Consider the following 53,320-nt stretch of genomic DNA (forward strand, 5'->3'; position numbering starts at 1 on the left):
GAAATACTTGGTGTAAATTCTTCACCAGCATACCAGAACTTAGATATTTCCTCTTTATCTTTCCAATATCCCACAGCTAGCCCAGCAAGATATGCAGCCCCTAGTGCTGTTGTTTCAATAATTATAGGTTTGGTAACCTTTTTACCAACTAAATCTGCTTGGAATTGCATTAAGAAATTATTTCTACTAGCTCCTCCATCAACTTTTATAGAATTTATATCATATCCAACATCATTAACCATAGCCTCTAATACATCTCTAGTTTGATATGCAATAGATTCTAAGGCTGCTCTTATTATATGATTTCTATTAGTTCCACGTGTTAATCCAACAATAGTTCCACGAGCATACATATCCCAATAAGGTGCTCCAAGACCTACAAAGGCTGGAACTACATATACTCCACCATTATCTTCTACTTTTTTTGCAAAATATTCAGTATCACTTGAATCACTTACTATTCTTAACTCATCTCTAAGCCATTGAATAACAGCTCCTCCAACGAAAACTGAACCTTCTAAAGCATATTGAACCTTTCCATCTAATCCAATTGCAATTGTTGTTAAAAGACCTGATTTACTTTTAACAGGTTCATCCCCAGTATTCATAAGTAAGAAGCAACCTGTTCCATAGGTATTTTTAACATCTCCTTTATTAAAGGCAGCTTGTCCAAATAAGGCAGCCTGCTGGTCTCCTGCTATCCCCGCTATCGGAACCCTTATTCCACCTTTTGTTCCAAGGTTTGCGTATCCATAAATTTCTGATGAATTTCTAACCTCAGGCAGTATATTTTTAGGAATGTTTAATTCCTTTAACATTCTTTCATCCCATTGAAGAGTTTTTATGTTAAATATCATTGTTCTAGAAGCATTTGTGTAATCGGTTATGTGAACTTTTCCATTTGTAAGTTTCCAAATAAGCCAAGTATCAACTGTTCCAAATAAAAGATCACCTTTCTCAGCCTTTTCTCTAGCTCCTTCAACATGATCTAATATCCATTTTATTTTTGTTCCTGAAAAATAAGCATCAATTAATAAACCAGTATTATCTTTTACATATTCATCAAGACCTTCAACTTTTTTTAATTCATCACATATATCAGCCGTTCTTCTACACTGCCAAACTATTGCATTGTATATAGGAACCCCAGTATTTTTATCCCATATTATTGTTGTTTCTCTCTGATTGGTAATTCCAATACCAGCTATATTTTCCTGTGTTATATTGCATTTAGCCATAACCTCTTGAAGAACCCCATATTGAGTTGCCCATATTTCCATTGGGTCATGTTCAACCCAGCCTTCTCTAGGGTAAATTTGTCTAAATTCCTTTTGACTAATTCCAAGAATATTTTGATCTTGATCAAATATTATTGCTCTTGAACTTGTAGTTCCTTGATCCAAAGCTACTATATATTTTTTCATAAATTCACACCTCATAAAAATTATAACTAATTATTATACCTTCAATTTCCAAAAAAATCCTTTTTTTTAATTTTACACATTCCAAAGTTTTTCTTTAGTTGTTGATACACAAGTAGCTCCAGATTTTAAAGCTTCAACGACATCTTCTTTATCAGAAATAAGACCACCAACTATTAATGGTTTATTTATTGTTTTAGATAATTCATTAATTACTTTAAATAACAAACCTGGTAACATCTCTACAGCATCACATTCATCTACTAAATGATTTTTTGTACTTTTAAATGAAAGACTATCTAAAATGAATACTCTTTGAATAGCTATTAAACCTAATTTTTTTGCGTTTTTTACAGTTTGTGATTTAGTGCTTATTATTCCATGAAATTTCGTTTTCTCTTTTAAATATTCAAGAACAATCTCTTTATTACTTAATCCATCTACTAAATCAACATGTAATATACCAATTTTATTTTTTTCATAAATTTTATTAGAAATCTCTGTTATATCTAATAAGTTACCAAACAAAACAAAGATAACATCAACCTCATTCTCTAAAGCTTTATCTAGTTGCTCCATATCTTTAACAGCCGCAACAATAGGGTTATCCTCGAGTACCCTTTTAAAATTTAGCATTTAAATAGCCTCCTCAAAACTGTCTAATTATAATTTAAAATATACTTGTATATACTAAAGCTCCTGCTATTGCTCCAAGAATTGGTCCAACTATTGGTATCCATGAATAAGACCAGTCAGAATCTCTTTTTCCTTTTATAGGAAGTAAGAAATGTGCAAGTCTAGGTGAAAAATCTCTTGCTGGGTTTATAGCATATCCAGTAGGTCCACCTAAAGATACACCTATTACTAAAATTAATAAACCAACAGCTATTGGACTAATACCATCTACCATTTTAGAATCTCCTAAACCTAAAATGCAAAACATCAATACAAAAGTTCCTATAAATTCAACAAACAAATTAGATTTATAATTTCTTATTGCTGGTATAGTACAAAAAGTTCCTAATTTAGCATCTTTATCCTCTGTACTATCAAAATAATCATGATAAGTTAAGTAAACAAGTACAGCTCCTATAAATGCGCCTATAAACTGAGCAATACAAAATACTATAACTTGTTTTAAAGTTAATCCTCCAGTAATAGCTAATGCAATAGTAATAGCTGGGTTAAATACAGCACCACTTACCCTTGCAAAAATATATACTGGAATCGCAACAGCAATAGCCCATCCAACAGTAATAACAATAAGTCCTGCATTATGTCCTTTCGTTTTTTTCAGAACTACATTAGCAACAACTCCATCTCCTAGTAATATCAAAAGAGCAGTTCCTACTAATTCAGCCCAAAACTGATTTAACATAAATATCCACCACCTGAAATATAATTTTTAATTTAAAAGCAAAATAAAAATAGGTAAAGCTACATACTAGATTCTTTTTAATTAAAACTTTAGATGAACTCGTATAAGTAAATATATTTATATGTATATTAAATTATGTTTCTAATTATAACATCCAATGTAATTGTTTTCAATGAATTGAAAATATATATTTTTTTACTAAAAAAATAAAAATGCTTAATATTAGCATTTTTATTTAAAATTCTTAAAAGAATTATTTATTAAATAATATTTTTTTAATTTTTCCCTCCAAATTTTGTATTTCTGTTAAATCTTTCATTTTACCATCTAAATTATTTTGGTATTTAGTTATTAATTCTTCAATATCATTTATTGATTGATTTATATTATTGTCTTCTTTAGTTGCTCTAGCTTTTATCTTATTTAAGTCATCATAAGCTTCTCTTTTAGCTTCATTCCAATCATTCATATCTTTATCTTTTGTTACTTCTAAATATTCTTCTCTAATATCTAAATACACATCAGCTAAATCTTCAGTCAAGCCATCATTATGAACAACATTTTTACTATCAGATGTTACTTCTTTATTTACTGTGTTATCTCTTGTATTTTCAACTGAATTACTACATCCAACTAACTGTAATCCAAATATTGCAGTAACTAAAACTATCAATAATTTTTTCTTCATTTTAAATTCTCCCTCTTATAAATATGTACTTATATTTTCATAATATATTTCTATTAATTCTTATACAAGAATTTTATTTTTAAGTATTTATTAATATATTTAAAATAATATTAACGTTAAAAAATATATAAATACACTAAAATAAAAAAAGATATTTAAAAATATTAAAAAAAATCAATAATTCAATTTAACAACAAAATTGTACATTGGTATTTATTTTATTTATTTCACCATTTTTGAATTCTAATACTAAATCAGTTATATCCTTAGTTACACAATAATCTAAATCAGATTCTAATCCTAAATTTTTAAGTATATGATAATGCTTTGCATCTTTTATAAAACTAGTTATATCTTCATTATTATCGTAAACATATTTAGCTGTTTTAGCTATATCAGTAAGTTCTATTTCACAAAGCTTTGATAATTCACTTATCATATATCCTGCACAAATAAAATCATCACTTGAAAACTCTCCATTTGTACCTGAATTTACAAATACTATTTCCTTTTTTTCATCTTTTAAATATTCTGCAACAGCTTGTCCATTAAGAATAGATGCAACAATAACTTTATCTGCCTTACAACAAAGATTTAAAGCTCTTGTTCCATTAGTAGTAGTCATTATAACATTCTTACCATCTACAATATCCTTTTTAAATTCTAATGGTGAGTTAGAAAAATCAAATCCTTCTATTTTTAATGCATTTCTTTCTCCTCCAAGTAAAACTTCTTCTCCTCTAGCTTTAAGTTCTTCAGCTTTCTCAAAAGCCTTCTCTACACTAACAACTGGAATTACTTTCTTCGCCCCATTAGCTATGGCTGTTGTGATTACAGATGTAGCTCTTAACATATCTATAACCACAGCAACCTTTCCTTTTAAACTTTCTTCATCTATATGATTAGCTGAAATTATAACATCAATTTTCATAATTTCCCCCACCTTTTTTTAGTTTTAAAACAAATTACTCCTTAAAATTCTTTCCTTGATAAATATCATTATCTTCTAAAGCCTTATCTATAGCATTTAAAACTTCCCATTTTTTCAAACTCCACATTGGTCCTATAAGAAGTTTTCTTGGTGCATCCCCTGTTAATCTATGCACAACCATATTTTGAGGAATCCTACTTACACCTTCACAAATTAAATCTATATATTCTTCTTGAGTTAAAAATTTTAAAGTACCATCTTCATAATCCTTAACCATTCTAGTACCTTCCATTAAGTGAAGTAAATGAAATTTAATACCTTGTGCTCCACATCTTGCAACATAATCAACAGTTTCAAGCATCATTTCCTTAGTTTCTCCTGGAAGACCAAATATACAGTGGACAACAGTATCTATTCCTCTGCTTTTTAATCCTTCCATAGCCTTATCAAATACTTCTAAATCATATCCTCTATTAAAATGTCTTGCACTCTCATTGTGAATTGTTTGAAGTCCAAGTTCTACCCAAGTATAAACTTTCTCATTCATCTCAGCTAATAAATCTAAAACTTCCTCATTAATACAGTCTGGTCTTGTTCCTATTGCCAATGCAACAACACCCTCTTTATTTATAGCTTCTTCATATTTTCTTCTTAACTCATCTACTGGTGCATATGTATTTGTGTAAGCTTGGAAATATGCTATATACTTTCCTTCTTTCCACTTCTTATTCATCATCTCTTTTACATTATCAAACTGAGTTCCTATACTTAAGGCTCTTGATCCAGCATAATCTCCTGAACCACTTGAACTACAAAATGTACATCCACCTCTTGCTACTTTTCCATCTCTATTTGGACAAGTGAATCCACCATCTAAGCTTATCTTAAAAACTTTTTCTCCAAACTTTTCTCTTAAAAATCTATTTAGGGTATTATATCTTTTATCTCCCCACATTTTTCTTTTTTCCATGTATATCACCTTTTCATAAAATCAAATTTAATAAATACTTAGCTTTAAACATATTTTTCTAGCCAAATAAAAAAAGTTAATCATAAATACACTATCTATGATTAACCATTATATTATTATACTATAATTTTTGTAGTTTAAAATCTTTTAAAGATATTTTATACTTTCCAGTTAAACCAGCATCTGTTTTTTCTCCACTTTCTAAAGGAATAACTTCCATCATAATGCTATTATCCTGTATTTTCTCATAAACTAAGTTATATGCTTTTTCTGAAAAAATATCGTCAAGTTCTAAGGCAACAATATCGCCTCCACTTTTATAAACCTTAAATCTTCTAGCACCATCTTTTTCGTAATTAACAACTATATACCCCTCATCATCAGAGAAATTCAAACTTTTAATAGATGCACCTTCTAAAATATCTAATGTAACAATTTTCTTACCTACTATTTTATCATTATCATCCTTTTTTTCTTTTTTTCCTTCATCTTCTCCCTCTTTTGTGGATGTACTTTTGGAATCTTCAACATCAAGGACTCCTATATAAGATTTATCTCCTGAATAAGTTGATATGGCTACTTTTTCTCCAGTAAAAGATAATCCAATTGCTGAAAAATCATCCTTCGGAACATCAACTTTAGCTATATCTATAACATTAACCTTAGGATACGCTCTATCTGGAATATTATCTAGTTCTATTAATGTGTTTATCTTTACATCATCCTCTTTTCTTATTTTAAGCTTTTCATTCTCTTTAAAAATATTATATTTTTGTACTGCTTTTAGCATTGATACCTTATATTCCTCATCTGGTGTTTTATCAATCTCTAAATAATATTCTTCTAAATATGCTCTAGGTTCCCCATCCTTAGCCCTTGTAACATCATATTTAAAAACAGCTTTTCCACCCATTTGTGAAACACCTTCTTCTTTAATCCCTGTTACAACAACCTCTCCACTTGGAGGTATTATTATATTCTCATCAATCTCTTCTATTGATAACCATCTTATTGTATTTAAATCTGAACTTTTCAATGCTTCCATATATTTTTTAGCTACCCCCATTGCATATTCATTATTAAAATAGATACTTTTAACACTCTTATTAAATTCTTCCTCACTTTTATATCCCGAATTATTACTTCTACATCCAACTGACAAAAAAGTTATTAAAGAAAAAAATACACAAATCAATTTTTTTCTCACTAAAATCACTCCCAACCTAAAAATGATACTTATTTTAGGTTTTCCAAATACAACAAAAGTATTAATTATTAAGTCTTTTATTCCACATAATTTTTACTAATTAAATGAGAATAAAGTAACTTTTCAATTTATATATTTAGTTATGGAGGTGATTAAAATAAATGATTTAATCAAAATTTTTCAGGTAGCTTTTGTTTTTATTGGAACAATTGTAGGTGCTGGACTAGCATCTGGTAAGGAGATAACAAACTTCTTCACTGTCTATGGCTATAAAAGTTTTTTATCAATTTTAATGACAGGAGTTTTCTATATTATTCTTTGCAACATAATTTCTAGAATAAGTATGAAAAATAACTTAACTTCCTATAGTAAAGTTATAAATGTTGTTAGTCCTAATATTCTAGGTAAACTAACTGGAATAATAACAACTCTTTATTTAATATCAAGTGCATCAATAATATTAGCTGGTAGTGGTGCTTTACTTAATCAATACTTTGGAATTCCTAATATAATAGGTTCATTAATCATGGCATTAATATCCTCTTTGATATTACTTAGGGGAACAGAAGGTCTTGTGGAAATAAACTCAATAATAGTTCCATCATTAATAATTATAATAACTACATTGATGATCCTATATGTTCTCTTTTCAAATGACCCTATTACTATAAATTCCTTAATGTCAGCTAAGCCTAAGCTTTCTAAAGGATTTTTTACCTCTGGAATTCTCTATGGTGGTTACAATATTCTTTGTTGTTGTGGAGTAATTGTTCCACTTAGTAATGAAATTAAAAATAAAAAAATAATGACTAGAGGAATTATTTTAGGTGCTATTTTACTTACAGTAATATGTATTTTCATAAATGCTATGCTTATGGTAAACCAACCTCAAATATTCCAATATGAAATTCCACTTCTTTATATTGCTAATAGATTTGGTAAGCCTCTTCAAATAATGCTACTTATGATTATTTTAGCTGAGATGTTCTCAACTGAAGTTTCAGATGTTTACTCCATAAGTAAGACTATGAGTGAAACTTTTAAAATAAACTATAAGAAAGCAATATTCCTAGTTTTAATGGTTGCTTTACCAATATCATTAATAGGCTTCTCAAATTTAATTGCAACACTATATCCTATGTTTGGAGTACTTAGCTTAGTTTTCATAGTTCAATGCATACACTATTACTTTTTTAAATTCAAAGAAAAATAGGAGAGCTTAGATTGCTCTCCTATTTCTATATTTAATAAAGTATTTTTGGTACATTGCTCTTTCTATCTGCAATTGTTGGTGGATAGAAAATTTTCTTATCCACACTAGCTCTAAGCTCTGCTATCTTAGTCACTGCAACAAAAATACTAGATATTTTATACCAAGTTGAATAGTCAACTTCTCCTGTTTTAGAAAGGTTAAATATTTTTTGGAAAATCTTAACCGATTCTCTTGTCTTCTCTCCAAAAATTCCATCAACAGCAACCTTAGGAATTAATGGATAAGCCTTTGATATTGAATTTAACTGTTCTTGTATAATCCTTACTGCCTCACCACTTGAACCAACTTTCAATATATATCCTGGAAATGATTTTGGACTTCCTTTCACCTTTTTAGCTGTTTCCAATTCTAAGTTATCACCATAAAAAGAGGTTAAAATTTCATAAGGTGCCTTTCCTTCATCCCCTAAATATTTACTTCCCCACTGTGTCATCCATCCAGGACACTGAACATTCACCCCATCACAATACTGTGATAAAAGAGGTTGTTTAGCTTCAAATCTCTTCATATATGTTGAAAAAATTTCATCTACTATTCTACTTATATTGTCATAAAAATTTCTTCCGTAATTAAATGCATGGTCAAAAGCTGTTGAATTTGTTATATCAAAATTCTTTCCTTTTCCTCTATACCACTCAGTATATATTCTATTTAAAGTGAAAGAAACTATTGCATAAACATTGGCTCTTATTGTATTCTCAGACCAAGTTGAAAAAATCTCACAAGATGCAACATTCTTAATATAATCCTTATAAGGCACCTTATAATTAGTAGCTGAGTTATCATTAGGCCTTCCATTGTGAACTACAATATATTCTGGAACTACTGGCTGTGATAAAACAACAGTTCCCTTTGGTGGAGGTAATTCTTTTTCTTCAGCCTCAGGAATTTTAGGAGGATAATTACCAACTAACCTGTTAGCTTGTATATCTATAACTTCTCCATCTCTATATGTTCCTCTTGATGATTTAAGTTGTATATCTTGAAGTGCAATTCTTGATGGATAAATTTGAACCCCTTTTATAAGTACAGGTAAAAATCCTGCTCTTTCAACAATAACATCAGCAAAGCTATATGGCACTTTACCTGGTTCATTTGAATTATCAATAGATGGTGCATCTAGGTCAATAGTATCAGTAGTTCCTGTTCCATCAGTATACAATTCTGTAGTTTTTCCTAAAGCAACACCATCTTCCCCAGTTGGCGTTATTTTAACCTTACATTTATCAATAGGTAAATATTTTTTCTCTTCACTAAAACATTGAACTTTCAATCCGCCTAATGTCATAAAAATTCTCCTATTTTTATTAATTCCTTATATTTTATGAACCTCTTTTCCTATTTGTTAATTATATAAGAATATTACTAATATAAAATATAATTAATGTTTTTTAAAATAATTTATTAGCTCTTAAACTATTAAAAACTTTAACCATATTTATAGTTCCATATCCCCATTCTTGATTTGGATAAACATCCCCTTCTCTTGTATCAGCACCCCTCATCAAATATGTTTGAAGCTTAGAAACATATAAAGTAGGATCATTATTATTAACAATTCCCCATTGAAAAAGCATTGCTGAACACCCTGTAACAACAGCTGCTGCCACACTTCCTCCTGTTACTCTAACCTTTTCTCCTTTATTATTAATAGTCAATGCATTCACTCCACCAGCTGCAATCATAGGTTGAACTAACATATTTCTTGAATATCCTCTTCCTGATTCAGAAACAATTGTATTATTATTCTGATCATAAAATGCAACAGTTATCATTTTTTCTGATGCTCCTGGAATTGTTAGTGTTGTATATGGGGATGGCATTAAAAATTTTGTTCCCTCAGCTAATAATTCTCTTTGAAGTATAAATACATCAAACTTTCCATAAACAATATATTCTCCTGTTAATTTTAATCTCCATATTCCTGGTTTTAAATTTTGTGCTCTTATAACTATTCTCTCCCCACCAGTCAACTCATCTGGTGAATCATAGAATATATCCATAATTGTTCCCTCATATATAAAACTTATCTTATATCCATTTTTAATAGCTAATTTCTTCTTTCCACCATAATTAGGAATTGGATTTGCATTATCAATAATCTCTCCAGATGGAGATATTATTGAAAGTCTAAATTTATCAGGCTTATACCCAAGAATAATCATCATAAGCCCATCTTGTTTTTCTCCAACTTGAAGCTCTATCATTTTATTTTTTCCTCTTTCACTTATTATTCCATCTGCATGGGTATCTGTGTTTCCTTGATTTCCAGAGGATGCAACAACTGCCACTCCTCTCTTATTAGAAATTTCATCTATATATCTTTCTAAAATACTTGTACCATCATGAGCACCAAAATTACTTCCTACTGGAACATATATTACTATGGGCTTATCATACTCGAAGCTTAAATTATAGAGATATTTCATTGCTAATAGGATATCAATATTTCTATACTTTAATCCATCTCCTTTAGTAAAAAAATAATCAGTGTATTTTTTAAATGCTTCATCAAGTTTAACAATGGCAATATCTGCTTCTGGTACAACTCCTTTCAAATCATTATCTTTTCCACTCCCAGCAATAATACAACTCATTTCAGTTCCATGACCATAGTCATCTCTAGATTCAACTATACTATATGGATCACCTCCAGATTTAAATAAATCAATAGCAGATTGAATTTCACTTTGATTATATTCAGTTCCATAAGAAATCCCTTTAGGATATTTTCCTTCTTTATTAATTCCTTGATCCCATATTCTAAGTATTCTGGTTTTTCTATCATTAGTCATAAATTCTTCATTAAGATAATCTATTCCTGTGTCTATTATTCCAACAATTACATCTTTACCTGTTAATTTTAAATAAGAATTTTTGTGAAATGCCTGTACTTTTGATGATTCTAGAAGTGTCGTTGTACTTAAAGTATATATTCCTCCTAACTCAATAAAAACTAATCCACTTATTTTATTAATAGTTTCATCATAATCAACGCCTTTCATAGATAAAACTGCGTAGGTATCATCAATTAAAAAAACGTCAACTCCCTCTAAATTTTTAACCTCACTTTTTATATCTCCAGTATATTCAACTAAAATATTCATAGCTTCTGAATCTGTCAATATATTTTTTTTATTTTGATCTATATTAATATCTGCATTGTTGTCTTCATTTTTAAATTGATTTGTTTCTTGTTCGCTATCTTTATTTATAATTACCTGCTTTTCAGATTCATTGCTATTAGTTCTATAATCACTATTACCTTTCCTGTTATAATCATCTAGAAAATTTTCTGATTTAAAATTTCTTTTCATGGTTACCTCCTATTAGTTAGAAGATCCATTGTTTTATCCAAACATACAAATCCATAACCTATATCGGGATTTGGATAAGCCTCTCCCAAAAAAGTTCTTTTAGCACCTTTTATAAGATAGTATTTTATTCTTTCACCATATAAAAATGGATCATTTCTCTTTACAAGACCCCATTCAAAAAGTAAGGCACAAATTCCTGCAACCTGTGGTGCCGCCATTGATGTACCACTTTTTGTATCAAAACCTTGCTCTTCTACAGTTGATAAAATATTTTCACCTGGTGCAACTAAATCTGGTTTAATAAGCCATTCTGGCCTTACTACTCCTCTACCTGAAAAAGATGAAAGGTTATTATTTAAATAATTATAGCTTCCCACTGAAATAACTCCTGCCACTGTAGCTGGAATGCCTAATGTATTATAAACATCAGGTTGTAGAAACTTTGTATTTACATTTAATCCTTCTGCGATAGGAAGCCAAACATCAAAATATCCCTCATAATTATTTAATTTTTTAAGAGATACCCTCCATTCTCCTGGTGTTATTGTATCACCCAAAGGAAGAATACTTATTGTTGTTTGTCCTTGTATGTCAAAAGGTTTAGGTCCTGTGCTATATACAACAATTTTTTCTTTTCCTATAAATCTTACTTGATAATCTTCTGATAAATTAATTTCTCCTGTGCTTATTCCTATTGGAGATGTTATTTCCACAGTCAAATCAACAAGGACAGGCTTGTATAAAGCTAAAATAATACCTCTTTCTTCGTTTGCTATATTTAGATCAATAACTTCTTCTTTTTTTATTTCTCTTCCTACGTGGTGAGAACTGTTTCCCTCGTTCCCTGCTGCAACCACAATTACAGCTTTCTGAAGTTGAGTAAATGTTTGAATATATTTTTCTAAAAGGCTACTCCCATTATGAGAACCATCATTCGTACTTAAACTTATATTAACAACCAATGGTTTATCTAATTCATTACTCTTATCTATCAAAAATTTTAATCCCCTCATAAGTTGTGTACTTAAAGCTGAGCTTAAACTTTTTTCTCCTGTTATCTTAACCATTGCTATACTACTGTTATATGCAACGCCATAATTATCATAATTTATACTTCCTCCTGCACAGGCTATTCCAGCAACATGAGTGCCATGACCTGACAAATCTTGAACTGGTATAACAGAATATGGATCTGTTGATTTCAGCGCCTCATTTATCTTAGCTTTATTATAAATTTCTTTATTCTCTAAATCATAAATATACTCAATTCTTGTGTTTCCACTTGCATCTTTAAATGCATTATGAGTAAAATCAATTCCTGTATCTAAAAAACCAACCAATACACCTTCACCTGTTAATCCATAATTATTCCAAACAGAGGTTATACAAGAAGCCCTATTACTTTCATATGCAGATGTGTAAAGAATTTTAGGTAATTCTATATATTGAAGCCCTTCTAACTGACTTATCTTATTTAAATCAGAAGTTTTTATTATAAGTATTCCAAATCCATATCCTAAATCCTCAAAGCTAGCACCTATTTTATTTACTGAATTTGCAAACTTAATCCTATTATCTCCATATAAAACAACTAACTCTATTTCTCCTGTTTTCAATATTTCTGGAGAATATATATCTACTATGCTATATAATAATTGCTCTGGAATTTTATTTATAAAATCTATACCAACATTAGATGTATTTTCCATACTACCCCTCCTACTTAAAATTTATTAAACTATTAAAAATTTCCTGAACATCTAAAATTCCATAACCCCATTGTCTATTTGGATAAATATCTCCTTCTCTTTTCCTGGCTCCTCTAATTAAATATGTTTTTAACTTTGGTGCATACATTTGAGGATCATTTCCATCAGTAATAGCCCACTGCATAATTAATGCACAACATCCTGCTAATACTGCCGCTGAAACACATGAACCTGAAACCTTCACTATTTCTCCACCTGGTTTTATAGTTAAAGCATTAATTCCTCCTGTAGCTAAAAGAGGTTGTACAACTTCTTTTCTTGTGTATCCTCTTCCTGACTCCGATACTATTGCTCCATTATTTTGATTATAATATGCAGCTGTTATAACACTATTAGCTGTTCCTGGCATTGTTAATGTTGTATATGGTGCTGGGTTTAAAAATCTAGTTTCTGAATCTAGTAACTCTCTTTGAATAATCCACGCATCATATCTTCCTTCAACAACATGTTCCCCTGTTAATTTAAACTTCCATATACCTTCCTTAATATTTTCAATTCTTATTACAAATTTCTCATCCCCAGTAAACTCGTCAGGTGAATCATAAGTTACCTCTACACTTGTTCCTTCATAAATAAAGATCCAAGGTTGATTTTTATTTATTAAAATATGCTTAGTTGTTTGTGGATTTGCATTTTCAAATGTTTCTCCAGAAGGTGATGTAATACTCAATCCAAATTTACTAGGTCTCCTACCATATATTTGTAGAAAAAGTCCATTTTGATTTTTCCCACAATTTATTTCAATAACAGCACTATCCCCATTATTCCTTATAAGTCCTGAAGTATGGGTATCTGAATTCCCCTCATTTCCTATTGATGTAACAACCACTAAAGAATTTTTCTTTGATATTCGATTATCTATATATCTTTCTAATATACTTGAACCTGAGTGGGCACCTAAATTACTTCCTAAAGGTATATAAATAATTATAGGTTCATTAATTTGAAAAGATAATTCATACAAGTATTTAAGTGCCATAAGTATATCTGTATTTCTATATTTTGGTTTATCACCTTTTGCAAAATAATAATTCACATATCTTTTTGAAGCTTCCTCAAGTTTTATAATTATAAAATTACAGTCTGGTGCCGCCCCAATTACTTCTCTATTAACTCCTCTTCCACCAATTATTCCTGCCATCTTAGTTCCATGACCATTTAAATCTCTTGAAGGTACTATATCATAAGGATCTAAGCCTTCTTTCTTAGCTTGAATAGCTTTGTTTATATCCTCTTCCAAATACTCTGTCCCATGTATAAATCCTTTCGGATGTTTGTTACTATCTATAGTTTGATCCCATATCCTAATTATTCTGGTTGTATCATCTTCTCTCATAAATTCTTGATTCAAATAATCTATACCAGTATCAAGTATTGCAACAATCACACCTTTTCCTCTTAATGTCAAGTAAGGATTTCTATGAAAATTTGTAGCCTTAGAATCCTCAATTGGACTCTCACTTAATGTATATATTCCATTTAGTTCTATATAAACTATACTTTTTATTTCTTCTACTATATTTTTATAATTTTCTGCTTTAACAGAAATAATAGCATAACTATCATCAATCAAAAAAACACTAACATCATCTAAAGCATCAATTTCTTTTTGTATATCACCATCATAGGCTACAACTAAGTTTAAATAATCTGGCGTACTATAAAAATTTTTCAAATATACCCCTCCATGAAAACTTCTACCAATTCTTATAGTTATCTTATTCATACCTTCTATATTTTGATATAAGATTATTTTCAAAGCTTGTATCTATATTTTGTTTCAAAATAATGTTTTTTTATTGAATCACTAAAGCTCATTTGAACACATTAACATAGGTAATAATTTTTATTATAAAAACAAAAAGACAGACCTAAAAATTAGGACTGTCTTTCATCAAAATTATAAATAAAATTCTATTCTATAAAGTTTAGCTATTGCTTTAACTTCTTTTATGTTAGCTGTCTCTGTTCTCATACTTCCATTATTGCTTATTAATAAAGCTTTCACATTATCAAGTTTCTTGATTTGTCTAACAACTCTTTTTCCTTTAAACTCAACTAAACATATAGCATTGTTTTCAATCTCTTTTATTGAATAACATAAAGCTAAATCATTTTCTTGAATTCTAAAACCAGTCATATCATTATTCTCTATATTTAAATAGAAAACTTTATTTGCAGTATGACCATCTATTTTATTAGAGGCTGTTACAAGTTGCTTATATCCTTTAGTTTGATTTAATGAATAATCATATATTGGAACATTTTTTAAAACTGAACCGAAAGCTTGATTCCAAACTTCATTAACCTCTGAAGGTTTTGTCTTTTTAACTTGCTTTTCAGCCTTAAGTTCTTTTTGAAGTTCTTCATCAGTAACAACCATATTTATATCATTTAAATCAGTATTTAAAACCTTTGATATCTTTGATATAAGTGATTCATTTATTATTTTTCTTCCTGTTTCAACTTCATTTATAAATTTCTCAGCTACACCAAGTTTTTTAGCTAAAGCTTTCTGTGTAATTCCACTTTTACTTCTAACCTCTTTAATTCTTTCCCCTACTCTACTCATTTTAAGCTCTTCCTCCTTGCATCTTTCTATGCCATTCTCTTTCTTCAATTAGATGCTCAATAAGATAATTAAATGGCCATTCTTTAGATGTTTCAGTAACAACAGCCATTATAGGATTTTCTGCTATAACCTTAGATATTGAAACCATCCCATGGATTTCTTCATCTGGGAAATTATTAAATATAACAACTTTCTCATTAAAATTATTATTTGATACAACTTCAAATCTAAATCCATCTAATATGTCCTTAATTTTCATTGAAGTCATTTCATCTGTAATATTTATAATTTTATGACCAGTTGCTTGGAAATCTTTTTTCTCTTTTTCATTTAAACCATAAGTTAGAATAGCCTTGCTATTATTAAGCATAGTCATGCTAATCCACCTCCTATATTTTAAATTAAAGAATTTCAGGTTCTTCCATATCCTCTGCATTTTCAACAGTTACCTTAGCCATAACCTGTGGTTCATCTGGCATATCATTGTAATCAGTTTTAACTTCTGCTATTTTATCAACAACATCCATTCCTTCTATAACTTTACCAAATGATGCATATTGTCCATCTAAGTGTGGAGAGTTAGCATGCATTATGAAAAATTGGCTTCCTGCTGAATCAAAATTCATAGCTCTAGCCATTGATATAACTCCTCTTGAGTGTTTTAAATTGTTTTGGAATTGGTTTCTTGTAAACTCCCCTTTAATTCTATATCCTGGGTTACCCATTCCTGTTCCTTCTGGGCATCCTCCTTGTATCATAAATCCAGGTATTATTCTGTGGAATGTTAATCCATCATAAAAACCTTTCTTAACTAAACTTACAAAGTTTTTAACTGTGTTTGGTGCAATCTCTGGATATAATTCTAATTTTATTTTTTCTCCAGTTGCCATTTCTATTGTAACTATTGGATTCATATGAATAATTCTCCTTTCAAATTTAACTATCTAGTAGTATTTACTTAAACTAAATTGTTAATCCTTCTTTTATAAAATTATATATTATTTCTATTAACAATGGAATATTAGGAAAATATTTAAATAAAAAAAGAGGTAACATACTAGAATCTAAAATTTAAGATTCTTTTATGTTGCCTCTTAAGAGTTCAACTTAATCCGTCTTATGTTTTTTATATATTTCATAATCTAAAAACTATTACTTATGCAAAAGTAGTTCCTGCTACAACTCTTGAATAATCAGTATAGTTTGATAAATTCTTAACATCAATTTTTGAAATTAAGTTGTCTCTTCCAACTTTGTTTATCATATCAGTAAATAAACAAGTTAGAAAAGTTGTTGAAACTCTATTTATTCCACCGAAATCTAATTCTATATTTTCATCTAAGTTGTTCTCTATATAATCTCTTAATATTATGGCATCCTCAACGTTTATCTTTTCCCCTAATAACTCTTTAACATTTATTCTCATTATTAAATCCTCCATTTTAAATATAAATTAATCAGTTTTATTTGAATTTTCAGAAAATTCTCTTTTCAATATTATAATAGCAAGCAGATCTATTTTTGTCAATATTTTAACAAACTTTTTATAAAAAAATTTAGTGAGATATATTAAACTATTAAATTAACATATCTCACTAAACCTACTTAATTCCCAATAAACTTTTACTTAATTTTATAATACTCTCATCTTCTAAGGAATTATATATCTCTAAAGTTCCATTTACCTCTGACTTTGTTTCACTTAAATTCTCTTTAAGTCTTCTTCTAAGTTCTTTTACTGTCCCTTCGCTTCCATCTATTATGTCAACATCCTCTCCCACAATCTCTTGTATAACATTCTTAACAAATGGATAATGAGTACATCCAAGAACAATACTTGATATTTCCTTGCTTAGATATGGATTTAATTTCACTCTTAAAAATTCTTTAACATCTTCTCCATCAAAATTTCCTGATTCAATAAATTCAACTAAACCAGGGCATGGAAGTGGAATTATATCTCTATGTTCACCATACTCATCCATAAGCCTTTTAAACTTTGGTTGAGTTAAAGTGGCCTTAGTTGCCATTACTATTACAGATCCTTTTTCATGGTGCTTAATAGCTGGTTTTAAAGCTGGTTCTATACCTATTATAGGAAAATCCTTATAATATTCTCTAAGTTCTTTAGCAGCAGCTGATGTTGCTGTATTACAAGCTATTACTATAGCCTTAACACCTTTTTTCATTAAAAATTCTGTTACTTTGAATGAAAGTGACCTTATTTCTTTTGGAGTTTTTTCTCCATAAGGTGCATGCTTAGAATCCCCATAATATATATAATTCTCATTTGGCATGATTTCTAAGGCTTTTTTTAATACACTTAATCCACCTAAGCCCGAATCAAAAAAACCTATCGGAGCATTATTATTTATATCTTCTTGCATTGCTATCCCTCACTTTTTTAAGTACTTGTTTATAATATAAGATAATTTTATAACTTTATAGAAAATAAATCTATTTAAATTTCATTATTTTATAATACTACTAAATAATAAAATATATTGACAGTATTATACTATTGTATTAAAATTTTTTTAAGAATATTTTAACGACGAATATTAATAGCTTTATTTTGTTTTATTATACGTATAAAAACAAACAAAAAGCTATTCCATAATGAAAACGAAAGGATGTGAACAAAGGATTATTACAATTATCCTAATTCTTTACTATAATTGTAGTACTTCGAAATATTATGAATAAAGACTTACTATTTACAATTCCAAAAAAATTTCACAATAAAGAAAGCTTAATTTCTTTATTTGAAGACCATCCAGAAATTAAATTTGTATCTTTAGTCGGTGTTGACTTAGCTGGTAATGATACAGACGAAAAAATTCCTTCTAAATTATTTTTAAAAGATATAGAATCTTTCCTTCACGGCACAGCTGTCCAAACAGACGGTTCTTCAGTTGTCCTTCCAGGAATAGCTACTTTAAACAACGCAAAAGTAGACATGATTGCCGATTTAGATTGTAACTGGTTCGTTGACTACAATAACGACTTTATAGACCCTTTAACTAACAAACCTGTAGGAACACTTAGAATTCCTTGTTTCTTAATCCACGAAGATAAAGCAGTCGATTCTAGACATATCTTAAAAAGCTCAATTGATACTTTCAAATCACATTTATTCTCACTTTTAGAAACTCACCCAGAAATTTTAAATGAATTAAATATAAAAATTGATGATGTTGAAGATATTTTATTAACATCTGCTACTGAATTAGAATTTTGGGTTAAAACACCAAATGATAAGGCTTTAATAGAAGAACTTTCAACATCTCAAGTTTTACAAGAACAATATTGGACAAGAACTAAAGGTAATGTTAGAACAGCTTTAGAAAAAAGCTTATTATTAATGGATGAGTATGGATTTGAACCAGAAATGGGGCATAAAGAAGTTGGTGGTGTTAAGGCTAAACTTACTTCATCAGGTCAATTTGATCATATTATGGAACAATTAGAAATAGACTGGAAATTCTCAAATGCAATGCAAACTGCAGATAATGAGTTATTTATAAGAACATTAGTTAAAGAAATATTCAGATTAAATGGGTTAGAAGTTACATTCCTAGCAAAACCAATAGATGGAGTTGCAGGTAATGGAGAACATACTCACTTAGGATTAAGTTTAAAATTAAAGAGCGGAAAAATAATTAACTTATTCAATGCTACTAAAAATCATTTCTTAAGCAAAATAGGTTATGGGGCTATTATGGGATTATTAAAGAACTACGAAATAATAAACCCATTTATTTCAGCTACAACAGACTCATTAAAAAGATTAAAACCTGGATTTGAAGCTCCTGTTTGTATAGTTACATCATTAGGACAAAGTCCAGAAATTCCATCTAGAAATAGAACAATACTTGCTGGATTAATAAGAGATCCTCATAATCCTTTAGCAACAAGATTTGAACTTAGATCACCAAACCCATTTACTAACACATACCTTTGCTTAGCTGCAAGTTATATGGCTATGCTAGATGGAATAACATATGCTTTAGAAAATAATAAAACTGAGGATGAACTTTTAGCTGAATTATCTAAAAAACCAGGTGAAGAAGCTGCTTACTTAGAAAAATCTAGAGCATATAGAAGTGAAGAAGATGTATTTGAAGATTTCACAGATGAACAAAGAAAAGAATACTTTGGAGTAGCACCTTCTACTGTTTATGAAAACTTAAGTGCATTTGAAAATTATAAAGAAAAACTTGAAGTATTAAAAGTTAACTCAGTATTTACAGACAAACTTATTAATAGCTTTAAAATGGCTACCATTAAGAGATGGTCAACAGAGATTACTTCAAGAATTATTCCTTCATATATTGATGATATAAGATCTTGTAAGCAACTTCATTGTTGTGATAAGGCATTAGACCTTGATGTATCAACTTGGATGGCTGTAAGTGAATTAAGACAATTAATAATGAAAGATTCATATCATAGAAGAAGTTTATTCACTCAATTAAAAAATGCTATAAATGAATCTGAATTTGAAAAAGCTTCTGATTTACAAATTAAACTTGATTCAAGCATAGAAGAACTTAATGATCTTTATAAAACTTATAAAAAGAATTTATTAGATATATAAATTTATAAATAAAAGAAACCAACTTAAGTTAGTTGGCTTCTTTTTTATATGTTAATCATAAATAAATCATCTCTAAATTTGAAGTCAAATCTAATTAATGATATATATGCCCTAAGCTAATTGAGTTTTTGCTTAATATTTCAAAAGAATAATCTTCATATGATACAAAAGGATTATTATTTATAATCTCTTCTGCTTCTTTAAAATTATTAGCATGGAATATTATAGTTCCCCTATTTCTAAAGTATGATCCACCACATAATACGTATTTTTTCACAGCTGTATCTTTATAATTCTTTGCTCTGTGTTCACCCTGTAGCTTGTTAGCTCCATTTATTTTATAATTTATTTTTACAAACATACCGCTGCTCTTAGTCATATAAATTACCCTCCCAAAATTTATTATATGCTATTATATTATGTTAACGTCCTATATATTCCTAAGTTGTCTAAAAACCAATAAGAACTTACGTTCTCTTTTCTTTTCAATTCTACAAAACACATGTTCCCTTGTCAAGAAAAAAAAGGTATGTAAACATACCTTTTACATACCTTTTCTTTTATTTTCTTTAAATTTTGTTAATTTTCTAAAGTTTTTTCATAAATTTTTAGGGCTATTATTATCATAAATATTGTAATTTTTTCTTTATAAACTAAGCTGTTTCTGAAACTTCATTATATTTTTTATTATAAGTTTCTGAAATTTTTTCCTTAATAAACATTGCTATCTTACAAATAAAATAAGCTATGAAAATACCAACTAAATTTATGAATATGTCTCCTAAATCAAAGAACCCTCTTTTAAATACATACTGAGCAAGTTCTATATTAAATTCTATGGAAGCAGATAAGACTACAGCTAGTATAAAGTTGTATTTTCTTATAATATATCCTATAGGCATAAAGAAAATTATATTGCCTATTAAATATAACTGAGCTGTTCTATTTCCTCTAAGCCCATGTAAGACTTCAAATGGATCAAGTTGAAATCCTCTTGCCATTTTTGGTCTAGCAAAAAGAAGAATAAACATTGTTCCTGCATATAATCCAAATAAAAATAACTTAAATACTTTCGAAGTTCTCATTCTAGTAGTAGTTAAGAAAACTTGATAAATAAGCATAATACTTGTTAGTTTAAAAAAGTTATATATAATTAAACCTTTTGTTCCACTTAAGTCAATTTTAATAAAAACATTAATACACTGTTTTACTATTAATTTATAAAATACTATTGCTAAAAAAAATGAAATAACAAACAAAATGCTTTTTATAAAGAAATTCTTCACTAATCTTTTAAATGTCTCCATACAATCACCCCCAATAAAATAAATAAAAATCCCCTTGAATTATAGTTTTTTTATAGTATAATAACTAAGTACTTTTAAAAATAAAATCATTTCTTATATATTATTATACACATTTCTAAAACCAAAAAATTATCCACAGATTTTCTTTTTTAAAATTATCCACAAGTGAACAAAATTTTATTTATCCACAGAACTTAATTTTTATTTTTCCTCACAATTTTTTATTTCAAAATAGATTTTAATACATTTTATCCACAAAAATACTACAATTAGATTACCAATTTAGTAATTTAATAAAAGTTATCACTCTAATATTAATTAAATCTATAAATTTTAAAAATAGGTTCTATTTTAAATTAGTGATGATTTTAGATTTAACTGTAATACTCTCTTAAAACAGAACCTAAAATAAAAAGACATACTTAAAATCTAACTCGAAATTAAAGTATGTCTTAATTAATATTTAACTTTTATTATTATACTAGGTTAAAAACTTCTAAATTTTTATTATCTGCACCCTCTTTTTGCAAGTCTACAAGCGCTTTTAATGTATCTAGTGAAGTCATAACACCTATATTTCTTTCTATAGCAGCTCTTCTTATATGGAATCCATCTCTCTTAGAATCATTAGCTTTAGTTGGTGTATTAACAACTAAGTCTATCTCTTTATTTTTAATTAAATCCATAATATTTGGAGATTCTTCTCCTATTCTTCTTACTTCCTTAGCATCTATTCCAGCTTCTCTTAATTCCTTGACTGTTCCCTTAGTTGCTACGAATTTATATCCTAATTTATCTAAATCTTTTGCAAGGTCTATAAATTCTTTTTTATCATGTTTTTTAATTGTAGCTAAAATTGTTTTACCTGTAGACCCAGTGTACATTCCTGCTGCTACAAATCCTTTATATAATGCTTCCCATACATTTCTTCCTACTCCAAGAACCTCTCCTGTGGATCTCATTTCTGGTCCTAAGCTAACCTCAACATTAGGAAGTTTTTGAGTTGAGAATACTGGGACCTTAACTGATACTAACTCAGGCTCCTTATAAACTCCTGTTCCATATCCTAGATCTTTTAATTTTTCTCCAAGCATTATTCTAGTAGCTATATCCACTATTGGAACTTTGCTTACCTTTGATATATAAGGAACTGTTCTTGAGGCTCTTGGATTAACCTCTATTACATAAAGCTTTCCTTCAAATTCTATAAATTGAATGTTTATCATTCCTTTTATCCCTATGCTTAAAGCTAATTTTCTAGTGTAATCTAGAACATCTTCTTTTATTTTATCTGAAATATTTTGAGCTGGATACATAGTTATACTATCTCCTGAGTGAACTCCTGCTCTTTCTAAATGTTCCATAATTCCTGGAACTAGAACATCTTCACCATCTGATATAGCATCAACTTCTATTTCTCTACCCATTAAATATTTATCTATAAGTATTGGATTCTTTGAATCTTTTTCAAAAGCATTTTTTAAGTAGTATGTTAACTCATCTTCATCATGAGTTATTTCCATGCCTTGACCACCTAAAACGAAGGAAGGTCTAACTAGGATTGGGAATCCTAATCTTCTAGCTTCTTCTAATCCTTCTTCTAAACTCCATACACCTTTTCCTTTTGGTCTAGCTATATTAAGTCTTTCTAGCAAGTCATCAAACTGCTCTCTATCTTCAGCTAAATCTATTTGATCTGAAGTAGTTCCTAATGTAGGGATGTTCTTTTCCTTTAAGAATTTAGCAAGCTTTATAGCTGTCTGACCACCAAATTGAAGTATAACACCCTCTGGTTTCTCTTTATCTATGATATTTAATACATCTTCCTCTGTTAAAGGTTCAAAATAAAGTTTATCTGAAATACTGAAGTCTGTACTTACTGTTTCTGGGTTGTTATTTATAACTATTGTCTCAATTCCTTGCTTTCTAAGTGCCATTACACAGTGAACTGAAGCATAGTCAAACTCTATACCTTGACCTATTCTTATTGGACCTGATCCTATAACCACAACTTTTTTATTATTTGAAACAACTACCTCGTCATATTGCTCGTATGTTGAATAGTAATAAGGTGATAAAGCTTCAAACTCCCCTCCACAAGTATCAACCATTTTATAAGCAGGTTTTATATGCCAAATATCTCTTAATCTATAAATTTCATCTGGAGAAACCTTTAGCATATTAGCTATTGCCTTATCTGAAAAGCCTCTTCTCTTTAATTTTAATAACCACTCTCTATTTAAATCATCTATTTTACTTTGCTTAAGTTTTTGTTCTTCTTCAACTAACCATCTGAATTTTTCTAAGAAGAATATATCTATCCCTGTTATTTTTGAAACCATATCTATTCTATATCCTCTTCTTAGCATTTCAGCCAAAGCAAATATTCTCTCATCATCTGGAGAAACTACCCTTTCTCTTAACTCATACATTGAAAGATTTTTAAATTTTTCATGTTCTAATGAATATTTTCCTATTTCTAATGACCTTATACCCTTTAAGAAAGCAGCTTCAAAATTACTTCCTATAGCCATTATTTCTCCAGTTGCCATCATTTTAGTTCCTAAAATTCTATCTGCCCCATGAAATTTATCAAAAGGCCATTTTGGAATTTTAACAACAACATAGTCTAATGAAGGTTCAAAACAAGCATATGTCATTCCTGTAACTGAGTTTTTAATTTCATCTAATCCATATCCTAAGGCAATCTTAGCTGCTACCTTTGCTATTGGATAACCAGTAGCCTTTGAAGCTAATGCTGATGATCTTGAAACCCTTGGATTAATTTCTATTACTGCATATTCAAAGGAATGAGGATTTAAGGCAAACTGAACATTACATCCACCCTCAATTCCTACGGCATTTATTATATCAATTGATGCGCTTCTAAGCATTTGATACTCTTTATCTGATAAAGTTTGGCTTGGTGCAACAACTATTGAATCTCCTGTGTGTATTCCAACTGGATCAATATTTTCCATATTACAAACTGTTATACAGTTTCCAAAGGAGTCTCTCATTACTTCGTACTCAATTTCTTTCCATCCTTTAACACTCTTTTCTAAAAGAACCTGCCCAATTGTACTTAATTGTAATCCTGATGATAATGTTTCTATTAACTCCTCTTCATTATTAGCTATTCCACCACCAGTTCCTCCAAGAGTATAAGCTGGTCTAACTATTACTGGGTATCCAATTTTTCTTGCAAAGGAAATACCAGAATCTAAATCTGTTATTATTTCACTTTGAATAACTGGTTGATTTATTCTATTCATCATATTTCTGAATAGCTCTCTATCTTCCCCTTCTTTAATAGATTCTATTGAAGTACCTATTACTTTTACATTGTATTTATCTAAAATTCCCTTTTCATAAAGTTCAACAGCAAGATTTAATCCTGTCTGTCCTCCCATTCCTGCTAAAAGAGAATCTGGTCTTTCTTTTTCAATTACTTTTTCTAAAAAATCCACAGTTAATGGCTCAAGATAAACCTTATCTGCAATTTCTTTATCTGTCATTATTGTTGCTGGATTTGAGTTTACAAGTACAACTTCCATTCCCTCTTCTTTAAGAGATTGACAGGCTTGAGTACCTGAATAATCAAATTCTGCTGCTTGTCCTATTATTATTGGACCTGATCCTATTACTAAAACTTTTTTTATATCTTTATTTAATGGCATATTATTTCCTCCTTATAATGCATACTTCATAAACTCATCAAAAATATATTCACTATCCTTTGGTCCAGGACAAGCTTCTGGATGGAATTGAACTGAGAATATTGGTAATTCTTTATGCTTCATTCCCTCAACTGTTCCATCATTCATACTTATATGAGTTATTTCCATATTTTCTGGTAAAGTAGCAACATAGTATCCATGATTTTGTGATGTTATATGAACTCTATTATTTATTAAATCTTTAACTGGATGGTTACATCCTCTATGACCAAACTTAAGCTTCTTAGTTTCTCCACCTAATGTTAATGCTAATAATTGATGTCCTAAGCAAATTCCTACTATTGGTTTATTTCCAACTATTTTTTTTATCTCATTTACTGCTTCTCCCATATCTTCTGGATCTCCAGGTCCATTTGATAAAAATACTAAGTCTGGGTTTATTTCTAAAACTTCTTCTGCCTTCACATCATAAGGGAACACTGTAACATTGCATCCTCTTTTTACAAAGTTTCTAACAATGTTTTGCTTTATTCCAAAATCGATTATAGCTACATTCTTTCCTTCGCCTTTTATTTCATATTTTTCATTAGTTGAAACTATTGAGACTGCATCTTTATTTGAGAAAGATTCTAACTTATCTTTAACATCTTCTAAGTTTGAATTATCTAAAACTATAATCCCTTTCATTGTTCCATTATTTCTTAAGATTTTTGTTAATGCTCTTGTGTCTATGCCATCAAGACCTAAAATCTTATTTTGAGCTAAGTAAGTTTCAAGCTCTAATTCACATCTAAAATTGTTTGGATACTGACATTTTTCTCTTACTATGAATCCTCTAACCTTAGGCTCCTTAGATTCTAAATCCTCTAAATTTACTCCATAGTTACCTATTAAAGGATATGTCATAGTTACTATTTGTCCATAATAAGAAGGGTCAGTTAAAACCTCTTGATATCCTGTCATCCCTGTGTTAAAAACTACCTCTCCAACACATTCTTTTAAATATCCAAAGGCTTTACCCTCAAATATTACGCCATTTTCTAATATAAGCTTTGCTTTCATATTTAGACCTCCTATTTAAAATCATATTAAAAACACACTTTAAAAGGTCTTAATTACAACTGCCATTTTTAATTTTTGGTATTAAAAGAAAGAGGTACTAGAGCGATTGCGTAAAAATCAATCACTCTAATACCTCTTTATATCTCTTATATGGAATTGTATTAAAATACAAAGCTAATTCATTTTGTAATTCTATTTGTTTTTTTGTACAACAAAAAATTCTATCTAACATATCTATACCTCTTTCTGGCCTCACGGGACCAATTTAAAGTGTATTTTATCTTTATTTTGATAAATCTTATTACAAATAATAATAGTTTATTAAATTTGTATAGTCAATACTAATTTGGAAAATTTAAATAAATTTTTACAACAAAAAGTTAAGGTGCTAGATGTAAAACACCTAGCACCTTAACTTAATTTCAAACCTATACCTACTTCATTGTCCTATTGAAGCAATTATAATTATTATATATATCTAGCATTTTGTCAATGGAATTCATTGAAAATCTATAATTATTTCGTCAAATCTCTACATTTTTTATCTATATTAAATTTTAATAACACCCCTGTAAAATTCACCAATAATGTAGTATAAGCATAATTTAATACTAAATAAAAATTTTATAGGAGATACTTATGGAAATAATTTATCCAGATGGTTTTATTAGATTCTTTAATGACAATGAAGAGATAGATGAAGTTGGTGAATTTGAAATTTTTACTGAAGAAGAGCAAGAATTTGTTGACAGATATTATGATGACTTTAATAATGCAGATTATATAGATGACACTGACGAGGAATATATTGATGGTTATAGAAATAATACTTCTAGACCAAAATATAAAAAATCTAACTATTCAGTAATACCACCAGCCATTAAAAACATACCTGATAATATAGCTAATTTTCCTGCTTTAATGCAAGATTTACCTTATGCAATAAAAGATATGGGACATGATTTTATGCATAGTGCACCTGTTGGTTATATATCAAATATGCTTCCTATTCCAACTAACTGGCAAAACCCACAATCACCATCACCATTAGGACCTCCACCATCTTATATTCCCTCTCAAAAAGATTCAGGTGTTCAATATTCAACTTATAGTGGAGAAGGAAATGTTAAAAGTGTTAGTCCAAGTTCAATAAAATTCTGCTTATATAGATACACTTATATCTGGCAACGAAATGGTCGTAGTTACTGGGCTTACTTAACTAGAGTTGATAGACGTTCTATTTCTGGTTGGAGATGGGCAGGCTGGAGATGGGTTTACTTTGGAGTAGATTTAAGAAGAATTAATTCATTTGTTTGCTACTAAAATTTTTATAAATAAAACTCCTTAAAAAATAAAGAAACTACAAGCTTTAAAAGCCTTTAGTTTCTTTATTTAGCTAATTATTTTTCTAGATTTAAATCCTCTAAATTTATTTTAACTTTTGAAAATATGTAAGACTAATTAAAAAACAAGATTTTACTTTTTAGATATGAACTTATTATCTTTAATATAAAATCTCCAAAGAAAATCCTTAGCTTCTTCAGCGTAATCAATTCCTATTCTTTTAGATTCAACAACTTCAAAATTTTCATCAATACTATTTTCTTCAACATAAATTTCTTCGCTACTAATAGTATTTATGCAGTTATCCCTCTTATCTATACCTAAAACCATGCATAATTTTGATGGTCCATTAGAAAAATTTTTCTTTTCATAATTAGAAAGCTCCTTATATTCCTTTTTAAATCTTAGCTTACTCATCTCTTCTATTTTTTCTAAAGGTTCAATCCCCCTTATTAAAACACCAGCTGCTACATCTTTTTTTTCGCATATTAAGTTTAAACAATAATACATACCATAGATAGAATAGACATAGGTTATTCCCGGCTCTCCATAAAGTGCTTCTGTTCTATTAGTCCTTTTTCCTCCATAAGCATGACAAGCTTTATCTCTAGCCCCTACATAGGCTTCTGTTTCAACTATTTTTCCTTTTAAAATAACTCCATTTATTTTTCTTACTAATATTTTTCCTAAAAGCTCCCTTGCCACAGTTAAAGCATCTCTATTATAAAAATATGAACCTAATCTCATAAAACACCACCTAACTTAAATCATATTTAATAAGCTCTAATGCTAAAAAACATTAGAGCTTATTTTATACTATTATATTTATTTTTCGTCTATTTTTTTATATAAGTCAACTATTTCATTTGCTAAATCTTTAAGCAATATTGTAGTCATTAAATGATCTTGAGCATGGATTAATAACATTGAAATCTCTACTTTATCTCCATTAACCTCAAATTGAATTAAATTACTTTGTAATTTATGAGCCTCAGCTAATTGCAAAACTGATTTTTCTATTAGTTCTTTAGCAGCATTTATATCTCCAGTCTTAGCAAGTTCAATAGCTTCCATTGCATAGCTTCTAGCCTCTCCACTATAACTTATTAAATTCATGATAATTTCTTCCATTATTATCACTTCCTTTTGACTTAACTTTTATATCTTAATTTATAATATTATCTTGTTTGTCCATTTCCATAAATTATATACTTACTTGTTGTTAATTCTTTAAGTCCCATTGGCCCTCTAGCGTGTAGCTTTTGTGTACTTATTCCTATTTCTGCTCCAAATCCAAATTCTCCACCATCTGTAAATCTTGTTGATGCATTAACATAGACAGCCGCTGCATCTATTCTTTGAAGAAATTTTTCTGAATTGAAATAATTTTTAGTTACAATAGATTCGGAATGCTTTGTTCCATATTTATTTATATGGATTATGGCCTCATCTAAACTTTCAACAACTTTAACACCTAAAATATAATCTAGATATTCTTTTCCCCAATCTTCACTTGTTGCATCATTTATATCACTAACTATTGCTTTAGTTTTTTCACACCCTCTTATTTCAACACCTTTTTCTTTTAAGGCTTTAATTGCTATTGGTAAAAATTCTTTTGCAATATCCTTATGAACTAATAACTTCTCAGCGGCATTACATACTGCTGGTCTTGAAGTCTTGGCATTTACAATTATATCTACTCCCATAGGAATATCAGCTTCACTATCTATGTAAATATGACAGTTTCCAACTCCAGTTTCTATTACAGGGACAGTAGCATTATTTACTACAGCTTTTATAAGACCTGCTCCTCCTCTTGGAATTAAAACATCTAAATAATCATTTAATCTCATGAACTCAGTTGCAGTTTCTCTTGATGTATCTTCTAATATTTGAACTGACCCTTCTGGAAGACCAGCTTCTTTTAAAGCCTCACTTATAACTTCAACTATTTTTAAATTAGAATTTATAGCTTCACTTCCTCCTCTTAATATAACTGCATTTCCTGTTTTTAAGCATAAAGCAGCAGCATCCGCTGTTACATTTGGTCTTGCTTCATATATTATTCCTACAACGCCCAATGGAACTCTCTGAACCCCTATTCTAAGTCCATTAGGTCTTTTAAACATTGAAGTAACCTCACCTATTGGATCATCTAGTTTAACAACATCAGCCACAGCATTAGAGATTCCAATAACTCTCTCTCTATCTAACTTTAATCTATCTAACATGGCTTTAGAAGTACCTTTTTCCATTGCCTTATCTAAATCTTTTTTATTTTCTTCTAATATTTCATCACATCTACTTATCAATGCTTCACTGATTTTTAAAAGTCCATTATTTTTTTCATTAGTAGAAGCTATTGAAAGTTCATAAGAAGCTTCTTTAGCTTTTTTACCTTTTATAATAAGTTCATTATTCATTTTCTACTCCCCCATTATTAGCTACAAACATAGTTCCAATATTTTCACCATTTAATATATCTATTAATATTTCTGGTTTTTCACCATTTGCCAAAATCATATCTATTCCTTCTTTTGTTGACACCTTAGCAGCTGAAAGCTTAGTAATCATGCCACCTGTACCTCTATTACTTCCAGCACCACCTGCACATTCTTCTATTTCAGGAGTTATATCATAAACTTCCTTAAGCATTTTACTATCCTTATTTTCCCTTGGATCTGAATCATAGAATCCATCTATATCTGATAATATTATTAAGGTATCTGCTTTAACTAAAGTGGCAACAATTGCAGATAGATTATCATTATCCCCAAAATTTAATATGTTTTGTATCTCATCTATTGAAATAGCATCATTTTCATTAACTATTGGAATTATTCCTTTTTCTAATAAAGTATCAAATGTATTACATACATTATTTTTCATTCTCTCATTTTCTAAAACATCTCTAGTTAAAAGAACCTGTGCGACTACATGACTATATTCTCCAAAAAATTTATTATATATATGCATTAATGCACATTGTCCAACAGCAGCCACAGCCTGCTTTTCTCTTATACTTTCTGGTTTTTTATCGATTCTAAGTTTTCCTACTCCAACACCTATAGCACCTGATGAAACAAGAACTACTTCCTTTCCCATATTACATATATCTGAAATTACTCTTGATAATTTCTCTATTCTTGTTAAGTTTATGCTTCCATTTTCATAAGTTAAAGTAGAAGTTCCAACTTTAATTACTATCCTTTTACTTTCTTTCAGCTTATTTCTCATTTGTAGGTTTCCCCCTTAATTACTCAAATTAATATTTTTACTACGCTAAATCATAAGTCTATTATATTCTATTACACTAAATCATGAAACTACTCATTTACAAGTTTTATTTTATATCTCATCTTAAGCAAATAAATAAAGTAAACTTTTTAACTATCCATTTATGATTTCTCCACCATTAATATGTATTGTTATTCCTGATATGTATGATGATTCATTACAAGCTAAGAATACATATGCACCTGCAAGTTCAACTGGCTGACCAGCTCTTCCCATAGGCGAACTACTTCCAAACTGTTTAACCCTTTCTTCATTCATTGAAGAAGGAATAAATGGAGTCCAAATTGGTCCTGGTGCCACTGCATTTACTCTTATTCCATCTTTAATAAGCATAGTTGACAATGTTCTTGTCATGGTTGTTAATGCTCCCTTTGTACATGAATAATCTAATAAAATTTCATTACCTCTATATGCAGTGATTGAAGTTGTATTTATTATAGAACCTCCATACTTCATGTACTTAACAACTGCCTTTGTCATATAGAAACTTCCAAAAACATTTATTTTAAATGTAGTTTCTAATTGTTCTGGCCCAATATCTTCTAAATCTTTAGAATCATGTTGAACAGCAGCATTATTAACTAATATATCAACTTTACCCCATTTTTCAATTATCTTACCAACACTTTCATTACAAAAATCTAAACTTGATATATCTCCTTTTATTAAAATAACCTCTCCACCTATATCTTCTATTAATTTTTTAGTTTTATTAGCATCCACATCCTCTTGATCTGCTAAATAAATTATACATACTTTTGCACCTTCTCTAGCATAAGCTAATGCAACAGCTCTTCCTATACCACTATCTCCACCTGTTATTATTGCCACCTTATCTTTCAATCTTTTTCCATCATTTATATACTCAGGTAAATCATAAATAGGTAGCGGATTCATTTCTTCCTCTACTCCTGGGTGAATATTTTGGCCTTGTTTTAGAAAACTTTTTGGAAATAAATTTTCATTGCTCATAAACACTTCCTCCTGTTATACAACATTCTAAAATAATTTTATTTATAAGCTTATTATTCTCAATTATTTCTTACTTATAGCATTTCCTTGTATTTTCTTAACAATATTTGCATTCAAAGAGGTTGGTGCTATTTTTGAAAAGAAAACTAAAACTTTATTCATAATACCAGGTATGCATATTCCTTTATTCTTCATCAAAGCATTATATCCAATCTTAGCCACTTTCTCTGCACTCATTGCAACATCTAAATCTCCTTTACCAGCACGTTTAGAAAAATTAGTTTTTGTTGCACCTGGACAAAGTGTTGTAACCTGTATTCCTTTGTCTTTTACCTCTTCTCTTAATGACTCTGAAAAAGATAAAACATAGGCCTTACTAGCATAATAAACCCCAATTAAAGGTCCTGGTTGATATGCACCAGTAGAAGCCACGTTAAGAATTTTTCCTTCACCCTTTAAGATCATATCTTCTAAAAATAATTTAGTTAATTTAGTTAAACTAACAATATTTAAATTTAAAACCTCTAAATGTTTTTCCCAAGGAACATCTGAAAACTCTCCATTAAAACCAATCCCAGCATTATTTATTAAAATATCAACAGTTCCACATTTATTTTTTATGATAGAATATAAGTCCTCCAATTCTTCTATCCTACTTAAATCAAAACTTATTATGAAAGCACTTACACACTTTTTCTCTGCTAGTTTCTTAAGTTCCTCTAACTTTTCTAAGTTTCTTCCTACTAAAATCAGTTCAAAATCATCAATCATAAAATTCTTAGCAAATTCATATCCTATTCCACTAGTAGCTCCTGTTATTAAAACTTTCTTTCTCATTTTTAAATTCCCTTCAAAAAAATTACTTATAAAACTTTTATTACTTTCTCTTTAGTATGTCAAGTTGTTTTCCTTAAAGCTTTATTAAACGTTTAACATATGTTATAATAACACTTGCATCATTTGATGTGGGAGGGTGAGGGAGCAATTTTTTAAAAGGAGAAAGGATGAAAAACTTTTTTAAACTTAAAGAACATGAAACAAACATAAGAACAGAATTACTTGCTGGTCTTACCTCATTTTTCGCTGCAGTTTATATAATTGTAGTAAATGCTAGCATACTTAGTGATGGGGGTGTGAGTGTACAACCTCTCATAATAGCAACAGTATTAGCATCATTAATTGGTTGTGTGCTTGTAGCATTTATGAGTAACTCACCACTTATAATAATGCCTGGAATGGGTATTAATGCACTATTTACGTACACTATAGTAAATACTATGGGTCTTAGTTTTCAACAGGCTTTAGGAGCTGTTATAGCAGCTGGTATTCTATTTATTGTGGTAGCGGTTACACCTCTTGCAGAGATGTTAACAAGTTCAATACCTACATCTTTAAAGCAAGCTATTACTGTTGGAATAGGTATATTTATAACTTTCCTTGGATTACAAAAAGCAGGATTAATAGTTGGAGATTCATCTACACTAGTTAAATTAGGAAACATAGCTTCTAAAGAAGTTCTAGTATTCTTCATAACTATGATTATAATGCTTGTTTTATTTATAAAAGATATACCTGGTTCATTCTTAATAGGAATTTTATCAGGAACCGTAATATCAATTTTATTTGGAGTTGTTGATTTATCAAGTTTCCATTTATCACTACCTAATTTTAGTGAATATAAAGAAGTATTTTTTTCAGCTGATTTTAGTGGATTAACTTCAATCTCATTTTGGATTGCAACATTCTCACTAGCTTTAGTTTTAATATTTGAGAATATAGGATTACTTCATGGTCAAGTAGATGGAATGTTAAAACAACCTCATAAAAGACAAAAGGCACTTAATGCTGTTGCCCTTACTACTATTGTTTGTGGTATTTGTGGCACAAGTCCTTCTGTTTCAACAGTTGAAGGAACAGCTGGAATAGCTGCTGGCGGAAAAACTGGTTTAACTTCTATATTTACAGGATTTTTATTCTTAATATCAATATTCTTTATTCCAGTTATATCACTTATTCCAAATGCTGCAATATCACCTGTATTAATAATAATAGGTGGTTTAATGATTCAACACATTGTAGATATAGACTTCAAAGACTTTACAGAATCATTCCCAGCATTTATTACTTTAACAATAATACCTTTAACATTTAGTATTGTTGATGGTATTGCTTTTGGATTTATAGCTTATCCAATTTGTAAGTTAGCATCTAAAAAGTATAAAGATGTATCAATCCCTATGTACGTTATATCAGCAATCTTTTTACTATACTTTATACTTCATGCAACTCAAATGTAGCTTTAAATTATAACAAAAAAAGAACTTATTGAAAGAAATAATCAATAAGTTCTTTTTTTTATATATTAATTATATAAAGCTTAAAGGAGAAATTTATTTAATGGAACTTTTTGATTTATCTCCAGATCAATTAAATGCATTAAGTATTCTTATATCAAAAGAATATTCCACTAGATATAATGAACTTCAACTTTCTGTTTTATCAGATTTTTTTACCGCATTAGGTGCTAACATAGATGTTTACGCAGCAAGCTTTGCCTATTTTCAGTCTTTAAATAGGTCAGAAGAATAAGAAAAAACCTAACATATTATCATGTTAGGTTTTTTATGTTGGTTGAGTTTATTATTTAAAACTAATTAACTAGTTTATTTAAATTATTCTCCTAAGAACATTTTCATGTCATCTTCTACATTTGTAATTCCACCGATTCCAAAGTTATCAACTAAAACTTTAGCTACGTTTGGTGATAGGAATGCTGGTAATGTTGGTCCTAAGTGAATATTTTTAACTCCTAGGTGTAATAGTGATAATAATACAATTACAGCTTTTTGCTCATACCAAGCTATGTTGTAGCTTATAGGTAATTCATTCACATCACTTGCTCCAAATACCTCTGCAAGTTTTAATGCTATTACTACTAATGAGTATGAATCATTACATTGTCCTGCATCTAATACTCTTGGAATTCCATTAATATCTCCTAATTGTAACTTGTTATATTTATACTTAGCACATCCTGCTGTTAATATTACTGTATCCTTTGGTAATTTCTCAGCAAATTCTTTGTAGTAATCTCTTGATTTAGCTCTTCCATCACAACCTGCCATTACAAAGAATCTTCTTATAGCACCTGATTTAACTGCATCTACAACTTGCTCTGCCAATGCAAGAACTTGGTTATGAGCGAATCCACCAACAATTTCTCCTGTTTCTATCTCTGTTGGAGCTTTGCAAGTTTTAGCTAATTCTATTATTTGTGAGAAATCTTTCTTTCCATTTTCATCACTTTCAATATGAATACATCCTTCATATCCTACAGCCCCTGTTGTGAAGATTCTTCCTCTGTATGAATCTTGAACTGGTGTTATACAGTTTGTAGTCATTAAGATTGGTCCGTTAAATGATTCAAACTCTTTATTTTGTAACCACCATGCATTACCATAGTTTCCTGCAAAGTGAGAATATTTCTTGAATTTAGGGTAGTAGTGTCCTGGTAACATTTCACCATGAGTATAAACATCTACTCCAGTTCCTTCAGTTTGTTCTAATAACATTTCTAAATCTTTTAAATCGTGTCCTGAAATTAATATTCCTGGGTTATTTCTAACACCTATATTAACTTTTGTTACTTCTGGATGACCGTATGTTGAAGTATTAGCTTCATCTAATAATGCCATTCCATCTACTCCAAATTTACCTGTTTCTAATGCTAATTTTGTTAATTCATCACCTGATAATGAATCATCTAATATTTTAACTAAAGTTTCTGCCATGAATACATGAACTTCTTCTTTATCATATCCTAAGTTCATAGCATGTTCCATGTATGCTGATAACCCTTTTAATCCATACATAATAAGTTCTCTTAAACTTCTTATATCTTCATTTTCAGTAGATAACACCCCTACTTCTGAAGCCTTTTCCATCATTTCTTCCTTAGTTGAAGCTGTCCAAGTTGCACATCCTTTAAAATCTGATCCTACTGGATTTCCACCAACAACTTGTATTTTTTCTTTTAATTCTTCTCTTAATTCTAAAGTATCTTTAACTCTTTTTTCTATTGCTTTAAAATCAAAGTTTGCATTTGTTATTGTAATAAATAAGTTATCAACTATCATTCTATTTACTTTCTTATTTACTACACCTACTTTTCTTCCTTCAACAGAAACTGTTGCCAATCCTTTAGTAACAAAAACTAAAAGGTCTTGGATTTTTGCTACATCCTCAGATTTTCCACAAACTCCTCTTACTGTACACCCTTTGCATCCTGCTGTTTCTTGACATTGAAAACAAAACATACTCATTCTTTAGTTCCTCCATTCAAATTCTTTTTATATAAAAATTCAATCTTATTTTTTATTTAATGAAATTGCTTGTTTTTAGCAACCTTACACCTATGATTATACTATCCACTTTTTACTAATTCCGTAACCTATGTTACCTTATTTAAAAATTTTATTTTCTTTTGTAAATTATGTATATGAACAGCATATTATTGAATATTTATACATTATTCATTATTTTTATGCACATTTTAATTGATTTTATGCATATCTTTTTGTATAATAAGCCTTATACTAATTGATTGTTAATAAAAAAAGGGGGACTACTTTATGAATACTAAACCTAAATATAAAGTATCAGATTTATTAAAGTTTATAATCCCATCGTTAATAGGGGTAATCCTGTTTATGGTTCCTATAAATGATGATGGAAATATATCAATACCAATAGCATTCTTCACAGGTAGAATAAAAGGTTTAATTGGGGATTACTTACCTTTAATGGCTACCTTTGTTGTTATAATAGCTACGTTACTTACAATAATCGTAAAAACATTAAAACCGAGATTTATACTAGAAAATTCATTCCTAAATTCATTATTAAACGTTAATTGGATTTGGAGCATATCCAGAATATTAGGAGGATTTTTTATAATATTAGCTTTCACAGGATTTGGTCCTGAATTAATAAAATCAGATGTAACAGGTTCATTCATATTAAATGACCTATTACCAACACTTATAGTTGTATTCTTCTTTGCAGGATTATTCCTACCACTTCTTTTAAACTTCGGTTTATTAGAGTTCTGTGGTGCATTACTTACTAAAATTATGAGACCTTTATTTAAATTACCAGGTCGTTCTTCAATAGACTGTATGACTTCTTGGTTAGGAGATGGAACTATAGGTGTGCTTCTTACATCAAAACAATATGAAGAAGGTTTTTACACAGAAAGAGAATCTTGTATTGTTAGTACAATGTTCTCAGTTGTTTCAATAACATTTAGTTTTGTTGTTTTGTCACAAGTAGGATTAGAAAATATGTTTATTCCTTTCTACTTAACTGTAACATTAGCAGGGATAGTAGCTGCAATAATCTTACCAAGAGTTTGGCCACTAAATAAGAAGCCAGATGCTTACTACAACAACATTGAACCTAAAAACGTAGAAGATGTTCCAGAAGGATTTACACCATTCACATTTGGATTAGCTAAGGCTGTTGAAAAGGCACAAAATGAGACTAGTTTCAAAAAATTCCTTTCAGATGGAATAAAAAACGTATTAGAAATGTGGATAGGAGTTTTACCTGTTGTAATGGCAATGGGAACTATAGCACTTATAATTGCTGAATACACTCCAATATTTCAATGGCTTGGAATTCCTTTCATCCCGTTATTCAAAATCCTAGGAATACCAGAGGCTGCGGCTGCTTCACAAACAGTTATTGTTGGGTTTGCTGATATGTTCTTACCATCAGTTATTGCCTCAAAAACAATAGTTAGTGATATGACAAAATTTATTGTAGCTGCTGTTTCAGTAACTCAGCTAATCTATCTTTCAGAAGTTGGAAGTATTATCTTAGGATCTAAGATTCCATTAAATTTAAAAGAGTTATTCATGATTTTCTTAATGAGAACATTAGTTACATTACCCGTAATATCTCTTGTTGCTCATTTATTATTCTAAAAATATAAATAAAAACCCAGTTAAGAATTATAACATCTATAATCTTAACTGGGTTTATTTTTTTAACTATTTAATTTATTAAAATTTAAACTTTATTTACCTTGGATTTTTTACACCTAAAGATGTTACTCCATTTGGAGTAATTAAGAACTTAATTATAAAGTTATTATATGGAATTTCCTTTTCACCAACTTTTACTCCAACATAAACCTCGTAATTCATTTCACATTTACTTTCAGTATCTTTTTTTATTACTTCTAAAATCTCTGCATCCTTTAAGCAATAGTAAATATCTTTTTCATAAAGCTTAACCACTTCTTCTTTGATATATGGATTTAAAAGAGTTAAAATAACGTTATTTACAAATTCATCATTATCATCTAAAATACTTTCTTCTTCATAAACATTATTTTTAGATTCTGCATCATAAGTCGGATTCTCCTCAGTTCTTATACTATAGTCTTTAAATGTTCCATAATTCTCAACTCTATTTAAATTATCATAGGCAGAAATAAATCTAACTAAGATTTGACTGTTTAAAAGTTCTTTATTATCCTTTAAAAATTGTCTATCTCCATATTTTATTGCAGACAATGCAAGTGGGAGTTCTTGTACAAATATTCTATTCCTTTTAGTTGCAACCTCTTTCCCTCCCATGCCATCAACATAAATATAAGCCTTAAATATAAATCTATTGTCTACCTTTTTCCATTCTCCAAAAACTTCATCTCTTTTCATGAAATTTATTTTATCGTATGCATATGCTAAAGCAACTGTGAGAAATAATTCTCCTGTTTCATCAGAATGAGTTAAAGTATATTTTCTACCTTCTATTGGTTTTTCATCTGTAATTTCATTTCTGAATTCCACACTTAATCTTTTAGTATTAAACATAACCTACACCTCAAAATAATACTATTAACCTTTTATTTATATGAAGTCTAAATTATATTTATTCAACATAAAATTGACGAATCCCCTAAAAAATATTCAAAGAAAAATCCTTATGACTGCTGTTATATAAAACTTGATTAACTTTAAGTTGATTTCACTAGATTTTTTTTGAAGTTAAATATAAATTCTTCAGACTCATTTGATATTTTAGCAGCCTTATTAACAATTTTATTTATGGCGTTAAGTTCATAGGCTATACTCTCATTAGTTTTTCTTAACTCATAAGCTTTTTTACCTAATATCTTTAGTTCTTCTCTTTCTTCCTTATTAAAATTTAAAATTGGAATTCTAGATACATAGCCTGATGTTACCATGTTGCTTCTTATTAGTGCACCTCTAACTAAGTATGTTACTAATGATGAATTTAGGTATGATAAAAGCCACCAAACATCATCGCTTTCACATATTATATTTGGATTAACACCATATGTTGAACCTTTAGGTAATATACATGCATTAAATTCAACTCCCATTGAAGAGCAAGTTATACCTGATTTATATAAAAATTTTTTATTTCTAACATTAAAATTTGGAACTTTGTTTGATAACTCTAAAAAATCTTTATGAAGATATATAACTCTTCTAGTATAAAACTTATCTTTTCCTGGATTTTTATAAAAAGGTACTAAATAATTTCCCTCTTTTATCTTTGAAAGGTATAACTTATCATTTCCTGTTGAAATACCCGTAATACATTTAAATTTTTCGCCCAATCTATCCTTATTAAAAAGTCTTCTTATATCCTCTGGACATTCAATAAAAAATTCTAGATTATCCTTTTTATTATTTAGCACTATATCCTCTAAATCATACATATTCCTTAAAAAATCAGAGTTTAGATTTTTAGAAAGTAAATCCTTAAAATCATCTAAGGATTTAGCTCTATTATTTACTCTTACCTTTTTTTGATATTGCTTTCCTTTTCTTAAAATCACAATACTTGTCCTAACATCTGCACCCTGATCATGAAATAACTCTGTTGGACACATTGTAATTTCTTCAATAGAACACTCTTCTAATATTTTCTTTCTAAGTTGTCTATGATTCTTTGCTGAAAAAAAAGAATCATGAGTTATAAGTCCAATAACAGCACCGTCCTTAGCTTTGTCTATTATTGCATATATAAACATGCTATACATGTTATGAACTCCAACCTCATGAAAAAATTCTTTTAAATACTCCTTATTACTTTTTATAAAATCTACTTCATGACAGTTATAAGGTGGATTTGCTATGTAGTAATCATAATCCCATTCCTCATTATACTTATGCTCACAATAATATTTTATAAAGTCATAATTATGAAAATCACAATTATAATTTTCCTTGTATTTTATTAAATCCATACCTGTTAATTTAATATTATAATCATTAAAATATCTTAGTAATTCTTCCTTACCACAACAAGGATCTAACAAGAGTTGTCCATCATCATTAATTTGTAAAATCCTTTTTCCTATATATCTTGCAACAAAGTTAGGTGTAGAATAATAGCCTATTTCTCTAACATCAATCACCTCTTTATGCTCTATACTAAGAGGTTTATATAAAATTTTTTCTTTCCTTCCCATAATACACCCCACATTAAGAAGTTCTCTTCCAAACCTTATTTTACCACAATTTTCATGTTAATATAAAAAATGTATACTTTTTTATATTTCTTTAAAAGTCATTAATAAACTCTAAAATAAACAAAAAATAACCTATGAATAATTTCTCATTCATAGGTTATTTTTATATCTTATAATCCTGATTCTCTAAATTTATGTTCTACAAACTCAGTTATCTTATGGAAAGGTTTCTTAAGTACGCATAATACAAAGAATACTCCAAAGAATATACCAAGTGCTTTTAAATCACTATTTACCGTTTCCCATATAGGCCCTGCAATTGCTTCTCTGAATCCATCAATTGCATAAGTAAATGGCCATAAAGGTTGTAATATCTCAAATATTTTTGGATTTGTTTGTATAGGATAAATTCCTCCTGCCCCTGCAACTTGGAATACCATTATTACAATGGCCATAGCTTTACCTATATTTCCAAATAGAGATACAAGAGTAAATATCATCACTGTAAATACTATAGAACTTATAAATGCAAATCCAAACATTAACCAAGTGTTAACAGGATTCACTCCAAGTATATATATATCTCCTAAAACAATTATCGTAGCTTGAATTAAGGATATTGTTAAAAACAATAACATCTTACCAAAATGTTTTTGAAGAAGATTTAACTTAGTTCCATCTTCAAAATCTTCACACTCAACAGTCAATAATGAAGTTAATAGAAGTGAACCAACCCAAATTGCTAAAACAGTATAAAAGGGTGTAAGAGCTACTCCAAATATTCCTGCATCATAAACTTCCTCTTCTTTTACATTAACAGGAGATGATATAAATGATGCTATTTCATCTGGATTTTTCTTCATTAAATCAATTGCTTTGTTTAAATTCTCTGCTGTTAATCCTGATGTTTTTTCTATTAATTTAGAAATCTCATCTTGGAATTCATTAAGTTTTCCTGATATTTGACTTGATTGCTGACTAGCTACATCACTACTTGCTATTCCATATGTAGCTAAAGCATTAAGCTGAGGAACTATTATCTTAGTTGTTTCTAATACTGAGTTCGCAGTATCTAATCCACCTTTTAATGAATTTCCTATACTGTTTAAAGCAGGTGCTCCATTACTGTAATAACTATTTGATATATTCATAATTGATGAACTTAACTCATTACTTATAGTAGAAACTGAATCTATTGATTTTTGAATATCTTCTTTACTACTTCCATTTGATATGGCTGTTTTTATAGCCTCTAATTGAGTTTTCTCATTTTTAACCATATCTTGAGTTTTCTTCATCATATTTATTAAACTAGTTATTGATGAGTTAGGTTTAATACTATTTATCTTTTCTAAAGATTCAATACTTGATGAAAATATATTATTTAATGAATCAATTTTTGTTGTTATCTTATCTATTGTTTCAAGCATTTTACTTGTATCCATAGATTCATTTAACTGAGTTAGCTTTGTTAATAAACTTTGTAATTCATTATTCATAGCTTGCATAGTTATTGTATCATTACTAAAACTATTTGAAATTGAATTAACAGTTTGCTGAGTTGAATTTATTAACGACTTACTTGATTCCATCGTACTTTGTAAATTATTTAATTGACTTGTTACCTTAGGCAAATCATTCTTTACACTACTTAAATACTTACTTAAGCTTTGAGAATCACCATTTGCTTTATTAACAAAACTTTGAATCTCCTTTAAACTACTATTTGCACTTTCTAATGTATCTCTTATCTGCAAAATAGCAGGCTTATTAGTTTCTAACTTTCCACCTAACTTATTTAAAAGTTCAAAAGCTTCTTTGTTTACTGTATCAACAAAATTAGTTTTAATCTCTTTTGTAACCTCATCCTTAGCAACATTTGTAATCTTAGTTGCTATGGCATTTGTCTTCTCATTAACCTTATATATTATTTCTGGTTTTTGAGGATTTCCAGTTGTTAAACTTGTTAATCCAGCAGAGAAATCTGATGGAATTTCTATAAGAGCATAATATTCTCCTTCGTTTAAGCCATAATTCCCCTGCCAATTATCTACAAACTTCCAACCTATAGAATCATTTTTCTTAAGTTGGTCGACTATTTCATTTCCTACATTTACTTTCTTTCCTTCAACCACAGTACCTTGGTCATTATTTACTACAGCCACTGGTAAATTCCCTGTATTAACATATGGATCCCAACATGCTTTAATGTTAATCCATGCATAAAGAGATGGTATAATACATAAACCAATTACTATTGATAAGGCTGCTGGATTTTTTCTTATTCTTCTTAAATCTCTTCGAAAGACCTTAAAAATTTTCTTCATATTTCACCTCTTAAATACAGATTATTCTGCTATTCCAGACTCTTCAAACATTTCTTCAAATTTTCTTACTCTAGGATTTAATGGTCCTTTTAAAAGATATCCTAGTAATAAGAATATAACTGCCATTATTGTTAAAATTACAAAGTCTAAAACAACTGTGCTAACTAAAGGTCCTGCTATTGCTTCCCTAAATCCTGATATTGCATAAGTGAATGGGAATGTTGGTTGAACTATTCTGAAAAATAACGGATCAACCTGTATTGGATATGATCCTCCACTACCTGCTAATTGAAGTACCATCAATATAATAGTTAGTGCTTTTCCTAAATTACCAAATAAGGACATAAGAGTGAAAACTATTATAGTAAATACAGCTGATGAAAACATAGCCATTACAATAAGCAATGTTGTATTAACTGTATGTACTCCAAGTAAGAATTTATCTCCAAATGCAACTATAAATCCTTGTATTACACTTAAACTTACGAAAATAAGCATTTTTCCAAAGTGTCTTTCTCTTAAATTTATATTTTCACTACCTTCAAATTCTACAGACTCTGTTTTTAATAAAGATATTAAAATTAAAGAACCAACCCATAATGCTAAAACTGAATATATAGGTGCCATTCCTGAGCCATAGTTAGGAACTTTATATATTGCATCAGTCTTTATATTAAATGGATTTGCAATAAATTCTCCCATAAAAGCTGGATTACTTTGAAGTATGCTAACTATTTTTCCAAGTTGATCATCACTTACATTTTGAAGCTTATTACTTAATTCGCTTATTACACCAGAAAACTGATCTAAACTACTTTTAAGTTTATCTGATGTTGTGCCTGCTAAATTAGCTCCTTGACCTGCTGTACTTAATAAATTATTTATTTGATCAGCTAAACCATTAGCTTGTTTTAAAAGGTCTGAAGCACCTTGTGTAGCTTTTACTAATCCATCTGCCATATTATTTAATTCAGGCCTTACTTCCTTATCAAACTTATTTAAAGAATTAGTTATTTGACTTTCTATATTTTTAGTTAAATCATTAATTGAGTTTATTAACCCTTTATCAATATTTCCTCCACTACTAACCTTACTTTGTAAATCATTAAGTTTAGTTTTCTCTTTCTCTAATGATGTTTGAACCCCTTTTAAACTTGTTATCATGTTAGTAATTTTATCATTAGGTGAAACTTTATTAATCGCATCTAAAAAGTTTATTACTGAGTTTACACTATTATTAACATTATCAACCTCTGTGATTGCCTTATTTATACTAGAACTAATTTTTGAAGTTCCAACATCTTTTGCAATATTTGATATATCATTTAAACTATTTTGAACCTTATCTAAAGAGGTCTTTGATTCTGATAAATTTAACCTTATATTATCAAAAGTAGCATTTAAGGACTCCTTTGAAGTATTTATTAAATTACCAGTATTAGTAGCATCCTTTGATATATTATTTAAACCACTTGTTATAGACGGCATTGTCTGTTGAACTTCTTTTAAATATGTATCTAGATTTTTAGAATTACTATTTATATTAGTAAGCATATTTTTAATTGATCCCATATTTTTATCTATAGCAATAATAGAATTTTTAAGTTGTATAATACGATCTTTATTCTCATTTATATTAGATCCAACACCATTTAAAGATGAAAATATAGTTTCATTTACAGTTGTTATAAAATTAGATGTTATCTTATCTACTAAAGTCCTTTTAGCAACCCCTGTTATCTTTCCTGCAACAGGATTAGCCTTAGTATTAACCTTATATATTATTTCAGGTTTTACTGGTTTATCAGAGGTTAAACTTGTTAAATCCTTTGAAAAATCTGATGGAATTTCTATCATTGCATAATAATTTCCATCTATTAACCCTGTATTAGCCTGTTCCGTACTAACAAACTTCCATCCAATATCATGATTTTTCTTAAGCTCATCAATAACTTGATCACCTACGTTCATTTCCTTGCCATTTAAAGATGACCCCTTATCATTATTTACAACGGCAATTGGAACTGTACTTGTGTTTTCATAAGGATCCCAACACGCTTCTATATTTACCCACGCATATAATGATGGTATAAAGCATATTCCTCCTATTATTAAAAGTGCTATAGGATTTTTAATTATGGCTTTTATATCTCTTTTAAACACTTTTAAAATATTATTCCACTTCATTCACACACCTCCATTTGTAAAGTTAAAATAAACACATCCCCCTATGTTTTATTTCAAATCTTGAAATCGAAAAGAGTTTTTAAACTCTTAATTAATATAGTATCAAAAATTAGTTTACAAATAAACCTTTTAACTCTTAATTAATCATTAAAATATTTTAAATTAAATATATAATAGTAAAAATATTATTAAATATATTATATATCACTTTATTTTCTTAATTCTAAAAAACCGAAATTATTTATATATAACTAATTTTTATAAAAAAAGAAGCATATTAAATGCTTCTAAAAAAACTATTATTAGATTTTCTTAACAAATTCTGATTTTAAGCTCATAGCTCCAAAACCATCTATTTTACAATCTATATTGTGATCTCCCTCAACTAGACGTATATTCTTAACTTTTGTACCTTTCTTTAATGCTGATGAAGCACCTTTTACTTTAAGATCCTTTATTATAGTTATTGTATCTCCATCTTGAAGTATGTTTCCGTTTGAATCTTTAACTACTAATACATCCTCATCTACATTTTCTGTTCCTGGAGTCCACTCATAGGCACACTCTGGACAAACTAAAAGAGTTCCATCTTCGTAAGTGTATTCTGATCCACATTTAGGGCAATTTGGTAATTTATCCATTATATATTCCTCCGTTCATTTTTTTCAATTCCCATTAGTTTTAAACAAGCATATGCATTTTATACTTATAGGGATTTACTTATAGGATTATATAATATCATAGTCTAGTAATAATGACAAATTTTAAGCTTTTTAAAGCTATATTTCATTAAACTTTATATATTAAATACTTTAATGAAATACGGGCTATTTTGATAAATTAAAAAAATTAATTTCTAAACATATAAATTAAATTTAGCATGCTTCTTGAACCTTTCCATTAGAATTTACTATGTATGTTACTATATAATTTTTATGTTTTTTATCTCTTTCAATAATATAATAAGTTTTTAATCCATCCTCATTTATCTTTTGCTCAGCTAGCTCATAAGTCTGATTTTTAAACTTACTATAATTTTTTACAAGCTGAACTGCTTTTTCATAAGTAAAGTTTTTATTTAAATTAGCTTCTCCTGTTGTTCCAACCTTGCTATCAGTCTTTTTAATAAGTTCAACGCATCTTTTCATCTGACTATCGCTCATTCTATTCCCCCCTAAAAGTTCTTTAATCTTTAACCTTGCATTCATGTAATCTCCTTGATTATATAAGTGTTCACATTTTAAAATTTCATTTTCTACATTCTTTGAAGATTCATACATTTTTTTCTCATCAACAGTTTTTGCTAAGGCAGCTTTATTAGTTATTTGATTATAAAGTCTTAATGCTTCATCAACATCTCCTCTCTTATAGGCATCTCTAGCCCTATAAGAAAGTTCATATCCTTCCTCCAAACTTTGTCCACTTTCTTTTACTTTGCTCTCAGTTTTTGAATTCGTTTGTTCGCTAACTTTGCTTTTATTCTTAATATTTTTTTCTACTTCTTTCTTTGGCTCAACTTTCTCTGTTTCAGTTTTAGACTCTACAACTTTTTTATTTTCTGTTTCCTTAACATCATTATCTTTCACACTAACCTTACTCTCTTTAGCTTTTTCCTCAACTTTATCATCTTTTACACTTTTTACTTCTCTGCTATCTATAACTCCAGTTTTCTTAGATTCATCACTAGTTATAAATTTTTCTTTTATATTTTGATAACAATTTTTATTATTTAATCTAACAACACTAAGTGTGCCACCTACAATAACAACTCCAAGTATCAAAGATAAAATAATTCTCTTCTTCATATTCATCCCCCTTATAAATTTGAAATAAATTACATTTCTTTAAATTATATCACTAGTTATATCAAAAAACTATCAATTTGAATATAAATAAGCAAACTATATTTTTCATAACATAAATATAAAATCTAATAAATATAAACGATTTTAATTTGTTTTTTTATTTTTACAAATATTAGTTTTTTATGTTAATTCATTATTTGTTATAATAAGTGTATATTTTTTATTAAGGAGTGATTCAATGCCAGCAGATAGAACTAATAAGGTTAGTTGCCATAATTATAGATGTGAAATAGAAGTAACATTAGAAGTTATAGGTGGTAAATGGAAATCACTTATAATTTGGACCCTTGGAATTCATGAAGTAATTAGATTTAATGAGTTTAAAAATTTAATACCTGAAATTAGTCAAAAAATGCTAACACAACAACTAAGAGATTTAGAAAAAAATAAACTTGTACATAGAAAGGTATATAATCAAGTTCCCCCAATGGTTGAATACTCACTTACCGATATGGGTAAAAAACTACTTCCAATCCTAAGAGAAATGGATTTATGGGGAAAAGAATTTGTAAATATGTTTTAAGCTCAAAAAACAAGACTTATAAATATGTTTTTAAAATAATTCTTATGAATTAATTTCTAAAATATATTTATAAGTCTTTTATCTATATAATAATTGAATATTCAATTTATCTATTTTAAAGCTAATTTTCCATCTTACTCATAATATATCTATGTATATTTTCAGCAACTATTTTTCCATTATTAACAGCCTCAACTACTGTCTTAGCTCCACTTACAATATCTCCAGCTGAGAAAACTCCATCTATAGAAGTCTGTCCATTTTCATCAACTTCAAGCAGTCTCCACTGATTAAAATCTAAACCATCTTGAGAATACTCTTTAGCTTGTTGACTTACAGCTATTATTATTGAATCTAATTTATTTAACTTCTCTGATCCTTCTATATTTACAATCTTTGATTTTGACTTATCATCATCAACTTTTTTAGTACTTATGGTAATTAATCCATCCTCAACAACTTCTACTGGTGACTCAAATACTTTAAATTGAACCCCTTCTTCTCTAGCTTCATTTATTTCTGCTAATACTGCAGTCATATCGCTAAAATCTCTTCTATAAAAAACAGTAGTATTAGCACCTGTTTTTCTAGCTGTTCTAGCGGCATCCATAGAAACGTTTCCTGCCCCTATAATTCCTACATTATTTCCTAAATCTATTGAATCTGGTGCTTTTAAATAATCTATTGCATAATGAACATTATATCTAGTTTCACCCTTCATCTTTATAGCTTTAGCTTCTTCTAAACCTATTCCAATGAAAATAGCATCATATCCATCTCTAAATAAATCTTCTATTTTAATATTATCTAAAACTGATACATTATTTCTTATTTTAACTCCTAATTGAATTAACTTCTCTTCTATTAAATCAACTATAGATTTATCTAATCTAAAGTTAGGTATTCCATATCTAAGAACTCCTCCAAGTTTAGGATTCTTTTCAAAAATTGTTACATCATATCCTTTTAAAACAAGGTTAAAAGCAACACTTATTCCAGCTGGTCCTCCACCAACTATAGCAACTTTTTTATCTAATTTACCTTCTGGTTTTATATTTAAAGTTTCAAGATATTTTCCTGATATGTATCTCTCTATATCATAAAAGTTTACTGACTCGCCTTTTATTCCTCTAACACAATTTCCATAACATTGTCTTTCATGTGGACATACAATTGAGCAAACCAATGATAATGGATTATTTTCAAATAATATACTTCCAGCTTCTTCTATTTTATTTTCTTTAAATAAACTTATAATCTGAGGTATAGGTGTATTTATAGGACAATTATTACTACATCTAGCATTTTTACATCCTAAACATCTATCTGCTTCCAATTGTAATTCTTTTATAACTTTATTTTCCACTTTTTCACCCACTTCCTTTGTTTTTAGACAAAAAGAAGATTATCCTAAAATAATCTTCTTTTATCTAGTTATTAAGTTTAATTTATATTAATGTTGGTATTAACTATTTAAATTAGAAGTTTACATCTTCTCCGTAGTAAACAGCTTCAAATAATTTCTTCATTTCTTCTACTGATATTTCTCTTGGGTTTGTACCAGTACAAGGGTCAGCAACTGCTGTTTCAGAAATTGAATCTAAGTTTTCTCTGAACATCTCTTCTGATATTCCAAACTCTTTTAATGATTGAGCCATTCCCATTTTAGCTCTTAAATCTTTAACTAAGCTAACTAATGAATTTACTAACTCATCTTCATTATTTCCTTCTAATCCTAATCTGCTAGCTATGTCAGCATAAGCTGATTTTGCAGTCTTAGCATTGAATTGAATAGCTGCTGGTAAGTATATAGCATTAGCTAAACCGTGAGGAACATTAAATATTTTTCCTGTTTTATGAGCCATTGAATGAACAATTCCTAATATAGCATTTGAGAAGGCCATTCCAGCTAAGTTTTGAGCTATATGCATATCTTTTCTTGCTTGATTTTCTCCTTCAAATGAATTATATAAATTTTCTACAATCATTTCTATTGATTTCATTGCTAATGCATCAGTTATAGGATTTCTAGCTGTTGAAACGTAAGCTTCGAAAGCATGAGTTAAAGCATCCATTCCTGTGTTAGCAACTAAAGTTTTAGGCATAGTTTGAACTAATCCTGTATCAACAATAGCAATATCAGGTGTTATATTATAGTCTGCTATTGGATATTTAACACCAGTTTCATTGTCAGTTATAACTGAGAATGAAGTAACCTCAGTAGCAGTACCACTAGTTGTTGGTATAGCTATGAATTTAGCTTTTTGTCTTAACTCTGGTAAGTTGAATGGCTTAGCAGCTTCTTCAAATGTGAATTCTGGGTATTCATAGAAAATCCACATTGCCTTAGCAGCATCTATTGGTGAACCTCCACCAATTCCTATTATTAAATCAGGGTTGAATTCATTCATCATTTCAACACCTTTTCTTACTGTTGCAACTGATGGGTCATTTTCAACTCCAGTGAAAACCATAGTTTCAATATTAGCTTCTTTTAAATTAGCTTGTACTTTTGGAACTGTTCCATCTTTTATTAATCTTTCTGAACCAATAACTATGAAAGCTTTTGATCCTTTAGCTTCTTTTAAGTAGTCTACAGCATTTTCTCCAAAATATAAATCTCTTGGGATAGTAAATCTTTGCATTCAAACACACTCCTCTATATAAAAATTATTTATCTTTCAATTTAATGCCTCTCCCTGAGGACAAACTTAGTATATAACGTATTTTTAGAGAAAAAAAGAAGGCACTTTTTGGTGTTATACTTACCAAAAAGTGTGATTTGCCATATTATCTACTCTATAGAATTTAAAATTTTTCAAACTTTTTTCTATCAATCACTATTTTCAAAAAAATTTATATAAAAGGCTATGTTTTAAGCCAATGTTGATTTTAGATATAACCATATAAAAAAGAGAATCAAATTAATGATTCTCTTTAAAATTAGGCTTTAATAGCTACTATTAAATTTCTGTTTATTGATTGGTCTACTCTATGTAAGTAATTATTGTATGGACTTTCATCAAGAACCTTAAATCCATTCTTCTCTAAAAGAATTGCTACATCATCATATTTCATAGTAAATTCATTATATGATAAAACTAAACTTCCCTTAGTCTTTAAAACATTATGCCAAGCTGGAATTGCCTCTTTTAATAAGCATAATGGACTTCTTTCCATCATTGAGTTTTTATCATTCTTACTTCCATGTTGAACACCATATGGTAAATCAGATATTATTATGTCACATGATTTTTTCTTTAAAAGCAAGTCAGCCTTTCTTGTATCAGCATTAAATAATTGGAATGATTGTGCATTATCTGTATTGAAATCTTCTTTCTTTGATGATGCTATCAAACTAAATACATTTGCAATTTTTTTCTTCTTAGAATCTGATACCTTAGACTTCTCAGCCTTATGTTTATATTTACCCTCTTTTAAAAATCTTACAACATATGTTTGAATTTCTTGAACCCATTGTTCATTGATTTCTATTCCTTTAACATGAAAACCTCTTATAAAACCTTCATATAAAGTAGTTCCTTTACCACACATAGGATCAAATAAAGTTATTTTCTTACTTCCTGTCTTACATACGCTTAATGCAAGGTTTACCATAAGTCTTGTGAACTGTTCATTAGTTTTTCCATTATACTTTAATATTTGAACCATACTTTCTGGGAATGTATGAAAATCTGGTACAACTATTGGTCTTAATAATCCACCCTCTACTATTTCAAATAAAGCATAGTATATTGATGAAAATCCTAAAGCCTTAAAATCTTCTTCATGTAATTCTCTTTTAGTTGAAAAGCATATTGAAGCTGGAAGTCCCATTTCTCCTTCTTCTATACGACCTATCTCCATATCATAAGCCTCTGCAATTGCTTCTAATTCAGAAATTGCAATCTTTAATGCTGTATCAAAATAAATACGATTATGTCCTGGGTTTGCAAGTATAGCATATCTTTTCATATAAAAAATATCCTCATTTCTTAATATTTTAATTTACCTTTTTATCTTTAACATTATAACATCAAAAACAGTAGTTAAAATACTGAAATTTCTTATTTAGCATTATAGTTTTTATAAACAATATAAATTATTTATTAATATCTAATTTTATTAAATCATAATTATTATTTACTTTTTTGCAAAATATAGTTATAATATATTTAATTGTATGCAATTTATTTTTTATTTATAGATTTAAAAAAGATTAATAACATTAGAAAAATAATTAAAGAAAGGAGAATTTGGCATATATCAAAATAAACTTAGATATATTTTCATAGAATTAATAGATTTTGATATAGCCTAGTTTTTAGATATGATAAGTGTAATAGGTTTAATATTTTCACTAATACTTATAATGTATTTAGCTTATAAAGGATATTCAACTATAATAACAGCTCCAATAATTGCACTACTAACCATAATTCTTACTACAGGATTTAGTGGGCATTTAATGGCTAGCTATACAGAAGTTTATATGGCAGGATTCTCAAGTTTTATAAAAAACTACTTCCCTCTTTTTATGACAGGTGCAATCTTTGCAAAATTAATGGAAGAAGTAGGGTATGCTAAGTCTATAGCCCATTTTATAACTAAAAAAATAGGATCAGATAAATCAATATTAGCAGTAGTTTTATCAGGTGCATTACTTACATATGGAGGGGTTTCTTTATTTGTAGTTGCTTTCATACTTTATCCAATAGCTACTACTTTATTTAGAGAAGCTGATATTCCTAAAAGACTTATTCCTGGAACTATAGCCTTAGGTGCCTTCACTTTCACAATGACTGCCTTACCAGGTTCTCCAGAAATTCAAAATGTTATTCCAATGAAATACTTTGGAACAGACACTTTTGCAGCCCCTTTAATAGGATTATTTGCAAGTATTATGATGTTAAGCTTAGGAATGATTTGGCTTACTAGAAGATTAAAATCAGCCAGAGCCAATAATGAAGGGTACGGAAATCATAATGATAATATTGGTGATAATAATATAGAAAATCTACCTAGTATATTTAAAGCTATTCTTCCAATTTTAATTATTTTTGCAACTAACTTATTCTTTTCAAAAGTTTATTATAAAAATATAGATGGAAGTTATTTAAGTAAGTTTAACACTACTTTAAGTAATATTTCAGGAACTTGGAGTGTAATCATAGCAATAGTTTCAGCTGACATATTCCTTATTGTAACTCACTTTAAAAAATTAAAGAATTTAAAATCAATCTTAGATCAAGGAGTGAAAAATTCTTTTCTTCCTCTACTTAATTCAAGTGCCATAGTTGGATATGGAAGTGTAATAAAATCATTAGCAGTATTCTCCCTTATCCAATCATTTATTTTTGGTATTTCATCAAATCCAATAATATCTGAAGCACTATCAATAAACTTAATTTGTGGACTAACTGCCTCTGCCTCTGGTGGACTTGAAATATCTTTAAATGCCCTTGCACCAACATATATACATATGAGCCATGCATTTAATATTCCACCAGAAATTTTACATAGAATAGCCTCACTTTCTTCAGGTGGTTTAGATACACTCCCTCATAATGGGGCTGTAATTACTACACTTGCTATCTGTGGACTGACACACAAAGAATCCTACAAAGATATGTTTGTAACATCAGTTTTAATCCCAATATTCACAACAGCAGTGGTAGTCTTACTAGTTTCTCTTAGATATGGAGCCTAAAATATTTATAATAAAGTGGTTTAATATACATATTCTTAAAGTGAATTATAGCTTTTAAATTTCAAACAAAAAAGTCTTAACCAAATAATTTAAATGGTTAAGACTTTTTTATTCTATATTAATGTTCTCTTTATATCTTGAAATTAGTTTTTTAATCTTTTTTATATAACATAAAAAAGGTTGTAGAAAAACTACAACCTATAAAACTCTAAAATTATCTTCTATTTTGCTCTTTTCTAGCTCTTCTACAAGATAAACATCTTGTTGGCTCATTATTGAATCCTTTTTCTTTGTAGAATTCTTGCTCTCCTACTGAAAATATGAATTCACTTCCGCAATCTCTGCATTTTAATGTTTTATCTGACATAAACATTCCTCCTAAAATTAAAGAATCTAAATTGATAT

At 28.8% G+C, this 53,320-nt stretch carries 45 protein-coding genes (1 of these 45 running past the window's edge); 8 read left to right on the forward strand and 37 right to left on the reverse strand.

Annotated elements, in window-relative coordinates; all coding sequences use genetic code 11:
* The 7 genes from glpK to Q1K13_RS05240 form a co-directional block, all read right to left on the reverse strand.
* Nucleotides 1–1,424, reverse strand: the 5' portion of a protein-coding gene (gene glpK, locus Q1K13_RS05210) for a glycerol kinase GlpK (protein ID WP_300348214.1). Its footprint begins 79 nt before the window's first position; only the first 1,424 of its 1,503 coding nucleotides appear in the window; its start codon is at nt 1,422–1,424; its stop codon lies beyond the left edge, outside the window.
* A gap of 72 nt (nt 1,425–1,496) precedes the next feature.
* Complete coding sequence (locus Q1K13_RS05215; protein WP_300348215.1) at nt 1,497–2,057, reverse strand: glycerol-3-phosphate responsive antiterminator; 561 nt, start codon at nt 2,055–2,057, stop codon at nt 1,497–1,499.
* Nucleotides 2,058–2,091: 34 nt separating this feature from the next.
* Nucleotides 2,092–2,799 (reverse strand): MIP/aquaporin family protein, encoded by a 708-nt coding sequence (locus Q1K13_RS05220; protein ID WP_300348216.1) that lies wholly within the window; start codon nt 2,797–2,799, stop codon nt 2,092–2,094.
* 253 nt (nt 2,800–3,052) lie between these two features.
* Nucleotides 3,053–3,487 (reverse strand): hypothetical protein, encoded by a 435-nt coding sequence (locus Q1K13_RS05225; protein WP_300348218.1) that lies wholly within the window; start codon nt 3,485–3,487, stop codon nt 3,053–3,055.
* Between the two features lie 187 nt (nt 3,488–3,674).
* Nucleotides 3,675–4,418, reverse strand: a complete 744-nt coding sequence (locus Q1K13_RS05230; protein ID WP_300348219.1) for a 2-phosphosulfolactate phosphatase family protein — start codon at nt 4,416–4,418, stop codon at nt 3,675–3,677.
* Nucleotides 4,419–4,452: 34 nt separating this feature from the next.
* Nucleotides 4,453–5,388, reverse strand: coding sequence for a tRNA modification radical SAM protein MnmL/YtqA (mnmL, locus tag Q1K13_RS05235; RefSeq protein WP_300348222.1), 936 nt, complete (start codon nt 5,386–5,388; stop codon nt 4,453–4,455).
* Nucleotides 5,389–5,509: 121 nt separating this feature from the next.
* Nucleotides 5,510–6,595 carry a hypothetical protein gene (locus Q1K13_RS05240; protein ID WP_300348224.1) on the reverse strand — a complete coding sequence of 362 codons (1,086 nt, stop codon included), beginning with the start codon at nt 6,593–6,595 and terminating at the stop codon, nt 5,510–5,512.
* Between the two features lie 157 nt (nt 6,596–6,752).
* On the opposite strand from Q1K13_RS05240, the gene Q1K13_RS05245 reads away from it, so the two are divergent.
* Entirely contained in the window at nt 6,753–7,808 is a 1,056-nt protein-coding gene (locus tag Q1K13_RS05245) for a YkvI family membrane protein (RefSeq protein ID WP_300348280.1), read from the forward strand.
* A 31-nt stretch (nt 7,809–7,839) separates the two neighbouring features.
* On the opposite strand, the gene Q1K13_RS05250 is transcribed toward Q1K13_RS05245, so the two are convergent.
* The 9 genes from Q1K13_RS05250 to murI all read right to left on the reverse strand — a co-directional run bounded on the left by Q1K13_RS05250 (nt 7,840) and on the right by murI (nt 17,913).
* On the reverse strand, nt 7,840–9,156 hold the full coding sequence (locus Q1K13_RS05250) for a peptidoglycan-binding domain-containing protein (RefSeq protein WP_300348226.1): 1,317 nt from the start codon (nt 9,154–9,156) through the stop codon (nt 7,840–7,842).
* Nucleotides 9,157–9,259: 103 nt separating this feature from the next.
* Entirely contained in the window at nt 9,260–11,185 is a 1,926-nt protein-coding gene (locus Q1K13_RS05255; RefSeq protein ID WP_300348227.1) for a S8 family peptidase, read from the reverse strand.
* 2 nt (nt 11,186–11,187) lie between these two features.
* Nucleotides 11,188–12,894, reverse strand: coding sequence for a S8 family peptidase (locus tag Q1K13_RS05260; protein WP_300348228.1), 1,707 nt, complete (start codon nt 12,892–12,894; stop codon nt 11,188–11,190).
* Between the two features lie 10 nt (nt 12,895–12,904).
* Nucleotides 12,905–14,629: a S8 family peptidase gene (locus Q1K13_RS05265; RefSeq protein ID WP_300348230.1), complete on the reverse strand. Its 1,725-nt coding sequence runs from the start codon at nt 14,627–14,629 to the stop codon at nt 12,905–12,907.
* Nucleotides 14,630–14,854: 225 nt separating this feature from the next.
* Nucleotides 14,855–15,526: an XRE family transcriptional regulator gene (locus Q1K13_RS05270; RefSeq protein WP_300348231.1), complete on the reverse strand. Its 672-nt coding sequence runs from the start codon at nt 15,524–15,526 to the stop codon at nt 14,855–14,857.
* Between the two features lies 1 nt (nt 15,527).
* A complete protein-coding gene (locus Q1K13_RS05275) occupies nt 15,528–15,902 on the reverse strand; it encodes a DUF3783 domain-containing protein (protein WP_300348233.1) in 375 nt (124 codons plus the stop codon).
* A 25-nt stretch (nt 15,903–15,927) separates the two neighbouring features.
* Nucleotides 15,928–16,440 (reverse strand): peptidylprolyl isomerase, encoded by a 513-nt coding sequence (locus tag Q1K13_RS05280; protein WP_300348234.1) that lies wholly within the window; start codon nt 16,438–16,440, stop codon nt 15,928–15,930.
* Between the two features lie 242 nt (nt 16,441–16,682).
* On the reverse strand, nt 16,683–16,952 hold the full coding sequence (locus Q1K13_RS05285) for an STAS-like domain-containing protein (protein WP_300348235.1): 270 nt from the start codon (nt 16,950–16,952) through the stop codon (nt 16,683–16,685).
* Between the two features lie 175 nt (nt 16,953–17,127).
* Nucleotides 17,128–17,913, reverse strand: coding sequence for a glutamate racemase (gene murI / locus Q1K13_RS05290; protein WP_300348237.1), 786 nt, complete (start codon nt 17,911–17,913; stop codon nt 17,128–17,130).
* 311 nt (nt 17,914–18,224) lie between these two features.
* On the opposite strand from murI, the gene Q1K13_RS05295 reads away from it, so the two are divergent.
* Nucleotides 18,225–20,126 (forward strand): type I glutamate--ammonia ligase, encoded by a 1,902-nt coding sequence (locus Q1K13_RS05295; protein ID WP_300348238.1) that lies wholly within the window; start codon nt 18,225–18,227, stop codon nt 20,124–20,126.
* A gap of 94 nt (nt 20,127–20,220) precedes the next feature.
* Here the strand turns inward: Q1K13_RS05295 and Q1K13_RS05300 are convergent, their stop codons facing one another.
* The 4 genes from Q1K13_RS05300 to Q1K13_RS05315 form a co-directional block, all read right to left on the reverse strand.
* Complete coding sequence (locus Q1K13_RS05300) at nt 20,221–20,505, reverse strand: YciI family protein (protein WP_300348240.1); 285 nt, start codon at nt 20,503–20,505, stop codon at nt 20,221–20,223.
* Between the two features lie 274 nt (nt 20,506–20,779).
* Nucleotides 20,780–21,433, reverse strand: coding sequence for a VanZ family protein (locus tag Q1K13_RS05305; RefSeq protein ID WP_300348241.1), 654 nt, complete (start codon nt 21,431–21,433; stop codon nt 20,780–20,782).
* 476 nt (nt 21,434–21,909) lie between these two features.
* Nucleotides 21,910–25,113, reverse strand: coding sequence for a carbamoyl-phosphate synthase large subunit (carB, locus tag Q1K13_RS05310; RefSeq protein ID WP_300348242.1), 3,204 nt, complete (start codon nt 25,111–25,113; stop codon nt 21,910–21,912).
* 12 nt (nt 25,114–25,125) lie between these two features.
* Nucleotides 25,126–26,175: a carbamoyl phosphate synthase small subunit gene (locus tag Q1K13_RS05315; protein ID WP_300348243.1), complete on the reverse strand. Its 1,050-nt coding sequence runs from the start codon at nt 26,173–26,175 to the stop codon at nt 25,126–25,128.
* Between the two features lie 639 nt (nt 26,176–26,814).
* Between Q1K13_RS05315 and Q1K13_RS05320 the strand changes: the two genes are divergently transcribed.
* On the forward strand, nt 26,815–27,498 hold the full coding sequence (locus Q1K13_RS05320; RefSeq protein ID WP_300348245.1) for a hypothetical protein: 684 nt from the start codon (nt 26,815–26,817) through the stop codon (nt 27,496–27,498).
* A 153-nt stretch (nt 27,499–27,651) separates the two neighbouring features.
* On the opposite strand, the gene Q1K13_RS05325 is transcribed toward Q1K13_RS05320, so the two are convergent.
* The 6 genes from Q1K13_RS05325 to Q1K13_RS05350 form a co-directional block, all read right to left on the reverse strand.
* Nucleotides 27,652–28,266, reverse strand: coding sequence for a DNA-3-methyladenine glycosylase (locus tag Q1K13_RS05325; RefSeq protein WP_300348247.1), 615 nt, complete (start codon nt 28,264–28,266; stop codon nt 27,652–27,654).
* A gap of 78 nt (nt 28,267–28,344) precedes the next feature.
* Nucleotides 28,345–28,650: a PTS lactose/cellobiose transporter subunit IIA gene (locus Q1K13_RS05330; RefSeq protein ID WP_300348248.1), complete on the reverse strand. Its 306-nt coding sequence runs from the start codon at nt 28,648–28,650 to the stop codon at nt 28,345–28,347.
* Nucleotides 28,651–28,697: 47 nt separating this feature from the next.
* The gene (locus Q1K13_RS05335; RefSeq protein WP_300348250.1) at nt 28,698–29,945 is read right to left on the reverse strand and encodes a glutamate-5-semialdehyde dehydrogenase; all 1,248 of its coding nucleotides are present in this window, start codon (nt 29,943–29,945) and stop codon (nt 28,698–28,700) included.
* Nucleotides 29,938–30,759, reverse strand: a complete 822-nt coding sequence (gene proB / locus Q1K13_RS05340) for a glutamate 5-kinase (protein WP_300348252.1) — start codon at nt 30,757–30,759, stop codon at nt 29,938–29,940. Before proB ends, Q1K13_RS05335 begins: the two co-directional genes overlap by 8 nt.
* Nucleotides 30,760–30,912: 153 nt before the next feature.
* Complete coding sequence (locus Q1K13_RS05345) at nt 30,913–31,791, reverse strand: SDR family oxidoreductase (RefSeq protein WP_300348254.1); 879 nt, start codon at nt 31,789–31,791, stop codon at nt 30,913–30,915.
* 63 nt (nt 31,792–31,854) lie between these two features.
* A complete protein-coding gene (locus tag Q1K13_RS05350) occupies nt 31,855–32,628 on the reverse strand; it encodes an SDR family NAD(P)-dependent oxidoreductase (RefSeq protein WP_300348256.1) in 774 nt (257 codons plus the stop codon).
* A gap of 167 nt (nt 32,629–32,795) precedes the next feature.
* On the opposite strand from Q1K13_RS05350, the gene Q1K13_RS05355 reads away from it, so the two are divergent.
* Together Q1K13_RS05355 and Q1K13_RS05360 are read left to right on the forward strand one after the other, a co-directional pair.
* On the forward strand, nt 32,796–34,088 hold the full coding sequence (locus tag Q1K13_RS05355; protein WP_300348257.1) for an NCS2 family permease: 1,293 nt from the start codon (nt 32,796–32,798) through the stop codon (nt 34,086–34,088).
* A 100-nt stretch (nt 34,089–34,188) separates the two neighbouring features.
* Nucleotides 34,189–34,380 (forward strand): hypothetical protein, encoded by a 192-nt coding sequence (locus Q1K13_RS05360; protein WP_300348259.1) that lies wholly within the window; start codon nt 34,189–34,191, stop codon nt 34,378–34,380.
* Between the two features lie 83 nt (nt 34,381–34,463).
* Here Q1K13_RS05360 and hcp read toward each other — a convergent pair whose 3' ends face one another.
* On the reverse strand, nt 34,464–36,113 hold the full coding sequence (hcp, locus tag Q1K13_RS05365) for a hydroxylamine reductase (RefSeq protein WP_300348261.1): 1,650 nt from the start codon (nt 36,111–36,113) through the stop codon (nt 34,464–34,466).
* 309 nt (nt 36,114–36,422) lie between these two features.
* On the opposite strand from hcp, the gene Q1K13_RS05370 reads away from it, so the two are divergent.
* A complete protein-coding gene (locus tag Q1K13_RS05370; RefSeq protein ID WP_300348263.1) occupies nt 36,423–37,778 on the forward strand; it encodes a YjiH family protein in 1,356 nt (451 codons plus the stop codon).
* A gap of 96 nt (nt 37,779–37,874) precedes the next feature.
* On the opposite strand, the gene Q1K13_RS05375 is transcribed toward Q1K13_RS05370, so the two are convergent.
* From Q1K13_RS05375 to Q1K13_RS05400, 6 genes are all read right to left on the reverse strand, one after another.
* Complete coding sequence (locus Q1K13_RS05375; protein WP_300348264.1) at nt 37,875–38,672, reverse strand: staygreen family protein; 798 nt, start codon at nt 38,670–38,672, stop codon at nt 37,875–37,877.
* 143 nt (nt 38,673–38,815) lie between these two features.
* A complete protein-coding gene (locus Q1K13_RS05380; RefSeq protein ID WP_300348265.1) occupies nt 38,816–40,303 on the reverse strand; it encodes an N-6 DNA methylase in 1,488 nt (495 codons plus the stop codon).
* A 170-nt stretch (nt 40,304–40,473) separates the two neighbouring features.
* Nucleotides 40,474–42,630 (reverse strand): YhgE/Pip domain-containing protein, encoded by a 2,157-nt coding sequence (locus Q1K13_RS05385; RefSeq protein WP_300348268.1) that lies wholly within the window; start codon nt 42,628–42,630, stop codon nt 40,474–40,476.
* Nucleotides 42,631–42,651: 21 nt separating this feature from the next.
* Nucleotides 42,652–44,817 (reverse strand): YhgE/Pip domain-containing protein, encoded by a 2,166-nt coding sequence (locus Q1K13_RS05390; protein ID WP_300348269.1) that lies wholly within the window; start codon nt 44,815–44,817, stop codon nt 42,652–42,654.
* 302 nt (nt 44,818–45,119) lie between these two features.
* Nucleotides 45,120–45,458: a zinc ribbon domain-containing protein YjdM gene (locus Q1K13_RS05395; protein ID WP_300348270.1), complete on the reverse strand. Its 339-nt coding sequence runs from the start codon at nt 45,456–45,458 to the stop codon at nt 45,120–45,122.
* Between the two features lie 234 nt (nt 45,459–45,692).
* Entirely contained in the window at nt 45,693–46,622 is a 930-nt protein-coding gene (locus Q1K13_RS05400) for a hypothetical protein (RefSeq protein ID WP_300348271.1), read from the reverse strand.
* A gap of 238 nt (nt 46,623–46,860) precedes the next feature.
* Here Q1K13_RS05400 and Q1K13_RS05405 point away from each other — a divergent pair, with 238 nt between their 5' ends.
* A complete protein-coding gene (locus Q1K13_RS05405) occupies nt 46,861–47,205 on the forward strand; it encodes a winged helix-turn-helix transcriptional regulator (RefSeq protein WP_300348272.1) in 345 nt (114 codons plus the stop codon).
* Between the two features lie 121 nt (nt 47,206–47,326).
* Here Q1K13_RS05405 and Q1K13_RS05410 read toward each other — a convergent pair whose 3' ends face one another.
* The 3 genes from Q1K13_RS05410 to Q1K13_RS05420 form a co-directional block, all read right to left on the reverse strand.
* The gene (locus tag Q1K13_RS05410; protein ID WP_300348273.1) at nt 47,327–48,571 is read right to left on the reverse strand and encodes an NAD(P)-dependent oxidoreductase; all 1,245 of its coding nucleotides are present in this window, start codon (nt 48,569–48,571) and stop codon (nt 47,327–47,329) included.
* 112 nt (nt 48,572–48,683) lie between these two features.
* Nucleotides 48,684–49,850, reverse strand: a complete 1,167-nt coding sequence (locus Q1K13_RS05415) for an iron-containing alcohol dehydrogenase (RefSeq protein ID WP_300348274.1) — start codon at nt 49,848–49,850, stop codon at nt 48,684–48,686.
* A gap of 298 nt (nt 49,851–50,148) precedes the next feature.
* Nucleotides 50,149–51,180, reverse strand: coding sequence for a TRM11 family SAM-dependent methyltransferase (locus tag Q1K13_RS05420; RefSeq protein ID WP_300348276.1), 1,032 nt, complete (start codon nt 51,178–51,180; stop codon nt 50,149–50,151).
* 355 nt (nt 51,181–51,535) lie between these two features.
* On the opposite strand from Q1K13_RS05420, the gene Q1K13_RS05425 reads away from it, so the two are divergent.
* Nucleotides 51,536–52,915, forward strand: a complete 1,380-nt coding sequence (locus tag Q1K13_RS05425; RefSeq protein ID WP_300348277.1) for a GntP family permease — start codon at nt 51,536–51,538, stop codon at nt 52,913–52,915.
* A gap of 214 nt (nt 52,916–53,129) precedes the next feature.
* Here the strand turns inward: Q1K13_RS05425 and Q1K13_RS05430 are convergent, their stop codons facing one another.
* Nucleotides 53,130–53,282 carry a zinc-ribbon domain-containing protein gene (locus tag Q1K13_RS05430; protein ID WP_300348279.1) on the reverse strand — a complete coding sequence of 51 codons (153 nt, stop codon included), beginning with the start codon at nt 53,280–53,282 and terminating at the stop codon, nt 53,130–53,132.
* Between the last annotated feature and the right edge of the window lie 38 nt (nt 53,283–53,320).

It is taken from the genome of Clostridium sp. (genome assembly GCF_029267215.1).
Classification (GTDB): domain Bacteria; phylum Bacillota; class Clostridia; order Clostridiales; family Clostridiaceae; genus Sarcina.

Excerpts from the sequence above, each read along its gene's own strand:
- Q1K13_RS05270 (WP_300348231.1), bottom strand. The coding sequence starts at position 15,526 with ATGAGTAGAGTAGGGGAAAGAATTAAAGAGGTTAGAAGTAAAAGTGGA.
- Q1K13_RS05320 (WP_300348245.1), top strand. The coding sequence starts at position 26,815 with ATGGAAATAATTTATCCAGATGGTTTTATTAGATTCTTTAATGACAAT.
- Q1K13_RS05250 (WP_300348226.1), bottom strand. The coding sequence starts at position 9,156 with ATGACATTAGGCGGATTGAAAGTTCAATGTTTTAGTGAAGAGAAAAAA.
- Q1K13_RS05275 (WP_300348233.1), bottom strand. The coding sequence starts at position 15,902 with ATGACTATGCTTAATAATAGCAAGGCTATTCTAACTTATGGTTTAAAT.
- Q1K13_RS05430 (WP_300348279.1), bottom strand. The coding sequence starts at position 53,282 with ATGTCAGATAAAACATTAAAATGCAGAGATTGCGGAAGTGAATTCATA.
- Q1K13_RS05350 (WP_300348256.1), bottom strand. The coding sequence starts at position 32,628 with ATGAGAAAGAAAGTTTTAATAACAGGAGCTACTAGTGGAATAGGATAT.
- Q1K13_RS05380 (WP_300348265.1), bottom strand. The coding sequence starts at position 40,303 with ATGGGAAGGAAAGAAAAAATTTTATATAAACCTCTTAGTATAGAGCAT.
- Q1K13_RS05335 (WP_300348250.1), bottom strand. The coding sequence starts at position 29,945 with ATGAATAATGAACTTATTATAAAAGGTAAAAAAGCTAAAGAAGCTTCT.
- Q1K13_RS05360 (WP_300348259.1), top strand. The coding sequence starts at position 34,189 with ATGGAACTTTTTGATTTATCTCCAGATCAATTAAATGCATTAAGTATT.
- Q1K13_RS05415 (WP_300348274.1), bottom strand. The coding sequence starts at position 49,850 with ATGCAAAGATTTACTATCCCAAGAGATTTATATTTTGGAGAAAATGCT.
- Q1K13_RS05325 (WP_300348247.1), bottom strand. The coding sequence starts at position 28,266 with ATGAGATTAGGTTCATATTTTTATAATAGAGATGCTTTAACTGTGGCA.
- Q1K13_RS05280 (WP_300348234.1), bottom strand. The coding sequence starts at position 16,440 with ATGAATCCAATAGTTACAATAGAAATGGCAACTGGAGAAAAAATAAAA.
- Q1K13_RS05225 (WP_300348218.1), bottom strand. The coding sequence starts at position 3,487 with ATGAAGAAAAAATTATTGATAGTTTTAGTTACTGCAATATTTGGATTA.
- Q1K13_RS05215 (WP_300348215.1), bottom strand. The coding sequence starts at position 2,057 with ATGCTAAATTTTAAAAGGGTACTCGAGGATAACCCTATTGTTGCGGCT.
- Q1K13_RS05345 (WP_300348254.1), bottom strand. The coding sequence starts at position 31,791 with ATGAGCAATGAAAATTTATTTCCAAAAAGTTTTCTAAAACAAGGCCAA.
- mnmL (WP_300348222.1), bottom strand. The coding sequence starts at position 5,388 with ATGGAAAAAAGAAAAATGTGGGGAGATAAAAGATATAATACCCTAAAT.
- proB (WP_300348252.1), bottom strand. The coding sequence starts at position 30,759 with ATGAGAAATAAGCTGAAAGAAAGTAAAAGGATAGTAATTAAAGTTGGA.
- Q1K13_RS05295 (WP_300348238.1), top strand. The coding sequence starts at position 18,225 with ATGAATAAAGACTTACTATTTACAATTCCAAAAAAATTTCACAATAAA.
- Q1K13_RS05230 (WP_300348219.1), bottom strand. The coding sequence starts at position 4,418 with ATGAAAATTGATGTTATAATTTCAGCTAATCATATAGATGAAGAAAGT.
- Q1K13_RS05425 (WP_300348277.1), top strand. The coding sequence starts at position 51,536 with ATGATAAGTGTAATAGGTTTAATATTTTCACTAATACTTATAATGTAT.
- carB (WP_300348242.1), bottom strand. The coding sequence starts at position 25,113 with ATGCCATTAAATAAAGATATAAAAAAAGTTTTAGTAATAGGATCAGGT.
- Q1K13_RS05375 (WP_300348264.1), bottom strand. The coding sequence starts at position 38,672 with ATGTTTAATACTAAAAGATTAAGTGTGGAATTCAGAAATGAAATTACA.
- Q1K13_RS05305 (WP_300348241.1), bottom strand. The coding sequence starts at position 21,433 with ATGGAGACATTTAAAAGATTAGTGAAGAATTTCTTTATAAAAAGCATT.
- Q1K13_RS05385 (WP_300348268.1), bottom strand. The coding sequence starts at position 42,630 with ATGAAGAAAATTTTTAAGGTCTTTCGAAGAGATTTAAGAAGAATAAGA.
- Q1K13_RS05395 (WP_300348270.1), bottom strand. The coding sequence starts at position 45,458 with ATGGATAAATTACCAAATTGCCCTAAATGTGGATCAGAATACACTTAC.
- Q1K13_RS05260 (WP_300348228.1), bottom strand. The coding sequence starts at position 12,894 with ATGGAAAATACATCTAATGTTGGTATAGATTTTATAAATAAAATTCCA.
- Q1K13_RS05330 (WP_300348248.1), bottom strand. The coding sequence starts at position 28,650 with ATGGAAGAAATTATCATGAATTTAATAAGTTATAGTGGAGAGGCTAGA.
- murI (WP_300348237.1), bottom strand. The coding sequence starts at position 17,913 with ATGCAAGAAGATATAAATAATAATGCTCCGATAGGTTTTTTTGATTCG.
- Q1K13_RS05285 (WP_300348235.1), bottom strand. The coding sequence starts at position 16,952 with ATGAGAATAAATGTTAAAGAGTTATTAGGGGAAAAGATAAACGTTGAG.
- Q1K13_RS05300 (WP_300348240.1), bottom strand. The coding sequence starts at position 20,505 with ATGACTAAGAGCAGCGGTATGTTTGTAAAAATAAATTATAAAATAAAT.
- Q1K13_RS05315 (WP_300348243.1), bottom strand. The coding sequence starts at position 26,175 with ATGAAAGCAAAGCTTATATTAGAAAATGGCGTAATATTTGAGGGTAAA.
- Q1K13_RS05370 (WP_300348263.1), top strand. The coding sequence starts at position 36,423 with ATGAATACTAAACCTAAATATAAAGTATCAGATTTATTAAAGTTTATA.
- Q1K13_RS05220 (WP_300348216.1), bottom strand. The coding sequence starts at position 2,799 with ATGTTAAATCAGTTTTGGGCTGAATTAGTAGGAACTGCTCTTTTGATA.
- Q1K13_RS05390 (WP_300348269.1), bottom strand. The coding sequence starts at position 44,817 with ATGAAGTGGAATAATATTTTAAAAGTGTTTAAAAGAGATATAAAAGCC.
- Q1K13_RS05355 (WP_300348257.1), top strand. The coding sequence starts at position 32,796 with ATGAAAAACTTTTTTAAACTTAAAGAACATGAAACAAACATAAGAACA.
- Q1K13_RS05400 (WP_300348271.1), bottom strand. The coding sequence starts at position 46,622 with ATGAAGAAGAGAATTATTTTATCTTTGATACTTGGAGTTGTTATTGTA.
- hcp (WP_300348261.1), bottom strand. The coding sequence starts at position 36,113 with ATGAGTATGTTTTGTTTTCAATGTCAAGAAACAGCAGGATGCAAAGGG.
- Q1K13_RS05420 (WP_300348276.1), bottom strand. The coding sequence starts at position 51,180 with ATGAAAAGATATGCTATACTTGCAAACCCAGGACATAATCGTATTTAT.
- Q1K13_RS05405 (WP_300348272.1), top strand. The coding sequence starts at position 46,861 with ATGCCAGCAGATAGAACTAATAAGGTTAGTTGCCATAATTATAGATGT.
- Q1K13_RS05255 (WP_300348227.1), bottom strand. The coding sequence starts at position 11,185 with ATGAAAAGAAATTTTAAATCAGAAAATTTTCTAGATGATTATAACAGG.